This is a genomic window from Desulfurella amilsii, assembly GCF_002119425.1.
Taxonomy (GTDB): Bacteria; Campylobacterota_A; Desulfurellia; order Desulfurellales; family Desulfurellaceae; genus Desulfurella; species Desulfurella amilsii.
Map to the genome: position 1 here is coordinate 1,221,887 of NZ_MDSU01000018.1, position 47,693 is coordinate 1,269,579.

Below are 47,693 nucleotides of genomic sequence, written 5' to 3' on the forward strand. Positions count from 1 at the left end.
GTTTTAGTATTGAAAAAGTTATTTTAATATTGAAAAAAATTATTTTTTGATGATATTGTAAGCTATGAAGATTATTTTGAAAAGTTTTTTAGATTTTGCCAAAAATAATGGTTTTATCATTGCATCATCGTTGTCATTTTACTTTATACTCTCACTTGCACCTTTTTTGCTTTTTTTGAGTTCTATATTTATTTTTCTTATATCGAGTTATACTCAGTATTACGATGTTGTTGTTCAAAAAATAGCACTTATTTTTCCTCCAATGTTTAAAAGTATGATATTAAATATAATACAGCCTCTAATTTATGAAAAAATAAGCTATTTTAGTCTAGCTTTGTATGCTGCTACTTCACTTTCGTATTTTTACATACTAGATGCTTATATAAATAAAATTTTCAAGATTAATAGAAGAAGGCCTATTTTTGAACTACTTTTTATCTATATGATACTGATTGCTATTGTAATGGTGCTATCAGTTGCCTATTTAGCAGGTGTATTTGCGCCTATCGAAGTTGTGAGAAAATATTTAATGAATGTGTTTAAATTCGGTGTTTTGTACGATTTTTTTGGAACATACATAATACCTTTTTTATCATTGTTTATTGTATCTTTGCTGCTATACCTGATATTGCCTCGCAGCAAAGTAAAGCTAAGGAACGCACTCAAAGGCGCCTTTTTCTTTGCTCTAGTGCTTGAAGTTTTAAAGAGACTGTTTATCATTTATGTCGTTAGTATTTCTAGGCTTAACATCATATATGGTACTTTCTGGGGATATATTGCTTTTTTAATTTGGGTGTATGCTCTTTTTTGTACTTTTTTGATAGGAGCTTATATTGTGCATAATTTGGAAAATAAAAATTTAAAATAAATTATTTTTTGAGCTGGGTTTGTTGCGTGTTGCAAGAGCTATTTTTTGTATACCATCTGTTTTTGCAATATCAATTATTTTAGCAACCATACTATATGCTACCGTTTTATCTGCTTCTATTATTATTTGTGCTTTTGGGTTTTCTTTAAGAAATTGGCTAACTTCTGTAAAAGTTGATAAGTGTTTGCCAATATATAGTCTGTCATTTTTTGTTATTGTTATGATTATATCTTTTTTTGCAATATTTGCGCTGCCAGAATGAGTTCGCGGTAGATTCACTTTCATGCCTTTAACAATCATGGGAGTAGCTACCATAAAAATTACGAGCAAAACAAGCATTACATCGACTAAAGGCGTTATATTAATATTGGCAAACATGCTTTTTTGCTTAGCATACTTCATTTAACATCCTCTAATTTTCCATATAATTAATTACTCTAAAAATATCAAATATCAACATTCATAAAATGCTTTAATTAAAAAATACAATCATCAAAAAAGCTATTAAGATAAACGCAACCGATGATAAAACACCTGGCCAATACATGAGCTTCGTTTTTTAAGGTTTTAGATAGTTAAAATACTTTTCAGTCTCTCAATAAATGTAGGTTTTTTAACCGCATTCTCAATTAAAACTGGTATTTTTTTATCCAAAAACTTATTGTACAAATCAAGATAACCCACAACTTCGTTTTTCTTAATAGGCAACTTAATGTGGTTCTTTTTAAATTTAATATTATATCCTACACCAGGCCATGTTATTGTATAAAGCGATTTTCCAATAACCAAAGGTATAGGTTTAAGCCATACAAATTTTGCATATCCTATTGTTCCCTCTTTTTTAAATATTTGCGATAAATGCATATTATGTTTGACTTGATTAATTACTTTTATAGAAGATTTAAGGGCATCCATCAAAGGCTTTCTTCCGTATTCTCCAAGCAAAGCGCCTATTATTAAAACGTGCTTCCACTTTAAATCATGTTTAGATGCAAAAACAAAGTTACCACCAGACTGCGGCATTGATCCTGTTTTTATACCTATAATACCATCTTTGCCTAAATCGTAATTCACATTGTAAACTGTGCCAGCTACCGGCAGTGTAACTTGAGGTTTTGAGACTATATATCTAAATTCAGGTATTTTCATAACTTTTTGGGCAAGTTTTAATTGATCATTTGCTGTGCTAACAGTATACAATCTCACGCCTGCAGGATCTGCATAGTGGGTATGGTTCATGCCCAGTTGTTTTGCCGTTTTGTTCATTTTTTCAACAAATACTTTTGTGCTGCCGCTATCCCATTTTGCAAGAATCGTTGCACAGTTGTTTCCAGAAGGTAGTAGCAAACCCTCTAAAAGCTGCTTTTCGCTGAGTTTTTCATTTTTTGTTACCTTTAAAACCGATTGTTGGTTTTTTTTATCATTTATGTATGTTTTAACATCGTTTTCTGTAATGTTTATGATCGGCCCATTCTGGCCTATGTGCAAAGGATGATCTTTTAGTATTAAATAAGCTGTCATTATTTTTGCTAAGCTTGCAAGAGGAATAGGTTGTTGGCGGTTTGTTTGTGAAACAATACCGTAATTATCAATCATTACAGAACCTTGCGTGTCATATGGCCATTTTATTTCTAAATTGCCAGCTACTTTATAAGAGTTTGGTATATTGAGAGATATTTGAGGTTTATTAGACATTGTTATAGCTTTAAACAAACCTAAAGCTAATATTATTATAATAACAATAATAAAGGCTAAAAAAAGCCTGTGTTTTTTGCGAGATTTAAACATAAATCAGCTCCAATATAACTTAGCCTATCTCAATTTTTAAATTTTCTAGACGCTCAATCCTTTTTTCAATTGGGGGATGTGTGCTAAATAAACTTTTAAACGTTTCGCCCTTAAATGGATTTACTATAAACATATGTGCTGTTGTTTGCGAGAAATGGGTATTTGGTAGTGGCGAAAGTTTATTTACTGCTTCTAGCTTCTTTAAAGCGTTAGCTAAATACATAGGGTTGCCTGACATAAGTGCCCCACCTTTATCTGCTGCATACTCTCTTTGCCTTGATATAGCTAGCTGAATTATAGTAGCTATTATAGGGGTTAGTATAGCAACAAAAAGCAGCCCAAACATATTATTGTTTCTTCTATTACTACCCATTCCACCAAATATAGCTGACCATTGAGCCATCCATGCTAAATAGCTGATTGCGCCGGCTATGGTAGCAGCAATGGTTCCAGTCAGTATATCTCTATTTTTAACATGAGTTAGTTCATGGCCCAAAACACCAGATAGCTCATTTGTATCCAGCAAATTCAATATTCCAGTTGTAACGCACACTGCCGCATGTTTTGGGTTTCTGCCTGTTGCAAAGGCATTTGGAGTATTACTTTGCATCACATAAATTTTTGGCATAGGTAGGTTAGCTTTTTGTGTTAGATTGCTTATAATTGAATAAAGTTGTGGATACGCTGACTGAGAGGCTTCGCTTGCATGGTAAGCTTTCAAGACAATTTTATCAGAAAACCAATAGGTTACAAAATTCATAATTCCAGCAAACAATAAAGCAATAATCATTCCTTGTTGACCGCCAATAGCACCGCCTACTATCATTAACAATACAGTAAGTGCAACCATTAGCATAAATGTCTTAAAGTAATTCATAAGTCACTCCTTTCTTAGTACCTACAATTTTGATTAATGTATATTTTTTACAGCACAATATTGCTTGGGTAGTATAAAAAAATTTATTTGCTTTATTTGTTCTAAAAAAAGTTTAAATAACGCAAACATACTCAACATGCTGTTCATTAAAACCCCCCTTTTTTATAAACCATTAAACATGAGTATAAGCTAAATTTTATTAAAAAAATGTAGACTATTCGTGTAAAAAAAGTTAATCAAATTGTTCAAGAATTTTCATTATCGACAATAACAAATATTTATTATTTACCTAACTTTTCCCATCTTTTTATGCACCACATAAAAAATTCTTTATTATAAGCATTTCTTACTTGATATTTTACCTTTGTAGTGTATATAGCATACACTAGTCTTTTGTAAGAAAAATAAAAAAGAAAGATGCGGTTTATCTTGCCGAAGTTGAAAATTACCGCGAAGGCAAAAAAGTAAAACAGAAGGCAATAATATATATAGGCAAAGAGGTAGAAGGAGAAGTTAGGAATTTAATAGCAAACGATTGTTAATACGGTTTCAACAGAATGCAAACCGTGTGTAAATAAGCAGATTTGTTTTCATAAAAACCTTCATCTTCTATCTACCGTAGCCGTTGTGTTGATCATATTGAGGGTGGTACTGATTATTATTATTGTAGCCTCCTCTATTGTATTGAGAATTACCCGGAAAATGTTCATGGTTGTTTTGAAAGCGGTTATATTCTTTAGAGTGCTCGTATTTGTAGTATCGTTTATCCGGAGAAGCTATAAAATGATTCCAATGCGGATTTCTATAATACTCGTGAGCTTGTCTTTGCAGCATACCCCAATTGTTTGGATGGAACCTTCTTAACTGCATAGGTATAACGCGAGTAAACCTCCAAGGTCCGTTATAGGTTGGTCCAAAATACCACATGTTGTTGTAAAAGGAATAGTACACATTTCCTACGTAAAATACAGGAAATGGAGCGGTTTCTGCAATATAGGCTTGCACATCAGGTACATAAACCATGGCAGGCGGTGGATAGTACGGCGTGGTAATTATATTTAAATTTACATTTACTCCCCCTGCAAATGCATGCAGGGGGAACATTAAATATATAAATACTAATAGGGGGCTTAGCTTTGCAAATACTCTTTTTATGCGCCATACAGTAAAATTACCTAAATTTAAAAACATAATTTTTACTCCTTAGGCTAATAGTTATTTGTTTGAGCGTTAATATTACTTATATTGTGGATATTATAATGTTTGTAGCAATAATGAGAGGTAGAAAATTGAATATTTTGGGCATAAACATTCGCTGCGCTAACAAAAAGTCCACTCCCTGAAGCAAATATAAACAACACTAGCAAGTAAAAGATTTTCTTCATAAAACACCTCCATTGCAAAATCTTATTTTATTAATAGCAAACGATTGTTAATACAGTTTAAACAGAATGTAAACCGTGTGTAAATAAACAGACTTGTTTTCATAAAAACTTCCCAAATTAAATATATGATTGTATTAATAGTGCATAATTGTTAACTGAATATAAACGAAATGTTAATGGATTATAAACGCAAGAATAACAGTAGGAAGAAAATAAAAAAAATTATGCGCTCAAGGACATTTGGTCCTTGAGCCTAAACTTTATTTAAAGGACAAAATTTACAGGCTAAAAAACTTAGATGCTAAAAAATCTTAGATGGTTAAATTCAAATTTGTTAAGCCTAAAGCTCCGGCTTGAGATTCCTGGTTATTCATCCCAGTTAGCATGTTTTGCATATACTGCGAGATTAAGCTTTGAATTGACTGTAATGATTGGCTTGATGAATTTGAGTTTGCCTGCATTGACTGTTGTAAACTTTGAATGTTAGTATAATCTGACTGAGCTTGAGTTAAATTACCAGACTGTAAATCTTGACCTAATTGTGCAAAATCTGTTTGCATTTGTTGAAATGGGTTTTGAGTTTGATTAGAAGCAACAGACGTGTTAGCACGAGTTGTATTTTGACTTTGATTAGATGAAAACAGCTGTTGTATGTTCGCAAAGTCTGACTGAGCTTGAGTTAAATTACCAGACTGCAAATCTTGACCTAGTTGTGCAAAATCTGTTTGCATTTGTTGTCTGTTGTTTTGCTGGTTGTAAATTGCATTTGAAAAATAGTTTTGACCAGAGATACCAGATATAGACATATTACGCCTCCTTAAGCCTGTAAATTACCCCTACTAAATAAAGCTCTACAATCTTTATAAAGACCAAAAAAAGTGTAGCAAATTTCGTTCTTAACTTATCTTCACAATAGCAGTTTTAGTGTTAAATAAACTTATAAAGAAAGAGAGGGGAATGTATTAGAGAAAGCATAGATAACCAAAGATACTATTATAAAAGCATTTGGTTTTTAAGCGTGAAACTGTTCAATAAATTTAAATGAAGCAAATTGTTTTGCTACTCGGCCACTGTAGGTGCCATAAGATAAGGCAAAGCTTTGTGCTTCTTTTTTTATATCAAAATCTTGTTTTACACCAAATTCATTTAAGTAAAATTTTACTACTTCTATAAAATTTGAAACTTCAAGGGGATGAAACCCTATAGACAAACCAAATCTGGCAAAAAGCGAAGTTTTTTCGTTTTCTTCTTCTTTTTCAAATATGTCACTATCAAGGGTGAGCACTTTTTGTTTTATAATGCGTTTTTTATTTGAAGTAACCAAGAATATGCAATTTTTAGGTTTTTCTTCAAGAGAACCTTCAATAATGGATTTAAACTTTCTAAATTCTTTATCATTTTCTTCAAATGCTAAATCATCGAAGTAAATGAAAAATTTATATGGGCTATTTTTGATAATATCAAACAATTCATATATAGAATAAACATCTTCTTCTAGATACTCAATACATCTTAGGCCTTTTGAATTAAATTTATCAATAAGGTATTTGACAAGTGAAGATTTACCCAGCCCATTCTCGCCGTAAAAAAACATATTGAGCGCTTCAAAACCGCTGCAGAGGCATGCGGTATTTTTGCTTGAAAGCTCAATTTGTTTATCTAAATAAAGCAACTTTTTTGGTGCGCTAAATCCACCTGCACCTTTTAAATTGCCCTTGTGCCACCTTACAACTAAATAATCATCAAACATGGGCAATATGATATAACAAATTTGAATTTTTTTCAATAAAAAAGGCTAGCCAGATAGCTAACCTTTTTGCTAACTTTGCAGTTTACTTTGTTTCTGCTTTTTTAGGAGCTGCTTTTTTTGCCACTGCTTTTTTTGCCACTGCTTTTTTTACCACTGCTTTTTTCTCTACTTTTGTTTCATTTTTTGCTGGAGCAGGTTTTGCATTTTCTGCAGCCAATACCGGACTCACCATCAAGCCTACAACTACGCATGAAGCTAATAACTTCTTTAACATCGAACACCTCCAAGTAATTCTTGAAAAGCACTTTAGACGTGTTTGGTAAAATCAAAGTAAAATGAAACGCTAAATCACTTTATTACCGATAATTGCCGTAAAGCCCACAAGCCTATAGCTATGGGGATATAAGGCAATAAGTTTTTAATTGCATTATATTTGTTTTTGTTAATTGTGAAGCAAAGGTGATTAAAACTTATAAATATAAACTATATAAAACCAAAAGGCTTGAAAGCCTGCACGGACTTATAAATATATCCGCAGATATTTATAACCACTGCATAGCTTTGCATAAAGAGAAGGGACATCTTATCTTGGAGTAGGCAGTATAAGACCTGCTTTGCGCAAGGCAACTGCCGTTGATACCAGAATCCCCTGCCTTTAGGCATAGGGAGTATGCCAAGTGTAAAAGCGCCAAAGTCTTTTCTAGTTATTCAAAAAGCACCGCTATCTTTGAAGGTATAAAAGATGATTCTTGTTGCTTAATAAGATTGATTTTTTCTGCAATAGTCTATATTTTTAAAAAATAAAAAAGGAGGTTATTAATGAAGCCCATTTTTTTCAAATCGGCACAAAGCTATGAGCCACAAAAGGATTGGAAGCGTACAAGCCTTTGTAATCAGGATTCTATATCGATAGAGTATTTTGTAAAACCGCCTCATCATGCTTCACCAGAGCACTCACACGATAATGCACAAGCTTTGGTTGTATTAAAAGGCAAAATGTCTGTAAAAAATAAAGACAGCGAAATTGTACTTTCAGAAAACGATTGTGTATTCATAGAGCCAAATGAGGTGCATATTATTACAAATGTATTAAATGAACCTTCAATAGGTCTTGATATATTTGTGCCTGGTAGAGACTTCAGCTTCTGGCTAAATAAGCTATAAGTTATCTAATGGGTGTCATGACATACACATAACTTATTTGATTGTCACTTGTTGCTTTCAACTCAAGTGGTTTTATAGGCTCTTTATAATAAAAATAAACTACATTTGCCTGTATGTTGTTTAAAAAATCCACAGTATAGCGACCATTAATATTTAAGGCAACTGGCATGTGAGCTTTATCTTTATCGGTTGAAAATTCAACAATATCGCTTGCCACTTCGCCTTCTTTGTTTGTAACGTTTAGCTCAACTGTGTTATCTTGAATATTAAACTCTAAAACTGAGAGCTCATCGCTAGAAAGCGCTAGCACTTTTTGCAGAGAGTTTTTTAGCGATTCTTTGTTAAATACAATGCAAGAAACATTCTGAGCATCTTCTAATATAACTGCTTGGTATTGAGGAAATTGCCCGTTTATCACTTTTGAGGTAACTGTTGCATTGGCAGTTTGGAAGGCGATTTTTGATACATTATCACCCTCGCTTTTATATAGAACGCTTATTTTACCGTTAGATTTTAGTATGCGACTAAGCTGCAGTATGCCTTCTTTTTCAACTATACAATAAAAGTTTATATCATTGTCTAGCGCTTTACTAATCCAAAAGAGTCTTGAGCGATTCGTAGCGACAAAGTTTACCTTGTTTTGGTCAATTTCTATTAAGATGCCGCTGAATTCGCGTGTCTGCTCATCTTCTTTGCTGCTTGCAATGTGTGTTTTTAAGAGCTCTAATACATCATCGGAGTCAAAAGCCCCAACGATTTTATAGTCATCTATTGATTCTAAAGGATAGCCTTCGCTTTGAAAAATTTTTGCTGTTGTTTTGTAAGATCCATTTCTTATTGTTAATAAGTTGTCTTCTAATTCAAAAACTATCTCGCCATTTAACGCCTTTAGTCTATCAAATAAGTCCGGTCTTGCCAAGAACCCACATTCACCCTCACTTTCTATAGGAGCAGTAATGTTGATTTGGACTATCTCGTTTGATGAAGTAACAGATAATGCATTATCTGTTATGCTTACATGGTAGTTGCTTAATATTGAGTTCTTGTCTTTCGATAAACCCCCAGATACATTTGGGATTATTTTTTTTATTATATTTGCATCAACACTAAAGCGCATAAACCCCCCTACTACTAAACTTTCTATTCTATTATATGTAAAAAAATATAAAAATCCATTAAAAAGAAAAAGCACAGAGGGGAGGTTAAACCCCCCTGTAAAAAGAATTTTTTTTAAGATTTTATGGATTTGATCCTGTAGAGAATGGGATTTCTTTGTCTCTTGATGCTTTTACTAAAGATCCGTTATAATCCCATACTAATTTATTGTCTAAAATTGCATTTGCTATAAACCACAAACCACTACCCCAGTATCCTATATGGCAATACGAAATTATTGGTTTGTTTGGGTCAATACCATTTTTTTCAAGTAGCGCTTCAATTTGGTCCTTTGGTTTTAACATATAGTAGTTACCATTTTTCTGCATATATTCGCCTACAAATACATCTCTTGCGCCTTTTATGTGACCACGTTTTGCTACACCGAAATTTTCATCGCTAACTTGACCCGTGTATTCTGGATGCATCCTTGCATCTACAAACTGAACTTGATTTTCATGATTAACGGCCCATCTGATAAAATCTTCATTAACAAACACAAAAGGGTTGTTTCTTGCAATTACAAAATGACTGCTTTTAAGTGCAAAGTCGCCTTCTTGAACGGGTTTTTTCTCGTCAAGCCATTTATCAAATCCGCCATTTAAGTAATAAACGTTTTTTACTCCTGCGTAATATAAAACTGCCATAATACGCGTTGCGCTTGTTAAAGCAAAAGCAGGATTACCCCCTTTGACACCAAAAGCAGTGGATGAACCCGTATACACCACACAGTCAGAATCATCTTTTATGCCTTTTTCAGATAATACTTTCTGTAATTTTGGGTTTGAGTCTACAACTGCAAAAGTATTTGGTCCGTACCCACTAAATAAACTGCCCGTTGGAGAGACGTTGATAGCATTTGGTATGTGTGAGCTTATGTATGCTCCATGGCCTCTTGCATCGATGATTATTAAGCTTTTATCGCTTTTCATCATCGAAGCAAGCTCACTAGGTGTGACTATACCAATTTTTGCAAATGCAATAGAAAAGCAACCAAAAAACCATAAAAATGCCCATAGCAGTAAGCCAAACTTTTTCATCTGCAACCTCCTTATTACTTTATTATAGCATAATAAATATATGTACTTTCAAAGTCAATATGTTAGCTATATTAAATGTTTTAATGCATGGAATTATTATTGAAATTTCATTACATATATAATTAATTAATAGTATAAATTTTAAGAAAAGATTTGACAAAAAAACACATATTGTGTTAACTTACAAACCAAGTTATATATTTTTTATAGGAGGGATGATGATTTTGGATGATTTTTTACAAAAGTGTAAGGTAAAATCAAAAAGAGTAGTTTACCCAGAAGGCGAAGATGAAAGGCTTATTCAAGCAGCAGCCTATTGTGTCAGGCAAAACATTGCAAAACCTATTTTAATTGGCCGAAAAGATATAATAGAAAATAAAGCGGCTAGTTTAAATATAGAACTTGACGGTATCCAGGTAGTGCAAATATCGGATTTTGATTACAGCGATGAGCTCTTCAGTATCATAAATTCTAGCAAAAAAAGAATAGATGAAAACGAGGCTCAAAATTTATCAAAAAACCCTCTCTATATAGGAGCGCTGCTTGTTAGAAAGGATTTAGCAGATATGTGCATTGGTGGTGCAGTAAACGATACTGCGGATGTTATAAAAGCTGCTTTATATATAATTGGTTTAAAAGACAATATTAATTTACTATCCAGCTTTTTTTTGATGGAGGTGCCAACGGCTGAGTTTGGAGAAAACGGCGTTTTGTTTTTTGCTGACTGCGGTGTAAACCCAGATCCAAACAGTGCCCAGCTTGCAGACATTGCAATTGTTACAGCTGATAATTTTAAGAATTTAATGGGCAAAGAACCAAAGGTGGCAATGCTTTCTTTTTCTACTAAGGCAAGCGCAAAACACAAAATGCTTGATAAGATCATTGAAGCGACGGATATTGTTAAGCAAAAACGCTCTGACATATTGATAGATGGCGAGCTTCAAGCCGACGCAGCTTTAGTAGAAAGTGTGTGTGCAAGGAAAGCGCCTAATAGTCCTATAAAAGGCCATGCCAATGTGCTTATATTTCCAGATTTAAATGCAGGCAATATTGCTTATAAGCTGGTGGAGCGCCTTGCAAAAGCCCAAGCTATAGGTCCCATTATGCAAGGCTTAAAAAAACCTATGCATGATTTATCGCGTGGGTGTAAATATATGGATGTTGTTTACTTAACTGCTATATCATCATTTCAGTCATAAGGTGGTCCAATGAAGATTTTGGTATTAAATTGCGGCAGTTCTTCTGTTAAATTTGATTTATTTGATTGGACTACACAGAAAACTCTAGCTAAAGGTTTAGTAGAGCGTGTTGGAACAATAAATTCTACTATTCATTACAATAGCGCAAACCAATCACCTCTTGTTTTTACTAAAGAAATTAAAGATCATACTAAGGCTATAAATGAAGTATTTAATTTGCTTGTGGGTGAGAATGGGTGCTTAAAGGATTTAAACGAGATATACGCAATTGGCCATAGGGTAGTGCATGGTGGTGAGAAATTTAAAAAAAGCACGCTTATAGATGACAAGGTTATCTCAACCATTCAAAAACTTTCAAGTTTAGCACCACTGCACAACCCACCAAACCTAGCGGGTATTTTAGCAACAAAAGAGTTGTTGCCCAATGTGCCTCAAATAGCGATTTTTGATACCGCTTTTCACTCCACAATACCAGATTATGCTTATGTTTACGCGCTGCCATTTGAATGGTATGAAAAATACGGCATAAGGCGATACGGTTTTCACGGTTCGAGCCATTTGTATGTATCGCGCAGAGCTGCTGTAATGCTTGATAAGCATATAAAGGACACCAATTTAATAACGCTGCATATTGGAAACGGCGTATCGTTTAGCGCAATAAAATCTGGTGCTAGCATTGATACATCTATGGGCTTTACCCCTTTGCAAGGTGCTGTTATGGGCACACGCTGTGGCGACATTGATCCTGCAATACCCTTGTATATGCAGGAAAAGTTAAAACTAAGCCCAGCTCAAATGATGGATATTTTGAATAAGCAATCTGGTTTGTTAGGCATAACAGGCAAATACTATGATAGAAGAGATATAATAAATAGCGCTAAAGTAGACATCAACAATATAGATGAATATGACTACGAAAACTTAATTGGTGATATCGAGCACGAACATCTCTCAATATTTAAAAAAGCCGAAGAAGGGGATCCGCGTTGTATGCTTGCCTTGCAAATTGAAGCATACGAAATTAGAAAGTATCTGGGTTCTTATTTTTTTGCGCTAAATGGTTATTTAGATGCGATTGTTTTTACTGCTGGCGTTGGAGAAAATTCGCCCCTTTTGAGATATATGGTGTTAAGAAAGTTAGAAAATTTAGGTATAATATTGGACAAAGAAAAGAACTTAAAAGCAAACTCCAGCACTGGTGAGATGACAATCACTAAAGATTACTCTAAAGTAAAAGTTTTTGTTATACCAACAGACGAAGAAAGGGTGTTTATTGAGGATACAGTTGCTGTATTGAGTGGAAATTACAAAAGTCACGTAAGTTATGAATATACTTTTCAAAAGAAGAGTTATAAACCACTAAAATAAGTTTAAATCGTCTAAAAAACTCAAACTTTACAGCTCTTAAGTTAGGCGTGTTTTTAAGGTTAATTTATTTGACTTAGACTTTATAAATAAGTATAATTAAACGGAAATTGTACGAAAGGAGTAAAGAGTGCATACATATAAAGTTTTGGCTTTGCTTATCTATAGGGACGAAAAAAAGGTTGCTACGACAAACATAATAAAGGCAGAAAATAAAAGTGAAGCCAAAAAGAAAATGATTGAGCGATACAAAAGCTCGCCAAATTTATCTGAGATTTTAATAAATGAAGAAACTGATGTTATCAAACTATTGTAAATGGGGGGGGTATTATGCCAAAAAATGTTGCATATATAGTAGCAGATGATGAAAGCGAAAAGTTAATACAAAAAGCCACTATAGATGGTTTTGCAAAACAAAGTGGGTTTGATGATTTAGAATATTTTTATGAAAGCGAAAAAGGCTATGTAAGCTGGAAAAATCGCGATTTAGGCAAAACTATTCTGCCATCTTTAAACGAAGGTGATAATTTTATTGTCTCAGATGGAGCAAAATTGGGCAATTCGACCCCAGAAACCGATGTTGTGCTAATGTATTTTGCAGATAAGCAAATAAATGTATACTTTGCAAAGATTAGGATGAAAATACTATAATTAATCGCATGATTGTTTAAGCATACTTTGAATTGCAGCTATTAAACTGGCCAGGTTGGTTTTGTTCTTTGCGGATATATATATTTCGTTTTCTGTATTTTTTGGCAATATATCAAGCAAATCTGACTTATTGTAAACAGTAATAATGGGTTTATTAAGGTAATCCAGTTCGGATAGAATTTTTTCTGTAACTTTAATTTTTTCTTCATAATTGCTTTGGCTTATATCCACAGCATTTAATATTACATCGGCAAATTTTATTTCTTCAAGTGTTGATTTAAAAGCCTCAATAAGCTGGTGGGGTAGGTTTCTTATAAAACCTACTGTGTCAATTAGTATGATATTTTTGTTATCAGACAAGCGTAATTTTCGTGCTAGCGGATCAAGTGTAGCAAATAATTTGTCTTCTGTGTATGTATTTGCATCTGTGAGTGCATTAATGAGTGTTGATTTGCCAGCATTAGTATAGCCGACAATTGCAACAATGGGTACTAGGTTTTTTTGCCTTCTTTTTCTGTATAGGCTCCTGTGTTTTTTTATTTGTTCAATTTGTTTTTCTATATAAACAATCGATCGTCTTATGTGCCTTATATCTGTTTCTAACTGAGTTTCGCCAGGCCCTCTTGTGCCTATACCACCGCCCAGCCTAGACAAAGATATGCCCAAGCCTCTTAGTCTAGCAAGCGAGTATTTATACTGGGCAAGTTTTACCTGTAGGATGCCTTCTTTTGTTTTTGCCCTTTTTGCAAAGATATCTAAAATAAGGTTTGTTCTGTCTATTACCTTTGTATCGAGTATTTTTTCTATGTTTCTTAGCTGACTGCCAGATAATTCATTATCGAAGATAACGAGGTTTGCCCCTTTTTCTTCAATAAGCTTTTTTAGTTCTTCCAGTTTACCCTTGCCAAAATAGTAAGTTTTATCTATGCTTTTTCTTTTTTGTGTAAGCATACCAACCACTCCTGCGCCAGCAGTTTTTGCAAGCTCGCTTAGCTCCTCAATGGTTTGCTTATCTTTATTAGTTAAAATAACGCTGACTAAAATAGCCTTTTCTTTAAGTTCTTCCATTTAGCTTTTTAATATGTCTTTATTGACAAGTGTGCGCGGGATTCTTCCATCTAGGTAGTCTAGAATGTTTTGGACGGCCAAAATTGACATATCAATCCTTGTTTTATAAGTTGCGCTACCAATATGAGGCAACAGAATTACATTATCTAGTTCTTTTAGACCTTTTTCGATTATAGGTTCTCTTTCGTACACATCAAGGCCTGCTGCATAGATTTGTTTATTTTCTAAACTCTCTATTAAAGCCTGTTCGTCAATTACTGCGCCTCGCGAAGTATTAATCAAAACAGCTGTTTTTTTCATTAAGCTAAGTTCATTTTTACCTATCAAGTGGTAGGTATGGGGTGTTAGCGGTGCATGTATAGATACAAAGTCAGATTCTTTAAGCAGTGTGTTTAAATCTACAAATTTTGCGCCAGTCTGCTCTTCAAAATCGCTTTTTTTAGAGTTTGCGGTGTATAAAATATTAATTTTAAAGCCTTTTGACATTTTTGCAAATGCTTGGCCGATCCTACCAGCACCGATTATACCAAGCGTTTTGTTGCTTATATCAAGGCCTAAAAATAAATACAAATCCCAGCCTTTGTAAAGACCTGCTCTTGTGAATTTATCCGCTTCTACAATTTTTCTTGAGCAGGCAAACAACAGCGCCCATGCTAATTCCGCTGTAGCTTGAGTTAGAACATCGGGTGTGTTTGTTACAAAAATTGAGCGTTTGGTGGCTTCGTTTAAATCTATATTGTCAAAGCCTACTGCATAATTTGCCACGATTTTTAGATTTTGGCCCGCTTCAAAAAAGTTTTTATCAACCTTGTCCGTTAATTGTGTAATGCAGGCATCTTTGTCCTTTATTTTTTCAAGCAATTCTTGTTTTGTTAAAGATCTGCCTGACTCGTTTACTTCTATTTCGCATCTTGGCTTTAACAACTCTAAGCCTTCTTTTGGTATGTTTCGTGTAGCAAAAACCTTAAACATTAATCTACCCCTTGCCTACTATTTTTAAATAATTATATCATAAAAAATTAAAGATTGAAAAATAAAATTTAAAAATTTATAATGTTCAAAGAAGGTAAAACTCAATGTTTAATGTTAATGTAGAAAGTATTATTGTAGAAACCATCATATATATAATTGTTAGTTTAATAGTAAAATTGTTGTTGAATGATGAAGATCTAAAAAATATTAGAAGAATCTTAATTTTGGGATACTTAATCTTTGCAAGCTTATTTGTTTCATTAACTGTATTTATTATTGTAAGCATAAGTATAATTTTAATTTCTATTGGTATAAGAAAAGTTTTTGAGTATTAAATTAGAGTATTTGTGCTGCATTGTAGGCATCACTAATTGCTGCTTGGGCGTCTTGTGGGTTTTTGCAATCACCTATGTCTATCGTATCAATACAAAAATTAATCTGGTTGATTAACTCTCTGTTTGGTTTTCTGCCAAGCGAAAGAACTATATAATCAAAAGAGTGCTCACTAGGTCCATTATTGGTTTGAAAATACGCTGTATTATTTTTTATATTTATCAATTTATGGCTTAAAAAGAATTTTATGTTAGAGTACATTGATTCTATTATGGGAATTTTTACAACATCCATAGTATTTTTAAGCAAACTGTCTTCTAGCTCGAAAACACTTACACTCAAGCCTTTGTGTGCTAAAAAATTGGCTGTTTCAAGGCCACTTAGCCCCCCACCAAGAACACACACAGATCTTGCATCAAAAGGAAGTCCAAACTCCAATGCTTCGTCTGCTGTAGTGACAAATTCATTACCTAAGGCAAAGTCTGGTATATAAGGATTAGATCCCAGTGCAAAAGCCACCACATCTGGTTTTTCGCTTTTTATAAGGTCGATGTTAACTTCTACATTGGTAAAAAGCGGTATTTTTAAATTTTTAATTTTGTATTCAAAGTAATTGAGCATTTTTTTAAATTCTTGCTTGTGGGGCGGCTTTATAGCCAGATTTATCTGTCCGCCAATTTTTGCTTGTTTTTCAAAAATAACGCAGTCTAAACCTTTTTGGCGTGCGAATACTGCAAGTGCCAAACCAGCTGGTCCAGCACCTATAATCATTATTTTTCTTCTGTACATAAATGGTCGCTCAAAAGTATTAGTTTCGTAGGGTTTTGGGTTCATTAAGCAAGACATTTGCTTTTGGGCCTGTATATTTGCAATGCAGGCTTGATTGCAACTAATACAAGGGACCACAGCTTCAAATTGAGTGTTTTGCCACTTAGTAATAATGTTTGGATCAGCAATAAGAGCTCTTGCAAGGCCTATAAAATCTGCTTTTGATTGCTCTATTGCAGCACTTGCTAAATCAAAATCATTTAGGCGATTGGCAGCGACTGTAGGCAAATTCGTACTAATCTTAATTTTGTGAGCATAATCTAGTAAAAATCCATTTGGGTAGCTTCCCGGTGAAACATGTATGAATGTTTTTGCGCCAATTCCTGCAGATACGTTAATTAAGTCAACGCCAATCTCTTTAAGTCTATTGCTAAATACAATTGATTCATCCATTTCAGTTCCGTTTTCTATGAAATCAACTGCATTTATGCGCACACTCAAGATTTGATCCTTTAGGATGTCTCTTATAGTTTTAATGATTTCTAAAGGCAATCTCATACGGTTTTGCAAATGCCCACCAAATAAATCGCTTCTGTAATTAAAATAACTACTTAAAAATTGCCCAAGTAACCACCCGTGCGCACAATGGACTTCTATAATATCAAAATTTGCTTCTTTTGCGCGCACTGCAGCTTCAATAAAGCTATTTTTTATATATTCTATTTCTGTTTGTGTTAGATTGTTGATTGTTTTTGATTTTATATTCATAGCAAGCTGCACGCCAGCATAGGTATTGTTATTGTGAATGACATAACTTAGCTGGGTTAAGCCTTCAATTTTATCATTGCTATCTATGCCAATTTGATGTGTGAAAGATTTACCCAACGTATGAGTATATGCAGCTTCTACAATAATTGCAGACAAATTTTTTCTTAGAGAATAATAATCAAGATTTTTTTGGGTTATGCTACCATCTGGATTAGCGTAGTTTGTCACAGTAGGCAGCATAATCAAGCGATTTTTGAATATTTTATTGCCTATGCTATAATGAGAAAATAGCACGTTACTTTTCATCTATAGACTTTAAAAAATCAAAAAAATATTGGTCAAATAAAACTTCATTTTCAAAGTAAAATGGGTGTGACAATCCCCTAAATGTGTGTAATGTAGCATTTGGCATAACTTCCTTTAGCCGTGTACCGATTTTGGGATTGACTTTATTGTCATTTGCTCCCCACAGCAACAAAGTTGGGATATTTAAATTTTTAAATGATTCAATTTCCTTTTCGATCCAGGCAGGAGCTGCAGCAACGATAGCTCTAACCTGTTTAGGGTGAGCATGCGCATATTTAAGCGCAAAACCCCCGCTCATTGAAGCGCCAAACAGTACAAAGTTGTCTAATTTTTTATATTCTATAAAAGCTTGGATAAAATCCACAGGCTCAATATCGTTTGGCTTTGATTTACCAAAACCAGGAAAATCAAAAGCATAAAAACGATATTTTAGATTATATAACCCAATAAGCGTATCGTTTAGTTTTAGCCAATCGTTTGCTGTATAGCTTTTGCCATGCATGAAAATAATATCTTTTTCGCCCACGGGTTGTTTAATGTAGAATACCTTTTTGCCAGCTATTTCTTCTTCTTTTTCAACAAAATACATAGGTACTCCTAATTAAACACAATAGCTTTTATAAGTTCAATGTCCTCAATTTTTTTCAGTAAATTAATCGCTTCTTGTGAAGGCTGTGTATCAAGCTCTACAAAAGACATTGCAAAACCACTTTTTTGTCTTGATAGATGAAAACCTGCTATGTTAATATTTAAATTACCCAATATGGTGCCAATTTTACCTATTGTACCGGGTTTATCTTTGTTTATAACATAGAGGTATATGCCTTTTGGCGCAATATCTGTCCTAAATTCGTCAACAAGCACAATTTTTTGAGTGCCATCTTCAAACAACGTAGAGCCGATTATTTTAGTTTGTTTATCTGTTGCAATTTTCATTAACAAAAGATTATTGTAATTTTCATAGTTTTTTGCTTTTGCTTCAGAAACTATTATATCGAGTTCTTTTGCCACATAAGGTGCATTCATATAAGAAACACTATCGCTCATGCTAAATTCTAAGAAGCCTTTTAACGCTGCAATTGTGAATGGTTGATAATTAAAAGGTACGTCGAAGGCTTTTTCTACAACATCCTCTTCAAAACGTGTACCCACCATTACAATATCAATTTGGCTGGGCCTGCCTTCTGTTAGCTGAGCAGCTAAACTACCCATCTTTTCTGCCAAGTCGAAATATAGCCTGTGTTCTTTTGACATTTTATCCTTAATGAATGGTATATTGATTGCATTTTGATAAGGCCTTCCAAGTAGGGCATTTACAATTTGTTGAGCTAGGATTAAAGAAACATTTATTTGAGACTCGTTACTATTTGCACCAATATGTGGTGTTACAAAAACATTGTCTAAATCTAGAAGCGGATTGTCTGTTGCTGGTTCTTTTTCAAATGTGTCAATACCGCATGCGGCTACTTTGCCTGATTTTATGCTCTCGTAGAGGTCTTTTTCGTTAATTATACCACCACGGGCGCAGTTGATTAAAATAACGCCATCTTTTGCTTTGTCTATTTCTTTTTTTGTCATCATGTTTTTTGTTTCTTTTGTAAGTGGTGTATGGAAAGTAATTATATCTGATCTTTCTAATATTTCATCAAATTGTTCAACAAGTTCTACACCTAAATCCAGCGCTTTGGTTTTTTTTATGTATGGGTCATATGCAAGACATTTTGCGCCAAAGGCTTTTGCACGTTTTGCCACTTCGCTTCCCACATGACCAAGACCTACAATACCTAGTGTTTTGCCGGATAACTCAACACCCATAAACTTTTTTCTATCCCATTTACGCTCATATTTTAAGCTGTAGTGGGCTGTAGGAAGTTTTCTCAGTGCATTTAGCATCATACCAGTAGTAAGCTCTGCTGCTGCAATAGTATTGGCGCCTGGCGCATTTATAACAATAATACCTTTTTTACTAGCTTCGGCAATATCGATACTATCAACACCTACTCCGGCCCTACCTATTACTTTTAACTTTCCTGGGTTCGTAAGTGTTTCTTTAGTAATTCGCGTGCCACTTCTTGTTATGACAGCATCATAATTACCTATTATTTGCGCTAATTCCTGTGGGGTTAGATTCATTTTTCCTTCAATTTCAATGTTGTTCTTTCTGATATAATCCAAACCTTCTTGCGCTACATGCTCTGTTACTAAAATTTTCATCTAGTTCTCCTTATTAGAAAGGTGAAAGGGGAATAAAAACCCCTTCTACCAACCCAGAATTTTATTTACAGAATCTACCTGCTCTTTTACCTTTTCTACCGATAATTTAATTAAGGATTGTTCTTCATTAGTTAGTTTAAATTGCAAGATTTTTTCTACGCCATTTTTACCTAGCACAACTGGTACTCCAAGGAAATATCCAGAAATGCCAAATTCACCTTCCAGGTAAGATGCACATGGCAATACTCTTTTTTCATCGAAGATAATCGCTTTTGCCATCTCAACTGCTGCTGCTGCTGGTGTGTAATATGCAGAGCCAGTTTTTAAATGAGCTACAATTTCTGCTCCACCGTTTTGTGTTCTTTTTACAATTGCATCAATTTGATCTTTTGGTAATAGTTCTGTAACTGGCACGCCGCATACATTTGCAAGCCTTACCAAAGGCAGCATATAGTCACCATGTATACCCATAACGATAGCGTTTACATCTTTTGGAGAAACGCCTATGGCATCTGCTAGAAAGGATTTATACCTTGCTGAATCCAATACACCTGCCATGCCAACCACTTTATTTTTTGGCAAGCCAGATACTTTGTATGATGTATAAACCATAGCGTCAATTGGGTTTGTAACGACAACAACATAAGCGTTTTTTGAGTACTCTAGCGCTTTTTCTGTTACTTCTTTGACTATTTTTACATTTGTTGCAAGTAAATCATCCCTTGACATACCAGGCTTTCTAGCAATACCTGATGTAATAATGATAACATCTGAATCCGCTGTATCTTTGTAATCGTTTGTACCAATAATGCTGCATGACAGACCAGAAATAGGCCTAAATTGCGATTGGTCAAGCGCCTTACCCTGCGGTATTCCTTCTAAAACATCAAGCAACACGATATCACCTAAACCTTCAATTGCTGCCCAATGTGCTGCAGTTGCACCAACATTTCCTGCTCCAATAACAGTAACTTTACTGCGTCTCATAAAAGCCTCCTTTAAAAAATTTTACTATTGTAATATAAGTAGTTTTTATGTATAATGCAAATTAGAACTTTTAAAGGAGACATTAGGAGAACTTATGAATGTGGCTGATTTGTCATTGCATCATGTAGTGGTATTTAACAGTGTAGCAAAATCACTCAATATGAGCAAGAGCGCAAAGGAGCTTCTTGTCACTCAATCTGCAATTAGTCAGACAATAAAAGATCTGGAAACGAAGTTTTCTGTTAAATTATTCTTGAGAAAAAATAGGCGATTGTATTTAACAGAAGAAGGCAAAGAGTTTTATTATTATACAAAAAAAATATTTGATATTTTAGAAGAAGCCAAGTTGTGCTTAGAAAATTTTAATACATTAAAAAAGGGTAGAGTATCTATTGGTGCAAGCATGACTATAGGCAATTATTTACTGCCAGAGCTTATTGTAAAATTTAAGCAATCCTACCCTGATATAGATTTGAGTTTGTTTATTGCAAATAGTTCGGAAGTAATTGAGAAGCTGCGTACATCAGAAATTGATATAGCCCTTATAGAAGGTTTACCCTACACTAATGATAAATCTATAAAAATAACACGCTTTGCAAAAGATAAATTGTCGTTTATTTGCTCGCCTCAACACAGGTTTGCTTCAATACAGAAGGTAGCACTCAAAGATCTACTGAAAGAGCAATTTATCATGCGAGAGCGTGGTTCTGGCACAAGACAAATAATAGAAGCCGAGTTTGCAAAGGTGGGTGCACATGTAAAGGTAGCTTATGAATTTAATAACCCAGAAGCTATTAAAAATGCTGTATCTTGCAATCTGGGTATATCGGCGTTAAGTGATCTTATAATTAAAAACGAGCTTCAAATGGGTATGTTAAAAGAAATCCCTTTTAGCACTATAAAAATTTACAGATGGTTTTATTTAATGAAAATAAACAGCTACAACAAAGCCCAAACCATCTTTGAAAATTACCTATTAGAAGCTTTTAAAAATCAATCAAAATGAGCAATATCGCTGTCTTTGAGCAAACCATCTTTTATTTCTGAAATAATAGACGTTAAGCTTCTTCGTGCTTCTAGGTATTTTTGGTCTTCAAAGTATGTTAGCGGATATATAGTTTCTACTGGATAGGGTTTTAATTTCTCATCAACATTAACAAATGTAAATAGGCAAGAATCAGTTAAATTGCTGATCCTCTTTTCGTAACGTCCAACTCGCGATATTGTGGTTTCAATGCATATGAAACTTTTGTGGGTATAGACTATATTGCTTTTAAATAATAGTTTATCGCCAATTTTGACAGGGTTTAAAAAATTCATTCTATTTACGGCAGCTATGATTGGCCTTTTTGTTGAAATTAATTCAGCGCACATTGTGGATAACTCGTATGATCTTCTTGCTAAATAACCGCCAAATATGGTTTGGTTTGGGTTCTTGTAAGCTGGAAATGTGCGTTCCCATGAAGTAAGTGATAGTTTTGATGCCAAAAGACCATTGAAGTTTGGGTCTTTTTGTGATTCATGTAAGTTTTCAAGCAGTCGATATTCTTCTAGTGAGGGTGGTTGACTTTCTAAATTCTTTTGAGCTAAGTAATGTTCCTTTCTTTCTATTGCTTTTTGGTACCTCCTTTTTTCCATATCATCAATGTAATCCAAAGTAGGTATTTCTATGTTTACCCTGTTATCTCTTGGACCTCTTCTGGCCACTAATGTAAAATAACAGGTAGCGATATGCGTTTGAGGATTTGATTGCTCGATTCTTATGCCAACTTCCATAGAAGATTTACCTACATAGTTTATACGTGATTTGAATATCAGGTCTTTTGAAATATCTGCTGGGTTTCGCACTATTATAGTGTCAATCGCAGCAGTTACCACAATAGCATCTTTGTAGAATTGATTCACATACATCCTTGCAGTATCTGCAGCCAAAGTATCCATAATTTCAAGCAATAGACCAAATCTAATATTCGCGGGCAACTCTTGATCTAGCACAATAAAGTTATTTCTTAATGTTTCGCTTGTGCTAAGCGGTATTATCTTTTCAAGGGATAACTCGTTTGATCTTTTTAATAAAGGCACGTTTTCCTCTCTCATCGTTCAAAATTAAACTTTACTTACTCCAAGCCCTATTTATATAAAATAAGTAATGTTTTGCATTTGTCAACACTTTTTAAATAATATTTTGGTTTTTTAAGTATTCAATGTCTGTTTTTTTGTAATGTAATAAATTTTTTAGTACACCCATTGTATCTTGACCAAGCAAGGGAGAATTCTGCGGTTTTTTAATACTTGAGTTCATTAATTTTAAAGGAGAGCCAACAAAATTTAGTGTGCCAAATGGATGCTTAATTGCATTTATCATATTTCTTGCAAATAGTTGATCATCTTCAAAAACCTCTTTGAGATTATTAATGTGACCTGCTGGGATGTTGTGCAATTGAAATAACTCTACCCAGTATGATGCATTTTTGGTTACAAATATGCTTTGCAAGATTTTAATCAGTTCTTTTCTGTTTCTTACTCTGTCTGCATTTTTTCTAAATTTTTCTTGTTTGAGAGATTTTTCACTTAGAAGTTCAGTGAGCTTTTGAAACTGCTCATCATTTCCAACAGCTAGATTAAAGTATTTGTCTTTGGCTTTAAAGGTTTGATATGGGACAATATTGGGATGAGCATTGCCATAGCGCTTGGGTATTTTGCCACCAACGAGGTAGTTTGACGCTACATTTGCCAAACTAGCTACAGCACAATCATACAGCGCAAGATCTATGTACTCAGACTGGTTTACTTTCTGCCTTTTGAGGAGGCTTGCAAGTATTGCAACTGCAGCATACAAGCCAGATACAATATCTAAAATTGCCACGCCTACTTTCATAGGTTGTCCTTTCAAAGAGCCTGTTATGCTCATCAAACCACTTTCTCCTTGCATAATAAAATCATAACCCGGTAGGTGGCTTTTGGGTCCATTTTGACCGTAACCCGTTAGCGAACAATATACTATTGATGGATTAATTTTTTTGATATTCTCATGATCAAGAGAGTATTTTTTGAGTTCTCCAACCTTGTAGTTTTCTACAAATACATCGCATATACTTGCTAGATCGTGTATGATCTTTTGACCCTCTTTTTTCTTTATATCTACAGTAATGCTTTTCTTATTGCGATTTACACAGAGAAAATACGCACTTTCTGATCCTAAAAACGGAGGCCCCCAATGGCGCGTTTCATCACCTAATGCAGGCCTTTCAACTTTTATTACCTCCGCACCTAAATCCGATAGTATCATAGTAGCGAAAGGTAAAGCAAGCACACGCGATAAATCCAGGATCTTTATACCTTCAAGTGGAAGACTTGCATTCATTTTTTCCTAAACGCCTCAATGCCCGTTATATCTTTGCCAATTATTAGTGTGTGCATATCGTCTGTGCCCTCATATGTGTATACAGACTCAATGTTTGCAATATGGCGAATGGGCGAATAATCCAGGCTTATACCGTTTGCCCCAAGTATTTCTCGGGCGATTCTTGCGCAAAACCTGGCTGTTCTTACATTGTTTCTCTTTGCAAGCGATATTTGCGCTGGTGTAGCTTTATTTTCATTCATAAGCTGCGATAGTCTTAAGCTTACAAGCTGAGCTTTTGTAATTTCCGTAATCATATCTGCAAGCTTTTCTTGCACTAGCTGGTATGAAGCAATGGGCTCTCCAAACTGCTTGCGATCAAGCGAGTAGGAAAGTGCAGTTTCAAAGCAGTCCATGCTTGCACCAATTGCCCCCCATGATATCCCGTAGCGAGCCATATTCAAACAAGAAAACGGACCCCTTAGGCCTTCAATGTTTGGCAACCTGTTATCTAGCGGTATTGCACAATCTGTAAACGCAAGCTCACCTACACCGCCTGCCCTCATAGAACCAAGCTCGTCTAAGTCTTTTTGATAAAACCCGACAGTGCCTTTTTCTACTATAAAGCCTTTTATTTTTCCATCATCTGCATCTTTTGCCCAAACAATTGCTAAGTCTGCAATTTCAGCCTCTGTAATCCACATTTTTGAACCGTTAAGTACCCACTTGTTATCCATCTTTTTTGCTGTGGTTTTCATACTGGATGGGTCTGAGCCTGCATCGGGCTCTGTTAAGCCATAACAGCCAATTTTTTCTCCGCTTGCAAGCTTAGGCAAAAAGTGGGTTTTTTGATCCTGACTGCCAAAGCGCCAGATGGGATACATAACAAGGCCTGTATTTACAGCAACAAAACTTCGAAGAGAGCTATCTATACGCTCTACTTCCTGGCAGACCATGCCGTAGGTAGTATATGTAGCACCAGGGCAGTTGTATTTTTCTTCTATGAAGCTACCCAGTATGCCAAGCTCACCAAATTGTTTTGCAATATTTCTAAAATCAAGCGTTTTTTGCTTATGCCAAGCGTCTTTAATCAGCGGTTTTATGTTGTCTTCTAAAAATTTTCTTAGTGAATTTCTAAGCAATTTGTCTTCACCGCTTAGCAAATCATCAATTTTATAGTAATCTACAAGCATTTCACCTCCTTTTTTAAGCTAAATATTTATCGCCTATGCGCTCTTTGAACTCTTCCATTGTGCACTCGCATATGATACTGCCGTGTTCAAGCAAGTATACTCTATCTGAGTGCTTTAGGGCAAAGTGCAGGTTTTGTTCACCAAGCAGAATTGTTAGGTTCATTTGCTTATGCATATAATCTAAAACTTTTGAAATATCCTCAAGCACAATAGGTGCAAGTCCCAGTGTGGGCTCATCAAGCACAATCATTTTTGGTTTTTGCACAAGAGCTCTAGCAATGGTAAGCATCTGCTGTTCGCCGCCAGAAAGTGTACTTGCAGATTGCTTTTTTCTCTCTAAAAGCCTTGGGAATATTGAGTAAACTTCCTCTATTCTGTTTTTGGCTTCGTTTTTTTCAACCTTTTGCAAAGCAAGGCTTAAGTTTTCTTCTACGCTCATGTATTTAAATAGCTCCCTTGTTTCTGGCACAAAAGCTATGCCTAAATTTACAATATCAGCAGTGTCAAGATGCTGAATGGATTGGCCTTGCCACTTTACATCACCTTCGTAGTTAACAAATGAAAATATAGCCCTAAACAAACTCGTTTTACCTGCACCGTTTAGTCCCACAACCGACACGAACTGGCCTTTTCTTACAATCAAATCTACATCTCTTAGAGCTTGTGCCTTGTTGTATTTAAGTGATTTGATATTTACTTCAAGCAAAATGCTGTTTTCTTGGTCTAAGGGCTTTTTTTCAAAGGCAGTGCCTTGGACTTCTCCCAAAAACACCCTTTTGACTTCTGCGTTTGAAATGACTTCATCGGGAATTCCGCTTGCGATTATTTTTCCTGCATGTATTGCAACAATTCTATCAACTAAATCTTTTACAGCTTTAACATTATGGTCTATAACAATAATCGAAAACCGCTCTGCTTTTAAAGATTTAATGAGTCTTGAAAATTCGCTAACTTCAGAGTGGCTCAAACCGGCAAATGGCTCATCTAAAAGCAAAAGCTTTGGGTTTAGTGCAAGGGCTTTTGCAAGCTCCATTCTGCGCACAATACCAAATGGTAGCTCATTTGGGCGCTTATCAAGCGCAAGGTCTAAGCCAAGCTTTTTTGCTATTTCAATTGCTTTGTTTTTTATATCTTTTGGGTAAAATACTCTAAACTTGTCGGGTAGTAAAGATAATTCAATATTTTCCAAAACTGTTTGCCTGCTAAGCGGCCTTGAGTGTTGAAACATTACCGATATACCTTTCTTGATTCTTTCGTGTATAGAAAGATGCTGAATCTCTTTTGACTCAAACTTAATAGTGCCGCTTGTGGGTTTATGCAAACCTACAATTAAATGCAGGATGGTTGATTTGCCAGCACCATTTGGGCCAATTAAACCTACAATTTCATGGTCTTTGACCTCAAAACTTACATTGTCTGTAGCATGTATGCCGCCAAATCGTTTTTCTAAGTTAATTACTTCCAAAAGCGCCATTTAATTTTTCCTCAAAAACAAGCTTATAATGCCGTTTGGCAAAAACAAAAGCACAATAAGCCCCATTATAGATACAACCACATAGTTTAACTGACCCAGAGGCTGCAGCCACTCTCTTAAGAGTATTATAAAAAAAGCTCCAAGTATGGGCCCTATAATTGTTCTTCGGCCACCAATTATAGCCGATATGATAATTTGCAAAACCACAGCAATAGATACTACAAGACTAACCGACGCTGTGCCTAAGTAAAATACAAGCAATGCACCGGATAATCCGCTAAACAAAGCGCTGATAGCAAATGCCAGCACTTTGTATTTTGTTATATTAAAACCTAAACTTTCTGCTTCTGTTGGGTCTTGGGCGGAAGCTTGAAGGATTAAGCCAATGGGCGATTTTGCAATAACAAGCAGCACAGTTGCACTGAAAGCGCAGAATAAAAGTGCAAAATAAAAGTTTGTCTTAGAACTAACCGATATAATGCCAGGTACAGATAGGCCAATTTCACCGCCTGTGTATTGAGCAAATATTGTAACAAACTGTTCTAAAAGCAAAACGCTAACAAGCGTAATCAGTCCAAAGTAAGGTCCTCTAAGTCTCAAGGCAGGAGCAACAAGAAAGAGTCCTGCTGCAACCGCTGCTACAGCACCAAGTGCAATACACACCGATAATGGCAGCTGGGTGTTAATATTTAGAATAGCTGCAGTGTAGGCACCTATACCTATCTGGAAGGTAGGGCCAAAATTAACCTCGCCAGAATAACCAAATAACAAATCCCACGACATAACAAATACTGCAAAGTACAATGCTATGGTAAAAGTACCAACAACATACGGTGAAAAGATTTGCGGCACAAATATTAGGATTAAGAAAATTACAAGGCCAATGAGTGTAACTCTATCTTTTAAAACGTTAGCCATGCTAGAACCTGCCAAACAAGCCTTTCGGCTTAAACATCAGTATCAATATTAAAATTATGTAAGCTGGTATTGATGTGTATGCAGGCGAAATCAAATAAGCGGTCATGGTTTGTATGTAGCCAATTAAGAAAGCGGCCAAAATTGAGCCTGTGATATTGCCCAAGCCCCCAAGTACCACAACAGAAAAAGCAAGTCCTGTAAGACTTGGGACACTTTCTGCGCTTGCGCCCAAAAAAGACGCAAGCAAAGCCCCAGAAAAGCCGGTTAATATCCCATACACGCCCCACAAGAGTATATAGACCTTTTTAATATCAACACCACTTATAGCTAGCCCGTCATGGCTCATGGAGGCAGCAAGCAGCACTTTGCCTGTCTTTGTTTTGTTTATAAAAGTCCACAAGGCGATTAGTACGATTACCGAGAAAAGAGAAAGTAATATTTCGTTGTAAGTAATATTCATTTTAAATAAATGCAAAACACCTTTAACAAAAGGTGGCACAACCACAGGGTTTGAGCTAAAAAAATAATTCAGCAGTTCTTCTATAATCATGGACCATAAAAGTGTTGCAGTCAGTATGAACACTTCTTTTTCTGCATGTGGTATCTTTTTGGATTTGTCTATAGGGTTTATTATCAAAATAAACAACAGGTAAGATACTATAACTGAAGCCAAAATCCCACAAAGCATACCGATTATCAATGGTAAGTGGAAATGGCTTATAAAAAACCATGAAATAATGGCGCTTAATACCAAAAAGGCGCCGTGGGAAAGGTTAAGCACGCCTGCTGTGCCAAATATCAGAGAAAACCCTACAACTCCCACAGCGTAAATTGAGCTTATAATAAAGCCATCAAATAAAATTTGCCAGAATAGGTTCATTTTTTAACAAATGATGGCAGAATTACCTTGCTTGTTGCCGCATTTTCTGGCCAAACCGTCTCTAATTTGCCATGCTGCCACTGGAGTATCACACCTGTGGCAAAACCTTTGCCATACTTTATGCCATGCGCAAATGGACTATCCTTGCCGTAAAACTCAATATGACCCATAACGCCAACATAATTGGTAGCTTCTAATGCTTTTATTAAAGCGTCTGTGTTTGTTGTTTTTGCCTTTTGTATAGCATTTGCTAGAACATATATTGAATCGTATGTTGTATAGCCTCCATAGGCAGGCGTTATGCCGTATACTTTTTCATATTCTTTAACAAAAGGTATGGTTTTGGGTGTGATGGGGGATGGGGATCCTTCTGCTTGACTAATTATACCTTCTGTAGCTCCGTTGCTTTTTTTCCAAAAGTCAGATGTGCTTGCTTGAGCATTTATGCCCACTATTAAGAATGGGTATTTTGCTTCATGCCACTGAACTGTTTGTTGTAAACCTGTGTGCGCCCAACCTGTTACTAAAAGATCAGGGTTTTTTGATTTTATTTTTGTCAAAATGGGTGTAAAATCCGTCGTATTTGGTGCAAATCTCATATGTCCTACAACTTTAACGCCCACTTTTGGCAAACATTTTAAATACTCTGCATCTAGTGGTTCGGTCCATGCTGCATTTTCGCTTGCAACATAGGCAGTTTTATAGCCATACTGTTTCACTAAATCATCGCGTATAAAATTGCATACCGTTTGTGCCATTTCTGTTGCATTGTACTTTAATTGGAATACATATTTGTACATATTGTAATTATTATGAACTAGCTGAGTAATTTTTGGGTCTGCTGCGCCAGTTGTAATATATATTGTATGTAGTCTTGCAGCCCAAGGTTCTAAAGCAAGTGCCACTTCACTTATCCAGCTACCCATTACTGCTACTACATGATGATCGTATACAGCTCTTTGAAATGCTTGTACTGCGTCCGTTGCTCTCATGTGATCATCATAAATAAATAGCTTTATTGGCCTGCCATCAATGCCACCTTTTGCATTAATTTGATCGGCAGCTAATTTTGCACCATTTACGATAGAATCACCTACAAGCGTGCCTTGTTCTGCTATAATACCAATATTAATAGGTTCAGCCGCAAAAACTAATTTCGGTAAAAAAATAACAGAAAAAATAGCCAATCCCAAAAGAAGCCGTTTAAAAGTGTTCATTTTTAACCCCCTTTCTTAAATCTTTTACTTTCAGTTTACAAGATTTAATTAATTTTGTCAATAAATTAAAGAAATTAATTTTTTGTTGATTTTTTTTGAAAAAAGATATATAATTACCGACCAATACAAGATAGGAGGTTTTTATGCGTGACAAAAAATTTATCTTGTTTTTTGTGTTATTTGCAGGTTTAATTTTTAGTGGTCCTGTTTATGCAAAAATTGGCATTTTGACAACGCAGCAGGTAGGCTCTATGCTGCAAACCCAAAAGAATATCATTGTGATTGATACACGAAATAAGCAAAATTACCTAGCTGGTCATTTGCCCAACGCCGTAAATTTAACAGAAAATCAGATCATAGCACCAAAAGAGGGTGAGTTGGGTTTAATGCCATATAACCAACAATTAGAAAAAATATTTTCTGAGTATGGGTTAAAAAGTAATGCCGCATATATTGTGTATTCGGGCGAAGATTATAACAATCCAGCAAATTTTATAGCTAAAGCTGCCTGGGTTATCAGTGCGCTTTATTGGTCTGGCATAAGAGATATATACTATATGGATGGGGGATTTGAAAAATGGAAAAGCGAAAAATTCCCCGTAGTTAAAGGCAATTACAGTTTACCAAAGTCACATTTTATTATAAAATTTAATCCAAGTAATATTTTAGCTCAAAAGGGCTTTTTGCTTTGGTCAATAAACAACGAAAATACGATGCAAATAATCGACTCAAGGCCTAGAAAAGAATATTTAGAAGGCCATATTAAAGGTGCCAAGTGGTTATATGCTGGTGATTTTTTAGAAAAAGTCTCTAATTATTGGGTTATAAGACCAAAAAGCGTGATAGAAAATTTGTTTACAAAAGAAGATATAGATATTAATAAACCCACAGTATCGTATTGCCAAAGCGGTCATTTATCTAGCGTCATTTGGCTTATTGCAACTTCAATTTTTGATAAACAATCATTTTGGAGCTTTTGTGGCACATTTGCAAATCTGCAAAAGCAAAACAAAATCCCTATTAATATAGGTCCTATTTGTTAAAGTCCCATAGCTACTTATGGGACTTTAACAACATAAGTGTCATTTTCAGATTAATAATGCCAAATTTAACTAATTGCCAGATGACGCATGTTCTTAAAAATTTTGTAAAAGCAGTAGGTTTTGAGGCAAAAAAAGCTTGCTCGTAAGGTTTTCTTTCTTCTATCATTTTCTCCTCCTATTCTGGTAATATAAACCAAAATGGTTTCAGTTTTGCCTTGTAAATAAATCCATAGTGCAAAAGAAGCTTAATCCAATGCCCTGCAAGCCCAATTTCTCCAAACGTGTAGAGCAAATCTCTGCCGTATTCTGGGTATTTTTCAAAATCGGGTACAATTGGATACACTGTGATAGAAGCGGCAGTCCCAGAAAAAAAGCCCGCGCCAGTTGAAGCTACACACGCTGCGCCAATTTCTGCCATAGATGCAGTATGCTTTGGTGTTTGATTGCCATATTTAATCATATCAATAATATTTAGGGCACAATTTCTGCCAATTATAGCAGATGGCATGCCAGTGCGCGGCGGTGTTGGGAAAATAGGTGTTCCGTTTGAGCTTTTCATTGGTTTTGATATACTATGAGGTGGCGCAAAGGCTATACCTGCTGCAAATATATTTTTATATGTGGGGTTTTGGTATGTTTTTGGCCAGTCAGAAGCTTTCCATTCTTCATAAGGCTTTTGGGTATAATCTGCATCAACCTTCATAAAGCCATTTGGTACAAAAAGAGTTTGTGTAATATCTTCGTTGAGTTTATTGTATGCTTTTAGGCCAACACCCGCAAAAGGCGGAATAAGCATTGCAAAATCAAATTCAATTTCATTATGATTACCAGAGAGCGTTTCGTAATATGCCTTGTTTGGCTCGACTTTGTATACATGCGCCCTTTTTATCCACGAGACGTTTCTTTCTGTAAACAAAGATTCAGTAAATGTTTTGGTATGTGTTAGGTAGCCCCCGTTTTTTATATGTACACCTCCCATACCAAAGTCACCCAGCTCGTACTCATTTGTTATGTAAACTATTTTTGCTTTATCTTTTACCTTTTCTTTTTTTAAAATAAAGTCCAGGTTAAAAGCATACTCAAAGGCTGCTCCTTGGCAGGTAGACTGGCCATGTCCTGTGCCAACAAGAAATACAGCGTTTTTGCCTTTTTTCATAGTTTCAATGGTTTTTTTAAGCTCTTTTGCCGTTTCTTTGGCGTGTTGTGCGCTACATACAGACAAAGAGTTTTTTTCTGGACCGAGGCCTTGCGTTGCCTCAAAGTTAAGCTTTGGGCCAGTTGTATTTATCAAGTAATCGTATTCTATATTTTCTTGATTTCCAAAAGACTCTTTGCTTGTATGCTCAATCTGAACAAAGGGCTTTGAAATTGTTGATGAACCTTCTGGATAAATGGCAATAGCTTTTGCTTGTTTAAAAACTATACCGGCCTTTTTATAAATTGGCCCAAGCTCAAACGTTACATCTTCTGGCTCCATTTCACCTACCCCCACCCAAATGTTAGAAGGTATCCAGTTCCACTTGCTATTTGGTGAAATGACAACCACTTCATGCTCTTTTGGCAAGAGCTTCCTAAGGTAAGATGCGGCGGTATGCCCAGAAATGCCAGCTCCCAAGACAACGATTCTTGACATGGTTCCCCCCCTTTTTTTGTTACAAAATACCAAAAAGATAAAAAACCAATTTTTTAGATTTATATATAGGTTATTTTTACACTAAAGAATTTTTAGTGTCAAGAGTGACTAAATAACTGGCAATTTTTAGATCATTGTGCAAAGTTTATCAAAAAAAATTTTTTAAAAAACTTGACTTTTGGAAAAAATTTTTTATAATGAATACTCGTGCTTAAGAAATCCCTTTTTGGGCACTTTTTTTCCCCTTGTTTTCCTACCATAAAGTCCGCATTTAGAATTCGCGCCGCAAGGGCGCTTCCTTCCTACCTTATCTTATAGAAATATTTTACAAATAAGGTTGTTTGTTTCTTCTGTAAAAGGATAGCGCAAGTCTTTTAAGTATACTTTAAAATCTTGAATTTCACCTGGGGGTATTTCAAGACCAACCAGCACTTTACCATAGTCTGTTCCTATGTGCTTGTAGTGAAACAAAGAGATATTCCAGTTACTTTTCATTTTTGATAAAAACTCGTATAAAGCGCCCTTTCTCTCTGGAAAAGAAAAATGGTACAAAACCTCGTTTTGGGCTAAAGCAGTTTTGCCGCCAATCATATAGCGAATGTGACTTTTTGCGATTTCGTTATCTGTAACATCAAAAATGTTATAACCCAGTCGTTTTGCTTTTTCTAAAAATTTATCTTTTTCTTGTTTGTAATTTATATTAAGACCTGTTAACACATAAGCTTTTTGTCTGCTTGTAAGTCTATAGTCAAACTCAGATACATTTATATTGTCAATTAAATCCATACAAAAGCGTTTAAATGAACCAGGTTTTTCTTCCAATTCTACTACATACAGTGCTTCTTGCTTTTCGCCAATTAGAGCTCTATCTGCAACAAAGCTCAATCGATCAAAATTCATATTTGCACCAGAATTTATAGCAAGGAATGTTTTTTTAGAAATTGAGTGTTCATCGATGTAGTGTTTTATGCCAGCCACTGCTAGCGCGCCAGCGGGTTCTACAATGTTTCTTGTATCGTAATAGATGTCTTTTATACTTGAGCATATCTCGTCTGTGTCAACCAAAACAATATCGTCTACATATTTTAATACTAACTCAAGCGTCAAGTCTCCTACACTTTTAACGGCTACACCATCTGCAAAAATTCCTACTTCGTCAATATCAACTTTCTTTTTAGCTTGAAAAGACAAATACATTGCATTTGAGTCTTTTGGTTGAACCCCAATGACTTTTATTTGCGGGTTTATGTTTTTAATAAAAGAAGCAATACCGGCGATCAAACCGCCTCCTCCAATAGGCACAAAAATATAATCTACCTCAGAGCTTGTCTGCATCAAAATTTCATTTGCGATTGTAGCATTGCCTGCTATTACAAGCTCGTCATCAAAAGGAGGTATGTAGGTCATTTTAGTTTGATCAATTAAAATCTTACACGCATTGTAGGCGTCTGTATAGCTATCACCTTCCAAGACGATGCTTGCTCCATAGCGCGCTACTGCATCAATTTTAATTTGTGGTGTTGTTTTTGGCATTACGATTGTAGCGCGAATTGACATTTTTTTTGCAGAAAGAGCCACACCCTGCGCATGATTGCCAGCTGAGGCACATATTATACCTTTCTTCTTATCTTCTTCTGGAAGACTTTTAATCTTATTGTAAGCGCCTCTTATCTTAAATGAAAATACGTTCTGTAAATCTTCCCTTTTTAGTAGAATTTTATTGTTTAAATTTTTCGAAAGATTAACAGCATAATTTATAGGTGTTTGTTTCACAAGGTCATAGATTGAAGATCCTATTACCAACCTTACAATGTTATCCATTTTACGCAAACTCCTCCTTTAAATATGAGATTTTAGCCGAATCGCTTTTTTTAATAGGCTCAAGTGACCAATTGCCTTCGCCCAATAATGATAATTTAATTTTGTGATAATTCAGCAAGCTGGATCTATGGCCTACGCTTAAACATGCACTCTGCGGTAGTTCTTTAAATAGTCTCATGTAAAGGAGTCTTTCTGATTTTTCATCAAGAGCGCTTGTGGCTTCGTCCATAAAAATCCAATCAGGTTTTTGTAAAAAGATACGACCAAAGGCAATGTATTGCTGCTCACCTAAGGATAGAACCTGCGACCACATATTTACATCTAGTAAATGTTTTGACAAATATTTTAAATTCAAGCTTATAAGCAACTCTTTTAGTACTTCATTATCTGTTGAAGGATCACCATTGGGATAGATTAAGATATCCCTTAGAGTGCCAATAGGTAAATAGGGTTTTTGAGGCAAAAACAGTGTTTTTTCTTTTTGTGGTAATTCTATTTCACCATCTCCAAAAGGCCAAAGCCCTGCAATTGTGCGAATAAGCGTGCTTTTGCCAATACCTGAGGGGCCTACTATGAGCAAGCTTTGTGTTGGCTTTAGCTCAAAGTTTAAGTTTTTAATTAAATAAGTTTTGTTATCCGGGAGCATAATTGAGAGGTTTTTTACTGATAATAGATAATCAGATGGTTTATATTTTATATTATTATTAATTGATTGAAGAGCTTTTATTGATTGAATGTTGTGTTCAAAAGTACGAAGCCTATCAGCTACAGCGTGCCAGTTGGCTAAAGCAGTATAGCTATTTACTATGTATGATAATGATGTTTGCACCTGACCAAAGGCTTGAGCTATCTGCATGAGTCCCCCAAGTTGTATTTTTTTTGCAAAAAACCTTGGTGCGGCTACAAGTATTGGGAAAATAATTGCTATCTGATTATAACCTGAGGTAAACCATGTAAGCTTTTTTTGCCTTACCATTATCTTCCAATAATTTTCAAATATATCAGCAAATTTACGCATTAAATGTCCGTGTTCTTTTTCTTCGCCACTATATAAGGCTACACTTTCACTATTTTCTCTTATACGCACTAAGTTGAACCTAAAGTCTGCTTCGAAGCGCTGTTGGTTAAAATTTAGTGGTATCAGTGGCCTTCCAATAACAGCCGTAATCCATGTGCCAAATATTGCATAAATTAGTGCTGCCCATACCATATAGCCTGGAATCGTAATTAAAAAACCAAAAACGGATAAATGCAGTGGACCAGATACAATCCACAATATACTGATAAACGAAAATAGGGTAACTACAGAACTTAAAAGCCCCAAAGACAAACCCAATGATTGCGATATAAACATATTTAAATCTTCACTTATTCGCTGATCCGGGTTGTCGGTTTGGTGGTTAAACACTTGAAGATGATAATATATTTTCTTATCCATCCACTTATTTAAAAACTCGTCTGTAAGCCACTTGCGCCATTTTATTTGAAGCATTTGATTTAAATAGAGCGAGTAAACTGCTGATATTATATAAAAAAATGCAAGCGCAGTGAACTGACCAAGCGCTATCCAGAAAGCTTTTTCGTTAAACTCCTGCAAAGCATTATAAAATTCTTTATACCATAAATTAAATAACACATTTATGAAAACAATCGCCAAGTTTAAAAAAATAATAGCAGCAAGCAAAATATACGCAGTCTTTTTTTCTTTTGATACCCAATAGGGCTTTATTAGATGCCAGGCATCTTTAAAGACTTCTTTATTGAATTGTTTCATTTAGCAGCCATTTGATTGATGTGTTTTCATTGATTATTGTTTTTTATTTGATTATATAGTTTATCTGCTAGCTCTTTGGCTTGGGATATCTGATTGCTTGTCAATTTGTATTTAACTATATTTAAATGATGTACAGCCAGATCATAAATTTCTTCATTTGGATTAGAAAACCGCTTTGCAACATCAAACCATGTGTAAGCATTAATGTAGTTTTTTTCTATATCACCTTCATAGTATAAAAGACCAAGCCTGTATTGAGCATAACTTGATCCCAGATAAGCTGCCTTTTGCCAATAATCAAAGCTTTTTTTGTAGTTAAGCTCTACACCCTGCCCAAGGCTGTATAAAAACCCAAGGCCATATAGTGCCTCTTTGTTGTTTAATTGAGCACTTTTTTCCCACCAATAGAGCGTTTTTAATAAATCTTTTTTTACACCAAGGCCGTGTTTGTATAGATACCCAAGACCATACTCGCCAAAGCTATTGTTTTGCGAAGCAGATTCTTCAAAAAAATTATAAGTTTTTGTGTAGTCTTTTTTAACACCAAGGCCGTTTAAATACATGGTACCTAAAATATATTGAGCTTGAGAATCGCCTTGTTTGCTTAATTGCGAAAATATGCCGTAAGCTTCTTTATAGTTTTTGCTGTTATATGCATCAATACCATCTTTTAAATTTGAATTGGCAAACGATAAACTCTGTGTGGCCAAAAATACAATTAAAACTAGGAAAAAACGAATTAAAAAATCTTTTTTATTCATACAATCCCTCCTTTTGCCTAACATCCTTTTATACTCATTTTTAAATTATTTGCAACATTATTGGTTATTAGTTTCAAAAAAATTACAAGATTTTCAGTTTATGTCAATGTATAACAAGAGTTTATAAATTAACTTAACAGAATTTACCAAAAACACATAAACTAAATAAATATAAAAAAATACTTGACTTTTTATTTATATTGTATATCATATGAACCAAGAGTGGATTCTATAATATAGGAGGTGTAGCGTGATAGCTTATCCAAAAGCGTTTAAGAAAACGGCTAGGGAAAAGCCACAAGAGGTGCAAAAACCTAGGGACATTGAGGGTGTGCAGGTTTGGTTGAAATTAACTAGCGAAGTCTGGGATTTATCTTTATCAAATTATTATTTTGACACATGGATGTGGCAATTTAAGAAAATGCCCGGTGCGCTAACTAGAATTACTCAATTGATCGAACAAATGCAGGCAAATAAAACGGCAGATGTGGTAGAAAATGAACTAAGAAAAAACCTTGACTACCTAAAAAATGCTAATGAAATGATAGAATACGCCCAAGAAAAAGTAGAAAATGCCCTAAGGCTAATTTGGGCAAGGCGAAAGGAGCTTAAATAGTGAGCGATTTTTCTACGCTTCCAGGCTATATAATCGGTGGTGGTGATGTTATTACACTTGATGAGATAAGACAAAAAGTTGAGAGCCTGGGCAAAATAGTGGATATCGAAAATCGAGGATTTAGGTTAGTACCTTACTCTAAGGAGAATGATAAGCTTGACTATGATGAAATGTATCCGATTATTTACTTTAATACAGACTATACAATCGATATCTACATAAGCTTTATGAAATTTGAGAAAGTAACGGAATTTATTCAAATCTTGAGCGACACGTTGGGTGTGCCCATTGAGCATGCAGATAACAATGGTGTTATTAAGAAAACGCAAGAAGATATCGAAAACTTAGAAGAATTCTATAAAAATTTAGGAGGAGGACTTTATGGCAACAGCAAGTAAAATAATGTCCATCAAAGAGGCGGTCAGTAAGTTTGTTAAGCCGCATAGGGCTTGGGTTGTAGGTGGCTTTGGTTATACTAGGACTAATGCCTCAATCCCAAGGGAAGTTATTAGACAAAATATACCAAACTTATATTTGCAAACGAATGCAGGTGCAACGCCTGTTATGATGATGGCAGGTGCAGGCCAGCTTGATTGGATTGAAATGACATTTATTGGTCTTGAGACAATTCAGCCAGTTTCACATGAGATTAGAAAAGGCTTAGAAGATGGCGATATTAGTGCTTACATGCTATTTTCAAACTACTCATGGGCGCTTAGGACACATGCAGGTCGCTTTGGGATGCAGTTTGCAACAGGTATGACAGACATAGGTTCTGATTTGATTGAGTATGATATTTTTGGTAAGGCAGGCCTTAGGGGCAAAAACGAAAAAGGTATGTGGGTTCACCCAGATATTCCACCAGCAAGACAAGTGATTGTGGACGACCCATTTGATGGTTGGGGACTTAGACCTCACCAATACGACCCAGAAAACAAGTGGTCACTAGGCGATGCACCAGATACTACCTGGAATAAGACTGCAGCAGAAGAAGACGGCATATTCTACGAAAAACTAAGAAAGCAGGCAAATAAATATACAGGTAAAGCTGCAATAAAGGCAGTTTTGTACCCGCCAGCAATACCTTATCTAGCTACTACACACGTGCAACGATGCGGCACAGAAGGTACAGCACGCATAGAAGGACTGCTTGTGCCAGATGTTGAGCAGTCATTGAGTGCAAAGTATTTAGTAATTGCAGCAGAAAAAATAGTACCCGAAGAAGAGTTGAGGTTTAGACCATCAGAGAATCAAATACCAATGATACATGTAGATGCAATTGTAGAGACGCCATGGGGCGGATACCCAACAAACGTAACATATATGTATGACTATGACTGGATGTGGTGGAAATTCTACATTCAAGCTAACCGCTCAGCAGATACAGCTGATGGCAGAAAAGCTTTAGCGGGGTATTGGCATAATATAGTGGGCAAAGATGAGTGGGATTTCTTGCAAAATAAAGTGGGCACAGATAAGTTTGAGTTTGGCAAAATAAAAGCAAAATATGAGTGCCCAAGCGGTGCAACGGGTTTTGCAAGGCTATATGAGCTTATTGCAGATACAAAATATGGCTATAAGCCAGATCAGTACAGACCAATATAAGTTTAAAGGAGGCAAACATGAGTAGTAATGTTATTGTACCAGTACATATACCAACCGTTGAAGGAATTGAAGAAAGAGTAAGGTCTTTTAATAGTGGCATTAGCGATGCAGACTATGAAGCTTATTGTAAAGAAAATGATGTTCCACCTGATGAATTTACTACGATGGAGTTGCTCGCCATTGCAAGCTCAACTATGATACCAGATGGTGCATCAATGTTTATTGGAACAGGACTGCCCGTTCTTACAATGACGCTTGCGCAGCATACAATTAACCCAGATGCAATAATTGTTATGGAAGCAGGTATGTTAGATCCTCACTTCGAACACATACCAGTATCTGTTGCCGATATTAGAGGTGCTTATATGGCATCAACGGCACTGTCAATGATGGATGCATTTGGTACATATGAACAGCGCGGCTATGTTGTAGGCGGTGGCTTAGGTGGCGCAGAGTACGATGAGTATGGCAATATTAATGCAACTGGTCTTTGGGAAGCACCTCGCAATCAATGGACATCTATTGCATCTGGCACTGGAAAGGGTCCAAATGTAATATTTACAGGTTCTGGTGGCTCAAACCCAATAGGCACACAATCTGACTTTATATTAAGCGTTATGGTTCAAGAAAAAAGGCGATTTCCATATAATGTACAGTTTAAAACGACATTAGGTGGTGCAAGAGGACCAGAGGGTGAGTCACGATGGGATTACGGAATTCCAAGAGGTGGTAAAGGTTTGATGGTGTCTGACCTTTGTATTATGGAAAATTTCCCAGAAGAAGGTATCTATGATATGAGGTTAAGAAGCGTTCACCCAGATGTAAGCCTAAAGGATGTTATAGACAATGTTATGTGGGAGTTAAAAGACGAAAGCGGTAAGGTTTTGAAACCAACAGACGATGTTCCCACAACGCCAACCCCATCTCATGAGCAATTAAAAGTCCTAAGGATGATCGTTGACCCAACAAGAATATACTTAAAGAGAAAGACTCTTCGTGAAGCTGCCTACGAAAAAGAGCATGGTAAGCCCTGGAGAGTAAAGGTTAAAGGTTAAAGGTTTTTAGAGGGGTCTTTCCCCTCTTTCTTAATATTTTATAAAAAAGGAGCAGCTAATGAGATGTAAGTATTGTGGTAGAGATATGATAAAGACAAAAACGCCATTTAAGCGACCTGTTAAAGGCGAAATGCTCGTTGTGCCAGATGTTGAAGTGTATAGTTGCCCAGGCTGCGGTGCTGTATATTTTCCTGAAGAAACTATTCGTCATACAGGCAAGAAAATTGGTGAAAAACTTATCCAGGTAGCAAAAGAACGTGGACGCATAAAAGATGAGAAGGAATACCTAAGAAAGCTTCAAGAACAAAAACAGATAGATCTTGAAGAAGCAATAAAACGAGGCGAAATAAAAAAGAATGACGATGTGCCACTAAAAATTTTTACATAAAACATATGGATGTTGGTGAACAAATTAGACAAGAGCGTAAGAAAAAAGGTTTTACGCTGAAAAACTTAGGCAGAAAAGCTGGATGTTCGCCCAATTATCTTTCCTTAATAGAAAAGAATAAAGTATACCCGTCGGTAAAAGTTCTAAAGAAAATCTTAGAAACATTAGGGATTGATACGCCAAAAACGCTTAACACCACGGGCCAAAATGGGGTATTTGTTAGAAAAAATCAGCGTACACGTATAATTTATCCAGATAATAACGTGATCAGAGATTTGTTAGTAATTGACCCTTCAAATAAAATAATGGAACCTGCATACAAAATAATACCGCCAAACAGTGATTCAAACGGTTGGCATAGGCACAAAGGTGAAGAATTTGGCTACATTCTAAAAGGAGAACTTGAACTCAAAGTATCAAACGAAAGTTTTAAGTTAGAAGAAGGTGATTGTTTTTATTTTTCTTCTGCGCTTAAGCACTATTACAGGAACATTGGCAATTGCGATGTTGAAACCATATGGATCGTGTCGCCTCCCTCCTCTTTTAGGTATTTATTTTTAAAAAAGCATTAAGCACTGTCACCTACAATAAGTAGTTTTAAAATTCTATCAAAACCAAACGCAATGCCGCTTGCTTGTGGCATACCAAAAGCCATATAATCTACAAATTCTTTGTCTGTAGAGGCTCTAAAGTATTTTTTTAGCCTAACAAAATCATTTTCCTCATCGTAACAGTTGGCTAATTCTACGCCATCTATGTAAAACTCATACCTTTTTGCAAATTTGCCTTCTTTTTTAGCCAAAAATGTAAAATCAGGAAAATTATACACTATACTAATGCATCTTTTTCCTAAGTTTTTTTCTATGTATGTTGCAAATAGATAGTCAAGGACTTGGGATTTTGTTAGATTGGGTTCTAGGTTGTGTTCCAAAATTATTTTGCTTTTATCAAAAGGGTGTGCTATATTAAGGTTTAAATATTTTAAAAAAAGCTCGAGATAAGAAAAAAACTCGCATCTTTCAAGGTCTATATTATTTGAGCCGATTTTTAATACAGTATTTGAATCATTTAAGAATATGCATAAATTTTTGAAATCGTTAACGATCTCTTTTGGTTTTGCATATGCCCTATACCACTCAAGCATTAAAAATTCTTTGCTGTGCCATTTATCTTCAAAATCATCCCTGTAGGCAAAGTTTAGCTCAAATATCTTCTCAAAGCCTAAACACAAAAGTTTTTTATGTTCAATTTCAAATGAAGGTACTAAGTATCCGTACTTTGTTCTGATTTTTTTAATGTGCCTTTCTTTTAGGTACTGCGGTTTTAATTTTGGTGTTAAAACCTCTTCAAAGCCATTTTCTTTGAAAAAATATCTTGCTTTGCTGATAAGGTGCAATTTTTCCTTTAAATACAACAAATTATTTTCAAAATCCATTTTTTTATAAGAACGAACAATTAAATTATCATTTTCATCGATTATGTCATACATATTGTGTTTGGTTTTAAAAGGGAAATTGAGCATAGCTTTGCTTGATAAAACAAGTGTGTTATTTTGAGACATTTTTACAATACGCCCTTTTCTCATAAAGACTTATTATATACAAATAGTTGTTTTTTTGGAAATTGAAATTATAATAAATAATATGAAATGTTTTAGCGTATGTTCACATGATTGTCCTGATGCCTGCGCTTTGGAAGTAGAAATTAAAGACAATTTGGTCGCAAAAATCTCTGGAAATAAGGATCATCCCTTTACTCAAGGCATCATTTGCAATAAAACGGCTCAGTATAAAGAGGTTGTCTATTCAGATAAAAGGGTTTTGTATCCCCACAAAAGGGTAGGCGAAAAAGGCACTAATGCATTTAAGCGCATTTCTTGGGATGAGGCTATAGAGACTATTGTAACAAAATGGCAGCGTATTTTAAAAAATTACACAAGCGACTCGATTTTACCATACTCTTACGCGGGTACAGAAGGTGTGCTTAATAATGCAAGTATGGATAGGCGTTTTTTTAATAAGCTTGGTGCTGCAAAACTACTGCGCACAATTTGCTCTGCAGCAGGCACTAAAGGTTTTGAGTTAGCCTATGGAAAAGCTATTGGTACAAACCCCATATATACCTCAAATTCTAAATTTATCGTTTTTTGGGGTGTAAATGCACTTGCCACAAATTTACATCAAGCTATTTTTGCTCAAAAAGCCCGCCAAAGTGGGGCAAAAATCGTTTCTATTGATGTTGAAAAAAATGAAACGGCACATTTTGCCGATGAGTTTTATCATATAAACCCAGCTAGTGATGGAATTTTGGCGCTTGGTATCGCAAATATTATTATAAATGAAAATTTATACGATAGGGAGTTTATTGAAAATAACACTTATGGTTTTGGTGCGTTTAAAGAACTAACAAAACAATACACACCAAATATAGTATGCAAACAAACAGGCCTAAGCGAAAAACAACTTAATAAACTTTCAATTGAGTATGCCACCACCCACCCAAGTTTCATCAGAATAGGTAATGGTTTACAGCATCACTTAAACGGTGGTTGTAACACATGGGCAATTAGTTTGCTACCAGCTTTGGTTGGCGCATGGAAATTCAAAGCAGGTGGAGCTATAAAATCAAATTCTGGTTACTTTCCTATAAACAAAAACTTACTTCAAAGACCCGACTTGTTAGCATCAAAAACCAGAACTATAAATATGGTAGAGTTAGGCAAAGCTTTGTCGGATGAAAAAAACCCTATTAAATCTATTTACGTTTACAATTCAAACCCTCTTGTTGTAGCCCCAAATCATAATTTGGTAAAAAAAGGCTTTCAAAGAGAAGATCTGTTTGTCGTGGTTCATGAAAGACTGTGGACAACCACTGCGCTGTATGCCGATATTGTTTTGCCTGCAACAACATTTCTTGAGCACGACGATTTATATACCAGCTACTGGCATAATACAATTGCATTTGCAAAACGTGCAATTGAGCCCTTAGGTGAATCAAAGCCCAATATCGAAGTATTCAGCATGCTTGCTTTAGCTTTTGGCTTTAAGGAGCGGTGTTTTAGGGATAATGCATATGAGCTTGCAAGTCAAGCTCTAGATGACAGTTACTTTAAAAGCCACAATATTACTCTAAACAGGCTCTTAGAAGAAAAATTCATTGTTTTAGAAAACATAGGTTACCCATACAAAGATACAGCTTACACAAAGCTCTGCAAAATCCAGTTTAAAAATGAAGATGCGGTTAATTCGACAGGCAAAGATTTACCTGAGTGCACTGATTTCTCCACTCACTGCCCTTTTATTTTGATTACTCCACCAAACAAATATTTTTTAAACTCCACATTTGCCCACATTGATAAGCTAAGAAAAAACTCAGGTGTTCCATCTGTAAAAATTAATACTAAAGATGCTATCAAGCATGGCATTAAAGATAATGACAATGTTGAGGTTTTTAATGAGCAGGGCAGTTGCATTTTAAAAGCTGTTATTTGTGAAGATGTAAAAGAAGGCGTTTTAATCTCAAGGGGGCTTTATTGGGCTGATGATTATATTAATAAACAACCGATAAATGCACTAACAAGTGACAAATTGTCAGACATAGGTCAGGGGGCGGTATTTTTTTCAACAGGCGTGGAATTAAAAAAGCTGTAGCGATATTTTTTTGTTGCAAAATTAGCAAAAATTGTATATTTATAGTTAGATAAACTAAAACTGGAGGGTAAACATATGAAAAAATGGTTTTTAGTGCTTTTTGGTTTGCTGTTTGTATCATCATGTTCAACTGTGCAAATAACAAAAACTAACCCGAATTTGCCCAACGTGCAAATAACTTCAGCAAAAGGCGGCATACAATCCGTTACACTTACATGGATTCCTATTACAAATCAAAATGTAAAAGGTTATGTGGTTTATAGATCAGGCTCTCCTACGGGCAAGTTTGAATTTTTAACTCAAATCAACAATAACCTACAGTCTAGTTATACAGATACTGGCGGTATTTTGTCTACTTTAGAAAATGATGCTACATACTATTATAGAATTGCAGCTTTTAATGATCAGGGTGTCGGGCCATTTGCACAAGTTTCTGCAACAACACTGCCAAGACCCAAACCGCCAGAAGGTTTAAAAGTAATAAGTGGCTTACCTCATAGTTTAATATTGCAATGGAAGCCTTCAAACGATATGTCTGTATCTGGTTACATGATTTATAGAGCTCAATCTTCCCTGGGTCCATTTAAAGCCATAAAAAGGGTAAATGGCAGAGTAAACACCACATATACAGACACAGAACTAAGTGATGGTACTACTTACTATTATGAAATATCAAGTATTAATTACAAAGGTGTAGAAAGTCTTCCCAGTGCATACGTATCTGGCTTAACGCAGAATAAACCAATTCCTCCCTTATCACTAAAAGCAAATCCAACAGGTGCTGGTACAATTGCTGTTTATTGGTTTCCGAGTCCAACAAAAAATGTTGCCTATTATGAAGTCTACTATGGCAATAGCCCCTCTTCAATGTCTTATGCAGGAAAAGCAAAGTCCTCTGTATTGGAATATACTATAAAGAACCTTGAACCGGGTAAAATTTATCTGTTTATGGTAAGGTCTGTGGATGCAACAGGTGTTAAAAGCCCAGATTCAGAAATTGTTCAGGGGAAGACTTTTCCTATTCCATCAGCTCCAAAAGGTATAAAAGTAGAACAACTGCCAACTGGAGCAATAAAAATTGAATGGGCAAGCTCGGGTAACGACATAGCTTATTACAAACTTTTTAGAAGGTACTATTTATTTATAACAAATGAAATTGCCAAGGTTAAAGACACATCATATATTGATGATAAGGTAAAGCCTGATACTACTTACTATTATTGGGTCAAAGCGGTTGACAAGTGGGGCCAAGTTAGTCCTGATTCAGAAACTGTATCGGTAAAAACCAGAAATCAATAAATGTTTTGTAAACTAAAAAGTGCTTTTTTAATAGGTATTGAGGCATATGGTGTTGATGTAGAAATTGATAGCTCAAAAGGTATGCCTATGTTTGTTATTGTAGGCCTTGCTGATAATGCAATTAAAGAAAGTAAAGAGCGCGTACGAAGTGCTCTTTTAAATAGTTCAATACCATTTAAAGCAACAAGACTTACAATCAATTTATCCCCAGCAGATGTAAAAAAAGAAGGTTCTCAATTTGACTTGCCAATAGCGATCGGCATTGCGATGGTAAATGGTGTTGAGGTATCAAAAAATTTGGATGAATTTTTATTTGTAGCCGAATTGTCTCTTGATGGAAAACTAAGGCCAATAAGTGGTATTTTACCAATCTCGGTGTATGCCAAAAAGCACAATTTATCCCTTGTAATTGCAAAAGACAATTCTTGTGAAGCTTCTCTTGCAAAAACAAATATTTATGCGTTTGAAAACTTATCAGAAGTTATTGGTTTTTTAAATGGGACAATAAACGTAAATTTGTACGATAGCAATAAAACGTTTGAAAGCGATAACTATGATGTTGATTTTTCAGAGATCAAAGGTCAGTATAGGGCAATTAGGGCTGCACGGGCAAAACTGTGTATATATTTATAAAGATTATCAGGTATAGGGCAATTAGGGCTGCACTTATTGCTGCAAGCGGGTTTCACAATTTAATGCTTGCAGGTCCACCAGGCACAGGAAAAAGCATGCTTGCACAAAGGATACCTACTATTATGCCTCCAATGAGCGAATCAGAAATTATAGAAACAACCAAAATATACAGTGTGGCAGGTATATTAAAAAATAATGGCGTGATGACTAAAAGACCATTTCGTTCTCCGCACCATACAGCAAGTGACATCAGTTTAATTGGCGGTGGAGCTGATGCAAAACCCGGTGAAATCAGTCTTGCACATAATGGTGTATTGTTTTTAGATGAATTACCCGAATTTAAGCGCAATGTAATAGAAGTATTGAGACAACCGTTAGAAAATGGTTATATCAATATATCAAGGGCAAAATTTACGATTCAATACCCTGCCAACTTTATGCTAATAACTGCTGCAAACCCCTGTCCTTGTGGTTACTATGGCTCAAAAACAAAAAAGTGTACGTGCAGTTTTGATCAAATAAGACGCTATAGAAGTAAAATTTCTGGACCGTTTTTAGATAGGATTGATTTGTATGTAGAAATGCCAGAACTTGACTATGACTCAATACAGGCTGCCTCTTCTTATACGAGTGCTGGTTTAATGCAAAGCGTTGTTGAAGCACGAGAGATTCAACATTTTCGCTTTGCAAATGAAAAAATTTTCATAAATTCTCGGATGAGTCCTCGTTTGATAAAAAAATACTGTCTACTGGATGTCGAAGCTGAGCGAACTCTAAAGCAAGCTATGCAAATAATGCATTTTTCCATGAGAAGCTATACAAAAATATTAAAAGTTGCACGTACAATTGCAGACCTTGCAAAAAGTGATCCAATTTTACAATCGCATATTAAAGAAGCTATAAGCTACAGGCATTTTGAAAACTAAAAGGAGGTGCCCTGATGCAAACCTACAAAACCTATATTGGTGGCAGTTGGGTTGAAACAGACAAATTACTTGATGTTACAGAAAAATATACGAATGAAGTGTTTGCAAAAGTTCCACTGTGCGATACCAAAGAGGTGGATACAGCAGTTAGTGCTGCTCAAGATGCTTTTGAAAGTTTCAGAAAAACACCTGCATATGAGCGCTCACAAATACTAGATAAAGCAGCCAATCTAATTCTAAAGCGCAAAGATGAAATAGCAGCTGTGATTTGCAAAGAAGCAGGCAAAGCCTGGAAGTATTCTCTAGGGGAAGTAATAAGAGGCTACGAAACATTCAAGTTTGCAAGCTGCGAAGCCATACGCATACATGGTGAGACTGTGCCTTTGGATGCAAGCGCATCTGGGACAAACAGGGTGGGCTACTACATAAGGGTGCCAATGGGTGTGATTGCAGCTATTACACCATTTAACTTTCCCTTAAACCTCGTTGCACACAAAGTAGCACCAGCTATTGCCTCAGGCAATACAATTGTACTAAAGCCAGCTTCAACTACACCTGTTACGGCTTTGATATTAGCTGAAATTTTAGAAGAAGCAGGGTTGCCAAAAGGGGTGTTTAATGTGGTAATTGGCTCTGGCTCAAGCATAGGTGATTATCTTGTATCCCACCCAATGGTAAAGAAGGTAACATTTACAGGCTCACCTGCAGTAGGTGATTCAATCATTAGAAAAGCTGGCATAAAGAGAGTGACTCTAGAGCTTGGCAACAACTCAGCTACAATAATAGAAAAAGATGCTATAATAGAT

General features: G+C 35.4%; 49 protein-coding genes. 20 read left to right on the forward strand and 29 right to left on the reverse strand.

Features of this window, described 5'->3' with window-relative positions; all coding sequences use genetic code 11:
• Positions 1 to 64 precede the first annotated feature (64 nt).
• On the forward strand, positions 65 to 868 hold the full coding sequence (locus DESAMIL20_RS09825; protein WP_086034672.1) for a YihY/virulence factor BrkB family protein: 804 nt from the start codon (positions 65 to 67) through the stop codon (positions 866 to 868).
• Here DESAMIL20_RS09825 and DESAMIL20_RS09830 read toward each other — a convergent pair.
• The 8 genes from DESAMIL20_RS09830 to DESAMIL20_RS10615 form a co-directional block, all read right to left on the reverse strand.
• Entirely contained in the window at positions 860 to 1,270 is a 411-nt protein-coding gene (locus DESAMIL20_RS09830; RefSeq protein WP_086034673.1) for an ExbD/TolR family protein, read from the reverse strand. The two genes, DESAMIL20_RS09825 and DESAMIL20_RS09830, sit on opposite strands and share 9 nt — an antisense overlap.
• A 165-nt stretch (positions 1,271 to 1,435) precedes the next feature.
• Positions 1,436 to 2,656: a D-alanyl-D-alanine carboxypeptidase family protein gene (locus tag DESAMIL20_RS09835; RefSeq protein WP_086034674.1), complete on the reverse strand. Its 1,221-nt coding sequence runs from the start codon at positions 2,654 to 2,656 to the stop codon at positions 1,436 to 1,438.
• A gap of 19 nt (positions 2,657 to 2,675) precedes the next feature.
• Positions 2,676 to 3,533, reverse strand: coding sequence for a zinc metalloprotease HtpX (htpX, locus tag DESAMIL20_RS09840; RefSeq protein ID WP_086034675.1), 858 nt, complete (start codon positions 3,531 to 3,533; stop codon positions 2,676 to 2,678).
• A gap of 609 nt (positions 3,534 to 4,142) precedes the next feature.
• On the reverse strand, positions 4,143 to 4,724 hold the full coding sequence (locus DESAMIL20_RS09845; protein WP_086034676.1) for a hypothetical protein: 582 nt from the start codon (positions 4,722 to 4,724) through the stop codon (positions 4,143 to 4,145).
• 17 nt (positions 4,725 to 4,741) lie between these two features.
• Positions 4,742 to 4,918, reverse strand: coding sequence for a hypothetical protein (locus tag DESAMIL20_RS10515; protein WP_158090577.1), 177 nt, complete (start codon positions 4,916 to 4,918; stop codon positions 4,742 to 4,744).
• Positions 4,919 to 5,229: 311 nt separating this feature from the next.
• Complete coding sequence (locus DESAMIL20_RS09850; RefSeq protein ID WP_086034677.1) at positions 5,230 to 5,724, reverse strand: hypothetical protein; 495 nt, start codon at positions 5,722 to 5,724, stop codon at positions 5,230 to 5,232.
• Between the two features lie 206 nt (positions 5,725 to 5,930).
• Entirely contained in the window at positions 5,931 to 6,668 is a 738-nt protein-coding gene (locus tag DESAMIL20_RS09855) for a DUF815 domain-containing protein (RefSeq protein WP_143340274.1), read from the reverse strand.
• 82 nt (positions 6,669 to 6,750) lie between these two features.
• Positions 6,751 to 6,942 (reverse strand): hypothetical protein, encoded by a 192-nt coding sequence (locus tag DESAMIL20_RS10615; RefSeq protein WP_086034679.1) that lies wholly within the window; start codon positions 6,940 to 6,942, stop codon positions 6,751 to 6,753.
• Between the two features lie 545 nt (positions 6,943 to 7,487).
• On the opposite strand from DESAMIL20_RS10615, the gene DESAMIL20_RS09865 reads away from it, so the two are divergent.
• A complete protein-coding gene (locus DESAMIL20_RS09865; protein WP_086034680.1) occupies positions 7,488 to 7,832 on the forward strand; it encodes a cupin domain-containing protein in 345 nt (114 codons plus the stop codon).
• Position 7,833: 1 nt separating this feature from the next.
• Here the strand turns inward: DESAMIL20_RS09865 and dnaN are convergent, their stop codons facing one another.
• Positions 7,834 to 8,949: a DNA polymerase III subunit beta gene (gene dnaN / locus DESAMIL20_RS09870; protein WP_143340275.1), complete on the reverse strand. Its 1,116-nt coding sequence runs from the start codon at positions 8,947 to 8,949 to the stop codon at positions 7,834 to 7,836.
• Positions 8,950 to 9,070: 121 nt separating this feature from the next.
• A complete protein-coding gene (locus tag DESAMIL20_RS09875; protein WP_086034682.1) occupies positions 9,071 to 10,027 on the reverse strand; it encodes a sulfurtransferase in 957 nt (318 codons plus the stop codon).
• A 218-nt stretch (positions 10,028 to 10,245) separates the two neighbouring features.
• Between DESAMIL20_RS09875 and pta the strand changes: the two genes are divergently transcribed.
• The 4 genes from pta (at position 10,246) to DESAMIL20_RS09895 (ending at position 13,242) form a co-directional block, all read left to right on the forward strand.
• Positions 10,246 to 11,226, forward strand: a complete 981-nt coding sequence (pta, locus tag DESAMIL20_RS09880; protein ID WP_204218600.1) for a phosphate acetyltransferase — start codon at positions 10,246 to 10,248, stop codon at positions 11,224 to 11,226.
• 9 nt (positions 11,227 to 11,235) lie between these two features.
• Entirely contained in the window at positions 11,236 to 12,594 is a 1,359-nt protein-coding gene (locus tag DESAMIL20_RS09885; RefSeq protein ID WP_086034684.1) for an acetate kinase, read from the forward strand.
• 127 nt (positions 12,595 to 12,721) lie between these two features.
• On the forward strand, positions 12,722 to 12,907 hold the full coding sequence (locus DESAMIL20_RS09890) for a hypothetical protein (protein WP_086034685.1): 186 nt from the start codon (positions 12,722 to 12,724) through the stop codon (positions 12,905 to 12,907).
• A gap of 14 nt (positions 12,908 to 12,921) precedes the next feature.
• Positions 12,922 to 13,242 carry a hypothetical protein gene (locus DESAMIL20_RS09895; RefSeq protein ID WP_086034686.1) on the forward strand — a complete coding sequence of 107 codons (321 nt, stop codon included), beginning with the start codon at positions 12,922 to 12,924 and terminating at the stop codon, positions 13,240 to 13,242.
• Here the strand turns inward: DESAMIL20_RS09895 and hflX are convergent, their stop codons facing one another.
• Positions 13,243 to 14,310, reverse strand: a complete 1,068-nt coding sequence (gene hflX / locus DESAMIL20_RS09900) for a GTPase HflX (RefSeq protein ID WP_086034687.1) — start codon at positions 14,308 to 14,310, stop codon at positions 13,243 to 13,245.
• A complete protein-coding gene (locus DESAMIL20_RS09905) occupies positions 14,311 to 15,282 on the reverse strand; it encodes a 2-hydroxyacid dehydrogenase (protein WP_086034688.1) in 972 nt (323 codons plus the stop codon).
• A gap of 104 nt (positions 15,283 to 15,386) precedes the next feature.
• On the opposite strand from DESAMIL20_RS09905, the gene DESAMIL20_RS09910 reads away from it, so the two are divergent.
• Positions 15,387 to 15,617, forward strand: a complete 231-nt coding sequence (locus DESAMIL20_RS09910; protein WP_086034689.1) for a hypothetical protein — start codon at positions 15,387 to 15,389, stop codon at positions 15,615 to 15,617.
• 1 nt (position 15,618) lies between these two features.
• Here DESAMIL20_RS09910 and DESAMIL20_RS09915 read toward each other — a convergent pair whose 3' ends face one another.
• Genes DESAMIL20_RS09915 through mdh form a run of 4 tightly spaced genes read right to left on the reverse strand, consistent with a single transcriptional unit; the run spans position 15,619 to position 20,658 of the window.
• Complete coding sequence (locus DESAMIL20_RS09915) at positions 15,619 to 17,457, reverse strand: oxidoreductase (protein ID WP_086034690.1); 1,839 nt, start codon at positions 17,455 to 17,457, stop codon at positions 15,619 to 15,621.
• Positions 17,447 to 18,046, reverse strand: coding sequence for an alpha/beta fold hydrolase (locus DESAMIL20_RS09920; RefSeq protein ID WP_086034691.1), 600 nt, complete (start codon positions 18,044 to 18,046; stop codon positions 17,447 to 17,449). Before DESAMIL20_RS09920 ends, DESAMIL20_RS09915 begins: the two co-directional genes overlap by 11 nt.
• 8 nt (positions 18,047 to 18,054) lie before the next feature.
• Positions 18,055 to 19,671, reverse strand: a complete 1,617-nt coding sequence (gene serA / locus DESAMIL20_RS09925; RefSeq protein WP_086034692.1) for a phosphoglycerate dehydrogenase — start codon at positions 19,669 to 19,671, stop codon at positions 18,055 to 18,057.
• Between the two features lie 45 nt (positions 19,672 to 19,716).
• Positions 19,717 to 20,658, reverse strand: a complete 942-nt coding sequence (gene mdh, locus DESAMIL20_RS09930) for a malate dehydrogenase (RefSeq protein WP_086034693.1) — start codon at positions 20,656 to 20,658, stop codon at positions 19,717 to 19,719.
• Positions 20,659 to 20,752: 94 nt separating this feature from the next.
• On the opposite strand from mdh, the gene DESAMIL20_RS09935 reads away from it, so the two are divergent.
• Complete coding sequence (locus DESAMIL20_RS09935; RefSeq protein ID WP_086034694.1) at positions 20,753 to 21,664, forward strand: LysR family transcriptional regulator; 912 nt, start codon at positions 20,753 to 20,755, stop codon at positions 21,662 to 21,664.
• Here the strand turns inward: DESAMIL20_RS09935 and DESAMIL20_RS09940 are convergent.
• The 7 genes from DESAMIL20_RS09940 to DESAMIL20_RS09970 form a co-directional block, all read right to left on the reverse strand.
• On the reverse strand, positions 21,652 to 22,755 hold the full coding sequence (locus DESAMIL20_RS09940; RefSeq protein WP_086034695.1) for an acyl-CoA thioesterase: 1,104 nt from the start codon (positions 22,753 to 22,755) through the stop codon (positions 21,652 to 21,654). The genes DESAMIL20_RS09935 and DESAMIL20_RS09940 overlap by 13 nt on opposite strands.
• 76 nt (positions 22,756 to 22,831) lie before the next feature.
• On the reverse strand, positions 22,832 to 24,022 hold the full coding sequence (locus DESAMIL20_RS09945) for a CaiB/BaiF CoA transferase family protein (RefSeq protein WP_086034696.1): 1,191 nt from the start codon (positions 24,020 to 24,022) through the stop codon (positions 22,832 to 22,834).
• Positions 24,019 to 25,194 (reverse strand): acyl-CoA dehydrogenase family protein, encoded by a 1,176-nt coding sequence (locus DESAMIL20_RS09950; RefSeq protein ID WP_086034697.1) that lies wholly within the window; start codon positions 25,192 to 25,194, stop codon positions 24,019 to 24,021. The genes DESAMIL20_RS09945 and DESAMIL20_RS09950 overlap by 4 nt, the downstream gene beginning before the upstream one ends.
• 13 nt (positions 25,195 to 25,207) lie before the next feature.
• Entirely contained in the window at positions 25,208 to 26,668 is a 1,461-nt protein-coding gene (locus DESAMIL20_RS09955; protein ID WP_086034698.1) for an ATP-binding cassette domain-containing protein, read from the reverse strand.
• Positions 26,669 to 27,586 (reverse strand): branched-chain amino acid ABC transporter permease, encoded by a 918-nt coding sequence (locus DESAMIL20_RS09960; RefSeq protein WP_086034699.1) that lies wholly within the window; start codon positions 27,584 to 27,586, stop codon positions 26,669 to 26,671. It abuts the gene before it with no gap.
• A gap of 1 nt (position 27,587) precedes the next feature.
• Positions 27,588 to 28,466, reverse strand: coding sequence for a branched-chain amino acid ABC transporter permease (locus DESAMIL20_RS09965; protein WP_086034700.1), 879 nt, complete (start codon positions 28,464 to 28,466; stop codon positions 27,588 to 27,590).
• The gene (locus tag DESAMIL20_RS09970; RefSeq protein WP_086034701.1) at positions 28,463 to 29,683 is read right to left on the reverse strand and encodes an ABC transporter substrate-binding protein; all 1,221 of its coding nucleotides are present in this window, start codon (positions 29,681 to 29,683) and stop codon (positions 28,463 to 28,465) included. Before DESAMIL20_RS09970 ends, DESAMIL20_RS09965 begins: the two co-directional genes overlap by 4 nt.
• Before the next feature lie 143 nt (positions 29,684 to 29,826).
• Between DESAMIL20_RS09970 and DESAMIL20_RS09975 the strand changes: the two genes are divergently transcribed.
• A complete protein-coding gene (locus DESAMIL20_RS09975) occupies positions 29,827 to 30,726 on the forward strand; it encodes a sulfurtransferase (protein WP_086034702.1) in 900 nt (299 codons plus the stop codon).
• 10 nt (positions 30,727 to 30,736) lie between these two features.
• On the opposite strand, the gene DESAMIL20_RS10620 is transcribed toward DESAMIL20_RS09975, so the two are convergent.
• The 5 genes from DESAMIL20_RS10620 to DESAMIL20_RS09995 all read right to left on the reverse strand — a co-directional run bounded on the left by DESAMIL20_RS10620 (position 30,737) and on the right by DESAMIL20_RS09995 (position 36,715).
• The gene (locus DESAMIL20_RS10620; protein ID WP_204218601.1) at positions 30,737 to 30,892 is read right to left on the reverse strand and encodes a hypothetical protein; all 156 of its coding nucleotides are present in this window, start codon (positions 30,890 to 30,892) and stop codon (positions 30,737 to 30,739) included.
• 9 nt (positions 30,893 to 30,901) lie between these two features.
• A complete protein-coding gene (locus DESAMIL20_RS09980) occupies positions 30,902 to 32,359 on the reverse strand; it encodes an NAD(P)/FAD-dependent oxidoreductase (RefSeq protein WP_086034703.1) in 1,458 nt (485 codons plus the stop codon).
• A gap of 312 nt (positions 32,360 to 32,671) precedes the next feature.
• Positions 32,672 to 34,180, reverse strand: coding sequence for a threonine ammonia-lyase, biosynthetic (gene ilvA, locus DESAMIL20_RS09985; protein ID WP_086034704.1), 1,509 nt, complete (start codon positions 34,178 to 34,180; stop codon positions 32,672 to 32,674).
• Between the two features lies 1 nt (position 34,181).
• Entirely contained in the window at positions 34,182 to 35,954 is a 1,773-nt protein-coding gene (locus DESAMIL20_RS09990) for an ABC transporter ATP-binding protein/permease (protein ID WP_086034705.1), read from the reverse strand.
• A gap of 26 nt (positions 35,955 to 35,980) precedes the next feature.
• Positions 35,981 to 36,715 (reverse strand): tetratricopeptide repeat protein, encoded by a 735-nt coding sequence (locus tag DESAMIL20_RS09995; protein ID WP_158090578.1) that lies wholly within the window; start codon positions 36,713 to 36,715, stop codon positions 35,981 to 35,983.
• A gap of 250 nt (positions 36,716 to 36,965) precedes the next feature.
• On the opposite strand from DESAMIL20_RS09995, the gene DESAMIL20_RS10000 reads away from it, so the two are divergent.
• The 6 genes from DESAMIL20_RS10000 to DESAMIL20_RS10025 are packed head-to-tail and all read left to right on the forward strand — an operon-like array spanning position 36,966 to position 40,951.
• Positions 36,966 to 37,331: a hypothetical protein gene (locus DESAMIL20_RS10000; RefSeq protein ID WP_086034707.1), complete on the forward strand. Its 366-nt coding sequence runs from the start codon at positions 36,966 to 36,968 to the stop codon at positions 37,329 to 37,331.
• Positions 37,331 to 37,729, forward strand: coding sequence for a hypothetical protein (locus DESAMIL20_RS10005; RefSeq protein WP_086034708.1), 399 nt, complete (start codon positions 37,331 to 37,333; stop codon positions 37,727 to 37,729). The genes DESAMIL20_RS10000 and DESAMIL20_RS10005 overlap by 1 nt, the downstream gene beginning before the upstream one ends.
• The gene (locus DESAMIL20_RS10010; RefSeq protein ID WP_086034709.1) at positions 37,713 to 38,936 is read left to right on the forward strand and encodes a CoA-transferase; all 1,224 of its coding nucleotides are present in this window, start codon (positions 37,713 to 37,715) and stop codon (positions 38,934 to 38,936) included. The genes DESAMIL20_RS10005 and DESAMIL20_RS10010 overlap by 17 nt, the downstream gene beginning before the upstream one ends.
• A gap of 17 nt (positions 38,937 to 38,953) precedes the next feature.
• Positions 38,954 to 39,991, forward strand: a complete 1,038-nt coding sequence (locus DESAMIL20_RS10015) for a CoA-transferase (protein WP_086034710.1) — start codon at positions 38,954 to 38,956, stop codon at positions 39,989 to 39,991.
• Between the two features lie 58 nt (positions 39,992 to 40,049).
• Positions 40,050 to 40,379, forward strand: coding sequence for a YgiT-type zinc finger protein (locus tag DESAMIL20_RS10020; protein WP_086034711.1), 330 nt, complete (start codon positions 40,050 to 40,052; stop codon positions 40,377 to 40,379).
• 5 nt (positions 40,380 to 40,384) lie between these two features.
• Positions 40,385 to 40,951 (forward strand): helix-turn-helix domain-containing protein, encoded by a 567-nt coding sequence (locus DESAMIL20_RS10025; RefSeq protein WP_086034712.1) that lies wholly within the window; start codon positions 40,385 to 40,387, stop codon positions 40,949 to 40,951.
• Here DESAMIL20_RS10025 and DESAMIL20_RS10030 read toward each other — a convergent pair.
• The gene (locus tag DESAMIL20_RS10030) at positions 40,948 to 41,964 is read right to left on the reverse strand and encodes an amino acid--tRNA ligase-related protein (protein ID WP_086034713.1); all 1,017 of its coding nucleotides are present in this window, start codon (positions 41,962 to 41,964) and stop codon (positions 40,948 to 40,950) included. The two genes, DESAMIL20_RS10025 and DESAMIL20_RS10030, sit on opposite strands and share 4 nt — an antisense overlap.
• A gap of 58 nt (positions 41,965 to 42,022) precedes the next feature.
• Between DESAMIL20_RS10030 and DESAMIL20_RS10035 the strand changes: the two genes are divergently transcribed.
• The 5 genes from DESAMIL20_RS10035 to DESAMIL20_RS10050 form a co-directional block, all read left to right on the forward strand.
• Positions 42,023 to 44,029, forward strand: coding sequence for a molybdopterin-dependent oxidoreductase (locus DESAMIL20_RS10035; RefSeq protein ID WP_143340276.1), 2,007 nt, complete (start codon positions 42,023 to 42,025; stop codon positions 44,027 to 44,029).
• Positions 44,030 to 44,104: 75 nt separating this feature from the next.
• Entirely contained in the window at positions 44,105 to 45,328 is a 1,224-nt protein-coding gene (locus tag DESAMIL20_RS10040; RefSeq protein WP_086034715.1) for a fibronectin type III domain-containing protein, read from the forward strand.
• The gene (locus tag DESAMIL20_RS10625) at positions 45,329 to 45,961 is read left to right on the forward strand and encodes a magnesium chelatase domain-containing protein (RefSeq protein ID WP_204218602.1); all 633 of its coding nucleotides are present in this window, start codon (positions 45,329 to 45,331) and stop codon (positions 45,959 to 45,961) included.
• Positions 45,946 to 46,887, forward strand: a complete 942-nt coding sequence (locus tag DESAMIL20_RS10630) for a YifB family Mg chelatase-like AAA ATPase (protein WP_204218603.1) — start codon at positions 45,946 to 45,948, stop codon at positions 46,885 to 46,887. Before DESAMIL20_RS10625 ends, DESAMIL20_RS10630 begins: the two co-directional genes overlap by 16 nt.
• 14 nt (positions 46,888 to 46,901) lie before the next feature.
• Positions 46,902 to 47,693 (forward strand): aldehyde dehydrogenase family protein (locus tag DESAMIL20_RS10050; RefSeq protein ID WP_143340277.1); only part of this gene is annotated, 792 nt, incomplete at its 3' end.

Excerpts from the sequence above, each read along its gene's own strand:
- DESAMIL20_RS10035 (WP_143340276.1), top strand. The coding sequence starts at position 42,023 with ATGAAATGTTTTAGCGTATGTTCACATGATTGTCCTGATGCCTGCGCT.
- DESAMIL20_RS09980 (WP_086034703.1), bottom strand. The coding sequence starts at position 32,359 with ATGTCAAGAATCGTTGTCTTGGGAGCTGGCATTTCTGGGCATACCGCC.
- DESAMIL20_RS09945 (WP_086034696.1), bottom strand. The coding sequence starts at position 24,022 with ATGAATGCAAGTCTTCCACTTGAAGGTATAAAGATCCTGGATTTATCG.
- DESAMIL20_RS09960 (WP_086034699.1), bottom strand. The coding sequence starts at position 27,586 with ATGGCTAACGTTTTAAAAGATAGAGTTACACTCATTGGCCTTGTAATT.
- DESAMIL20_RS10040 (WP_086034715.1), top strand. The coding sequence starts at position 44,105 with ATGAAAAAATGGTTTTTAGTGCTTTTTGGTTTGCTGTTTGTATCATCA.
- ilvA (WP_086034704.1), bottom strand. The coding sequence starts at position 34,180 with ATGGATAACATTGTAAGGTTGGTAATAGGATCTTCAATCTATGACCTT.
- DESAMIL20_RS09825 (WP_086034672.1), top strand. The coding sequence starts at position 65 with ATGAAGATTATTTTGAAAAGTTTTTTAGATTTTGCCAAAAATAATGGT.
- DESAMIL20_RS09965 (WP_086034700.1), bottom strand. The coding sequence starts at position 28,466 with ATGAACCTATTCTGGCAAATTTTATTTGATGGCTTTATTATAAGCTCA.
- DESAMIL20_RS09935 (WP_086034694.1), top strand. The coding sequence starts at position 20,753 with ATGAATGTGGCTGATTTGTCATTGCATCATGTAGTGGTATTTAACAGT.
- DESAMIL20_RS09885 (WP_086034684.1), top strand. The coding sequence starts at position 11,236 with ATGAAGATTTTGGTATTAAATTGCGGCAGTTCTTCTGTTAAATTTGAT.
- DESAMIL20_RS09895 (WP_086034686.1), top strand. The coding sequence starts at position 12,922 with ATGCCAAAAAATGTTGCATATATAGTAGCAGATGATGAAAGCGAAAAG.
- pta (WP_204218600.1), top strand. The coding sequence starts at position 10,246 with ATGATTTTGGATGATTTTTTACAAAAGTGTAAGGTAAAATCAAAAAGA.
- DESAMIL20_RS10020 (WP_086034711.1), top strand. The coding sequence starts at position 40,050 with ATGAGATGTAAGTATTGTGGTAGAGATATGATAAAGACAAAAACGCCA.
- DESAMIL20_RS09955 (WP_086034698.1), bottom strand. The coding sequence starts at position 26,668 with ATGGCGCTTTTGGAAGTAATTAACTTAGAAAAACGATTTGGCGGCATA.
- DESAMIL20_RS10625 (WP_204218602.1), top strand. The coding sequence starts at position 45,329 with ATGTTTTGTAAACTAAAAAGTGCTTTTTTAATAGGTATTGAGGCATAT.
- DESAMIL20_RS09995 (WP_158090578.1), bottom strand. The coding sequence starts at position 36,715 with ATGAATAAAAAAGATTTTTTAATTCGTTTTTTCCTAGTTTTAATTGTA.
- DESAMIL20_RS10615 (WP_086034679.1), bottom strand. The coding sequence starts at position 6,942 with ATGTTAAAGAAGTTATTAGCTTCATGCGTAGTTGTAGGCTTGATGGTG.
- DESAMIL20_RS10515 (WP_158090577.1), bottom strand. The coding sequence starts at position 4,918 with ATGAAGAAAATCTTTTACTTGCTAGTGTTGTTTATATTTGCTTCAGGG.
- DESAMIL20_RS09915 (WP_086034690.1), bottom strand. The coding sequence starts at position 17,457 with ATGAAAAGTAACGTGCTATTTTCTCATTATAGCATAGGCAATAAAATA.
- DESAMIL20_RS10030 (WP_086034713.1), bottom strand. The coding sequence starts at position 41,964 with ATGAGAAAAGGGCGTATTGTAAAAATGTCTCAAAATAACACACTTGTT.
- DESAMIL20_RS10015 (WP_086034710.1), top strand. The coding sequence starts at position 38,954 with ATGAGTAGTAATGTTATTGTACCAGTACATATACCAACCGTTGAAGGA.
- DESAMIL20_RS10620 (WP_204218601.1), bottom strand. The coding sequence starts at position 30,892 with ATGATAGAAGAAAGAAAACCTTACGAGCAAGCTTTTTTTGCCTCAAAA.
- DESAMIL20_RS09975 (WP_086034702.1), top strand. The coding sequence starts at position 29,827 with ATGCGTGACAAAAAATTTATCTTGTTTTTTGTGTTATTTGCAGGTTTA.
- DESAMIL20_RS09835 (WP_086034674.1), bottom strand. The coding sequence starts at position 2,656 with ATGTTTAAATCTCGCAAAAAACACAGGCTTTTTTTAGCCTTTATTATT.
- hflX (WP_086034687.1), bottom strand. The coding sequence starts at position 14,310 with ATGGAAGAACTTAAAGAAAAGGCTATTTTAGTCAGCGTTATTTTAACT.
- dnaN (WP_143340275.1), bottom strand. The coding sequence starts at position 8,949 with ATGCGCTTTAGTGTTGATGCAAATATAATAAAAAAAATAATCCCAAAT.
- DESAMIL20_RS09845 (WP_086034676.1), bottom strand. The coding sequence starts at position 4,724 with ATGTTTTTAAATTTAGGTAATTTTACTGTATGGCGCATAAAAAGAGTA.
- DESAMIL20_RS09910 (WP_086034689.1), top strand. The coding sequence starts at position 15,387 with ATGTTTAATGTTAATGTAGAAAGTATTATTGTAGAAACCATCATATAT.
- htpX (WP_086034675.1), bottom strand. The coding sequence starts at position 3,533 with ATGAATTACTTTAAGACATTTATGCTAATGGTTGCACTTACTGTATTG.
- DESAMIL20_RS09865 (WP_086034680.1), top strand. The coding sequence starts at position 7,488 with ATGAAGCCCATTTTTTTCAAATCGGCACAAAGCTATGAGCCACAAAAG.
- DESAMIL20_RS09830 (WP_086034673.1), bottom strand. The coding sequence starts at position 1,270 with ATGAAGTATGCTAAGCAAAAAAGCATGTTTGCCAATATTAATATAACG.
- mdh (WP_086034693.1), bottom strand. The coding sequence starts at position 20,658 with ATGAGACGCAGTAAAGTTACTGTTATTGGAGCAGGAAATGTTGGTGCA.
- DESAMIL20_RS09950 (WP_086034697.1), bottom strand. The coding sequence starts at position 25,194 with ATGCTTGTAGATTACTATAAAATTGATGATTTGCTAAGCGGTGAAGAC.
- DESAMIL20_RS09875 (WP_086034682.1), bottom strand. The coding sequence starts at position 10,027 with ATGAAAAAGTTTGGCTTACTGCTATGGGCATTTTTATGGTTTTTTGGT.
- DESAMIL20_RS09905 (WP_086034688.1), bottom strand. The coding sequence starts at position 15,282 with ATGTTTAAGGTTTTTGCTACACGAAACATACCAAAAGAAGGCTTAGAG.
- DESAMIL20_RS09850 (WP_086034677.1), bottom strand. The coding sequence starts at position 5,724 with ATGTCTATATCTGGTATCTCTGGTCAAAACTATTTTTCAAATGCAATT.
- DESAMIL20_RS09920 (WP_086034691.1), bottom strand. The coding sequence starts at position 18,046 with ATGTATTTTGTTGAAAAAGAAGAAGAAATAGCTGGCAAAAAGGTATTC.
- DESAMIL20_RS09855 (WP_143340274.1), bottom strand. The coding sequence starts at position 6,668 with ATGTTTGATGATTATTTAGTTGTAAGGTGGCACAAGGGCAATTTAAAA.
- DESAMIL20_RS10010 (WP_086034709.1), top strand. The coding sequence starts at position 37,713 with ATGGCAACAGCAAGTAAAATAATGTCCATCAAAGAGGCGGTCAGTAAG.
- DESAMIL20_RS09990 (WP_086034705.1), bottom strand. The coding sequence starts at position 35,954 with ATGAAACAATTCAATAAAGAAGTCTTTAAAGATGCCTGGCATCTAATA.
- DESAMIL20_RS10025 (WP_086034712.1), top strand. The coding sequence starts at position 40,385 with ATGGATGTTGGTGAACAAATTAGACAAGAGCGTAAGAAAAAAGGTTTT.
- DESAMIL20_RS09970 (WP_086034701.1), bottom strand. The coding sequence starts at position 29,683 with ATGAACACTTTTAAACGGCTTCTTTTGGGATTGGCTATTTTTTCTGTT.
- serA (WP_086034692.1), bottom strand. The coding sequence starts at position 19,671 with ATGAAAATTTTAGTAACAGAGCATGTAGCGCAAGAAGGTTTGGATTAT.
- DESAMIL20_RS09940 (WP_086034695.1), bottom strand. The coding sequence starts at position 22,755 with ATGAGAGAGGAAAACGTGCCTTTATTAAAAAGATCAAACGAGTTATCC.